The sequence below is a fragment of the Gordonia paraffinivorans NBRC 108238 genome (assembly GCF_000344155.1).
GTDB lineage: Bacteria > Actinomycetota > Actinomycetes > Mycobacteriales > Mycobacteriaceae > Gordonia > Gordonia paraffinivorans.
Window position 1 is genome coordinate 57,672 of sequence record NZ_BAOQ01000025.1, and the last position, 49,135, is coordinate 106,806.

A 49,135-nucleotide genomic window follows, 5' to 3' on the forward strand; every position below is an offset into this window, starting at 1 on the left:
ACGGCGGCGACGGGGATCGTCGCCGCCAACATCTACGGGCAGACCGAGCAGATGGGCCTCTCCATCACCGAGCCGCTGGACGAGGATCGGCGCGAAGGCAGCCTCGGAAAACCGTTGGAGCAGATCGTTGAGGTTCGGATCGTCTCCACCGATGCCGAGGATCTCGGCCGCGACGTGCGGATCGGGGAGACAGGAGAGTTGTGGGTTCGCGGCGACACCGTGACCCCTGGTTACTGGCGGCTCGACGAGCTCAACGACGCCAAGTTCGTCGACGGCTGGTTTCGGACCAGCGACCTCGTTCGAGCGGACCGGGACGGCTATCTCTACTACGTCGACCGTGCTGACGACATGATCATCAGCGGGGGCGAGAACGTGTACCCGCAAATGGTGGAAGGCCACCTCGCCGCATGCCCGCTGATCGCCGAGGTTGCGGTGATCGGAACTCCGCACGAACGCCTGTCGCAGCAGGTAACAGCCATCGTGGTGCCCACCAAACCCGGTGTCACAGCTGACGATATCGCAGCGTATTGCGAGTCGAACCCGAACTTGCGCGGTCTTCAGCGGCCTCGGCGCATCGAGATCGTCGACACGATTCCGAGGACGGCCACGAACAAGGTCGATCGACCACTGCTCAAGCGTTCGTTCCAGTAGGGACGACCGACAACACTTCAAGACGGCGTCTGAGTGGGCGGCATAGGTGTCCCTGCCCTGCCGTCGTGTCCTGCACACAGAGTTAGGGAGGACGTCAGAATGGACCTCGACCTGTCCGGGAAGGTCGCACTCGTCACCGGCGGTAGCTCGGGAATCGGCGCCGCCAGCGCGCGCATGCTCAAACATCTCGGCGCTCGAGTCGCATTGGCCGACATTCGCGAACCCGACGCCGCCGCATTGGGCGTTGGCGATTCTCTGACAGTGACCGTGGATGTCACACAACCAGCGCAGGTCGACAATATGGTCGACCAGGTCATCGATCGCTACGGAGCCCTAGACATAGCCGTCAACTGCGCTGGTGTCGGAATGCCGGTGAAGGCCCCCGTCGGGGAGACGGAGATCGCGGAATGGCGCCGACTGCTGTCGGTCAACCTCGACGGTAGCTTTCTGTGCATGAAGTCGGAGCTGGCGGTCATGCAGGCTGGTGCCAGCATCGTCAACGTTGCTTCGGTGACCGCCCTGGTGGGCGTCGAGGGGGCCAGTCCGTATTCGTCGGCCAAGCACGGGCTCATCGGTCTGACCAAGACTGCCGCGCTTGACTACGCGTCTGCCGGCATCCGGGTGAACGCCGTAGCCCCAGGGTTCATCGACACCCCTCTTCTACGCGATCCCGACGAGCAGACTCGACGCCGCCTCTCCGAGGCCCACCCTCTCGGACGGCTCGGGACGGCGGACGAGGTTGCGTCTGCTATCTGCTTCCTCGCAGCGCCGGCCGCCTCGTTCATCACCGGCTCGGTGCTCGTCGTCGACGGCGGTTACGTCGCGCGTTAGGCACAGGCAAGTCCATCTGACAGAAGGGAAGACAGCCGCCATGAGCACTATTGTCGAGTCGCCGGCGCACCTTGTCGATCTAGTGGGCAGGTCGCTGGGTGAGACACGATGGCGTGAGGTCACTCAGGTCCAGGTCAATACTTTCGGCGCGGTTACCGGTGACGAGCAATGGATACACGTTGACGTCGAACGAGCGAACGCAGGTCCGTTCGGGCGTCCCATCGCGCACGGCTATCTGACCCTGTCCTTTGTCGGGCCGTTGTTCGCCGAGCTCCTCGAGGTCCACGGTGCCCAGATGGTGGTCAACTACGGCCTCGACCGTGTCCGATTTCCAGCCGCGGTAGGGGTAGGAGCGCGGATCCGGCTGTCTGCGAGCGTGGCCGAGGTTACCGAGGTCGAGGGTGGCGTTCAGTTGGTCGGCGACGCCGTCGTCGAGATCGAGGGTTCGGCCAAACCCGCGTGTGTGGCGCGTCCGGTCTACCGCTATTACTACTGATCGGGCCTCTGGGCCTGAGACTTCGTTGGTGGCTGACACCTTGACCTGCCTCACCTGTTGGGTTCGAGTCATGGTGGCCAACTGTCGCTGGTGAGGGCGGCGTTGCCGAAGAATGATTCGTACTCGATCGGGGCGGTGACTCGGCGTTGAAGTGGCGGCGTAGGCGGTTGTGGAAGACCTCGAGGTAGTCGCCGGTCGACCAAGACGCCCCAATCACTTCTGTGGATCGCATACTTCTCCGAAACCCCATGAGGTGAGCAGGGTTTGGTGATCGGCACGAACGATGCCGCCGGGCGCAGCCCGGCGGCATCATATGGTTATGTCCAACGCATCGACCACCGGTGTGACATCGGCCTTCGAGTCGGTCGACCAGCCTGCGATTCGCACGACTGAAACGCATCGAGCACTGTGCAGCAGTACGGACAGGGACTGCTGGACGGATGCGTGATAGTCGACTTGTCATGCCGCGGCATCGGCGGTGTGGATCGGGTAAGTCCCCTGTGGTGGTGGGGTTTCGGGGCTGAGGTGAGCCGCTGCTGAGCGTGTCGGTGACCTTGTTGAGGTGGGCCATCGCGTAGTGGTCGATGAGTTACCTCTCACAGTGACTCACAGAAGGACACACCACACGATGACCCAGGACCATTCTGCCTTGCTCGCACAGCTTGATGCACTGACCGCCGCTGATTCCGGGGCGGTGTTCGCCGAGTTGATCCGAGCGGGCCTGCAAGCACTGATCGAGGCCGAGGCCGAGGCCGCTCAGAAGATCGGCGCCGGTCGATATGAGCGTTCCGCGGAACGCGCCACCCACCGCAACGGCCACCGATCCAAGACCGTGTCGACGACCTCGGGTGATGGGGAAGTCAAGATCCCTAAGTTGCGGTCCGGGTCATTCTTCCCCTCGCTGTTGGAACGACGCCGTCGCATCGACAAAGCCCTGCACGCGGTGGTGATGGAGGCCTACGTGCACGGTGTATCGACCCGCAGCGTCGATGACCTCGTGGGCGCCCTCGGCGTCTCGGCCGGGATCTCCACATCCGAGGTGTCACGTATCTGCGTGGGCCTGGACAAGGAGATCTCGGTGTTCCAGGAGCGGCCGTTGACCCACACCGAGTTCCCGTACGTGTTCGCCGATGCCACGTTCTGCAAGGTGCGGGTCGGCGCCCACGTCGTCTCCCAGACCCTTGTCGTGGCCACTGGGGTGTCGATGGACGGAACTCGCGAGGTGCTAGGTACCGCGGTCGGCGAAAGCGAGTCGTTCGAGTTCTGGCGGAAGTTCCTCGCCTCACTCAAAGCACGCGGCCTCGCGGGGGTGCATCTGGTGATCTCCGATACCCATGCAGGGTTGAAAGAAGCAGTGGCCCAACAGTTTACCTGCTCATCGTGGCAGCGTTGCCGGTTGCATTTCATGCGGAACCTACATGGCGCGGTCTCGACCAAACAAGCGCCGGTGGTGACCGCTGCGGTCAAGACCATTTTTGCCCACACCGAGCCGGCCGAGGTTGCCGCGCAGTGGGGGCCTTTTCTCCGGCTGGCCACCGCCGTGGTGATCGAAGCCCACGACGATGGCCACCATCCCACGGGGCACTGCCATGCGATCTGCGATCGGGATGAACGACGCAGCCGGAAACGGCCACTGTGACGGGACACTCTGTGCAGATCCGCCGCGCGGTACGCGGGCAGTCAGCTCGCGATTGGTGACAGGGTTGGACGACGATCGGTGGTGAGCCCGGCGGGAGAACTCGAGGACCCGACATGACACCTCCGCGGGCATCCCACGACGACTGGACCACACTGGAGGGCTCACGTCCGAACCACGAATTCGGCGCCGGTCTCGCGGCGAGCGAGACCGGCGCCGAATTCGTGGTCAGTGGCCCTGTGATCGATCAGACCTGGGTACTGGTTCCCAGGTGCTGCCGGAGAAAGGCCCCGATCCGTTCGGTCGATTCCTGCGCCTCCGGTAGGAAGTTGAACACCGGCCAGATGTGCACCATCTTCTCCCCGATCTCGAGGTCGACCTCACCGCCCGATTCACGCACTTTGTCGGCGAGGCGAATGGCGTCATCGTGCAGTCCCTCGTCGGTGCCAACCAGCACCCTGAGCGGTGGTAGGCCGCTGAGGTCGGCATGCAGGGGCGATGCCAACGGCGTGGCCTTCGGTTCTCGACCCGCCAGGTAGGCGCTGCCCATCGCCTCGACCAGGGCAGACGCCGGCAACGGATCCAGATGTGCGCGCGTGGTGAGTGAGTCTCCCTCGCCAGCGAGATCGACCAGGGGCGAGCATACGACCGCGGCTTCGGGGCGACGATCGCCCTCGTCCCGAAGCTTGACCAGGGCGCCCATCACCAATCCGCCGCCGGCCGAATCGCCCACGAACGTCACGCCCCGCACACCGTCCTGACGCCGGGCCCACCGGTAGGCTGTCACGACATCATCGAGCGGAGCAGGGAACGGATTCTCGGGCGCGAGCCGGTAGTCGACGACGAGAGCACGGGCGCCCGACGCCTTCGAGAGGCGGTAACCGAACTCGCGGTACCCGTGCGCGTTGCCCATGCAGAAGCCTCCGCCATGAACGACGACGACGACCTCGTCTTTGGCCGCGTCTGGGGCGCTCACCCAGATCGCCGAGACCCCGTCGGCGTCTACTTCCTCCACTTCGGCGTCTGCCGGCAGTTCGAAGTTCGCCAGCACCTCGTCGTACAAGCGGCGATAATCATCCATCGTCGCCTCCGGTTCGGAGACAAGATGGCTGAGCAGCCCTCGGGCCCTGTCTAGTTCAGGACTGGTCATGGTGATCTTCCCTTCTAGGAGAGTGAGTCAGAGCTTCTCGAGCTTCGGCTTGACCTCACGGGTGAAGAGCTCATAGCTCTTCGCTGCAGTCTCGCCCTTGATGCCGCCGTACTGGAACACCGAGATCACCTCGTAGTCACCCACGATTGCGCGACGCTCCTCGTGCTTGGCGATCTGCTCCTCGGGCGTGCCCCAGATCTGGGCGTTGGCGTAAACGTCGCACACTGTCTCGATGCCCATGGCATCGATGGCTTCCTTCGCCGCCGCGTAGGAGGCGTACCCCTTGGTGTGCTCGAAATGCCGCCCGCCGAACTCATAGTGTTCGACGCAGGTGAGGTAGTAGTTGGTGCAGGCCTCGTACGCGACGCGCCGTGCTTCCTCCGAATCGTTGTGGCAGTAGGTGAGATCGATCATCATCGGCGGCGGCGCGTCTTCGCCGTGGGTGTCCTTGAACGCCTTCCGGTAATCCTCGATCATCGGCATGTGCATGGTTTCCATCGGTCCCTGGATGAACGCCATCATCGGTAGACCAAGCCGGCCGGCCACAATCGCAGAGTCGGGGCTCATGGCCACCATCGTGGTGCGGCCCTTGAAGGTTCCCAACGGCTTGGGGTGAACCGGGACTCGCTTCTGCTTGTAGAACTTGCCGTCGTTCTCAACGAAGCCCTCCTCGAGGCCGCGCATGACCATCTCCGCGGCTTCGTCGAACCGCTCACGAGACTCGTTCATGTCAAGGCCGAAACCTTCGTACTCACGGCGGGCCAGGCCGCGACCCATGCCGAACATTGCGCGCCCATCGGACAGGTTGTCGAGCAGAGCGATCTTCTCCACGACACGCAGCGGATCGTTCCACGGCAGGATGACGGCAGTCGTGTGCAGCTTCGCATTCTTCGTTCGGCCCGCTAGGTACGACAGAAACTGCGTGTTGTCAGGGCACATCGAGTAACCCGGGTCGAAGTGGTGCTCGACGCAACCGATGCTCTCGTAGCCATCGGCATCGGCGCGGACCGACAGCTCGATCTGATCTTTGTAGATCTCGTAGTCTGTGGACGCATTGTTGTAATTCTGGATCAGATTGGTCATGTGGACTTTCACGTTCACTCCTTGTCCTGACGCGGGTTTCGCCACCGCATCGCCGATATAGATCGTGTCGTTTCGGGGTGGCACGGTGTGCGGCAGCGCTTTACGACCGGCGCATGTGACTGCTGTCACCTGCCGCACTATGTAGAGGGTCGCAGCCTGCAAGGCGACGAGTTTGTCTCATCGCGCTACAGTCGATTTGCCGGATCAGGCTGTCTCGAATTGCGACAAAGGGAGTGATCGGGGTCACCATAGCCTCACAGGGCGACATGGCTCATATGGCCTGTCACCACCACGAAGCGAGGAGACTCATATGGGACGTCTGGACAACAAGGTCGCGCTGGTCACCGGCGCGGCGCGTGGGCAGGGCCGCGCGCACGCAATTCGGCTCGCGGAAGAAGGTGCCGACATCATCGCTGTGGACATTTGTGCGCAGGTGCCCACAGCGCCATATGCCTTGGGAGACCCTGGAGATCTCGAGGAAACCGCAAGACTGGTCGAGCAGTTGGATCGTCGAATTCTGTTTCGGCAAGGCGACACTCGTGACCTGGAAGGCCTCCAGAGCCTGGTCGCCGATGGCGTCGCCGAGTTCGGTGGCATCGATATCGTGGTAGCCAACGCAGGCATCGCCAGCTATGGCCCCGCGTGGGAGATCACCGAAGAGCAGTGGCAGGAGATGCTCGACATCAACCTGACGGGAGTGTGGAAGACCGCGAAGGCCGCAATCCCCTCGATGATCGAAAGAGGAAAGGGCGGCTCGATCATTCTGACCAGCTCTGTGGCCGGGCTGATCGCCTATGCGAATCTCGCACACTACACGGCAGCGAAGCATGGCGTGACGGGTCTCATGCGCGTCCTGGCGGTGGAGCTCGCACCGCACAACATTCGGGTGAACTCGGTTCATCCGACGACCGTGAACACGAAGATGATCAACAACGAAGCGATCTACAACCTCTTCTTCCCGGGGGCGACGAGCATGACCGAGGAACAGGCTGCCGAGGGCTTTGTTCACATGAACGGTCTCAAGATCCCGTGGATCGAGCCTGTGGACGTCAGCAATGCCGTGCTCTACCTGGCATCGGATGAATCGCGGTATGTCACCGGTACGACACAGGTCATCGACGCCGGCGGAACTGCGCCGTACAAGATCCCGCACGGGTGATCACGCAACCATGCCGCAGCGTGGTTTCTCCCGATACTTTGCTGACGCCGTTGCTCCGCGGCTCGAGTCGAAGGCGACGTCCAGCACATTGAGCGACAACGTCTGCATGTTGCCCATTCGCAGGTCGCGCTCAAGGTCGGATTCCTGCCGGCCGACGAAAGGAGCCGGCCGACTCGAGGTCTGAGATCTCGCGGTGGATCGGGACGGGGCCAGCGTCCCGATCCACCAGCGTATGGGTCACGTGAGGCCGCAGCGGAGGCCGATTCACCCGACGGGGAGCGAGGTCAACCTGGCGGGGCGGCGTCAGGGAACGATGACCGCCCTACCGAAGACCTTCCCTTCGGCCAGGCGTTTGTAAGCGGTCGGGGCGTCGAGGAGAGGATGCGTCTCGACGGCCACGCGGATGAGGCCGGCGCGTGCGAGGTCGACTACTTCCCACAAGTCAGATCTGCTGCCCCAGAATGTACTTCGTACTGAGGTCTCGAAGGGCTGGCGGCGATACCCGACTGGCAGCGCACCGTTGCCGACGCCGACGATGACGATGTCCCCATGAGTGGCAGCAACCGAGCCCGCCAGTCCAACCGTGCGCTCGGTGCCCACGAAGTCGAAGATCGCGTCCACTCCTGCGCCCGCAGTCAGTCGACCGATCTCATCTGCGGCCGCTTCGTTGGCGATCACGCAATGGTGGGCGCCAACCTCTCGCGCCAGCCGTAGCTTCTCCTCGGACACATCGGCTGCAATGACCGTTGACGCCCCGAGGGCGCGGAGGATCTGGATGGCGATGTGGCCGAGCCCACCGGCGCCGATCACGAGCGCATACGTTCCAGCACCGAGGCGGTGTCGCGAACCGTTGATGGCGTGATACGAGGTGAGTCCGGCGTCGGTGAGCGCTACGGCTTGCACCGGGTCGAGGTCGCGTAGCGGCACCAGGTGACGCTCGGCGTCGACCAGCATGTACTCGGCCATGGCGCCGGCGACCGATATCCCCGGAGGGTGCACACCGGCGGGGTCGGTGCAGTAGTTCTCCTCGCCCCGTGCACAACTCCGGCAGATGCCACATCCCCAGGGACCGTAGACGAGCACCGGGGTATCCGCCGGGAAGCGGTCTGCGCCCGGCCCAGACGAGACCACCACCCCGGCCGCCTCGTGACCCAGGGTCAGAGGTAGTGGCCCGTAGCGGTACTCCTCGGGGGGTGACGCCATGATGTGCAGATCGGAGTGACACACCCCAGCGGCGGTCACCCGGAGCAGAACCTGCCCGGGTCCGGGTGATGGGCGGGGGATGTCGACCACAGTGGGTTCTTCCCCGAAAGCGGTGTACTGCAGCGCCTTCAACCTGACCTCCGATCAGTGATGACCAATGGCCGAGATCGGCCGTGGACAGCAAAGATACGGGATCGATTGTCCCTCTGATGTCCTAAGTTGCGACACGGTCAGCCGGACCGTGCAGTATCGCACAGCTCCGCGATGGAGGGATGTCGCAGTTTGCAACGGTGCCGATCGCGTCGGGCTTTGCGGCAGGTGTGCGATCCGTCTCGTATTGCAACAACGCGGGTGATACGCGTCACGATAATCTCGCGCAATCCCCGCCACCGCACCGGGTCTGGAGCAGGTGGATAGATGGAGCCGAAGGAGCCTAGGTCGAATGACAATTGAGATCTCCAGGGAACCTGCTGGGACGCTGGGGGACGTGTGGTCCAGGATCGCCAAACGCGTCGTTGGCCGTGAGCGGGAGCTGAAACTCCTGCTCGCTGCGGTGGCGGCGGGGCGCGATCTCATGCTGGAGGGCCCTCCTGGAACATCCAAATCAACTCTTCTGCGTGCGATTACGGCCGAGTGGGGTATTCCGCTCGTGTTCGTCGAGGGGAATGCAGATCTCACCCCGACCCGGCTCGTTGGGCACCACAACCCGGCACGCGTCCTCGCTGAGGACTACAACGCGAGCAACTTCGTCGAGGGCCCACTGCTCGAAGCGATGCGGACCGGCGGCTTTCTTTACATCGAGGAGTTCAACCGAGCTCCGGACGACACACTCAACACACTGTTGACCGCGATGGCCGAGCGGGTGATCACTGTGCCTCGGGTGGGCAGTGTGCAGGCACTGCCCACCTTCAGAGTCGTCGCCTCGATGAACCCGTACGACAACGTCGGCACGACGCGCCTGTCGACGTCGGTGCACGATCGGATGTGCCGACTGGTGACGACATATCAGGATGCGGAAGCCGAAAGGGAAATCGTCTGACGCCGAAGCGAAGTCACTTCTCCGCGACTGATCGCGGACGCGGTTTCGCTGACGCGTATGACCCGCGAGCGCGACGACATCCGGCAAGGGAGCAGTGTCCGCGGAGCGATCGATCTCGCCGTTGTCGCACACCAACTGTGCGTGCTCGAAGGCGTTGAGGCGCCGGTGGACGAGGGCATCAACCCTCCGCGTGGTCTGCCCAAGGACTACACCGAGGTCATGCTGAACGCAACGCTGGTGGCGCTGTCCGGCCGAATTCACCTGGACGATACCGCCGTTGATACGCCCGAATCAGTGTTGCTCGAGATCTGGCAGGAGTATTTCCACTTGCGTCCTGCGATTGCCGAACCTGGTTGAAGAGCAGCGTCGGTCAGAGATGACCCCACGCGATCGGAGCGAGCGCGCAAACCTGATGGCGTAGCGCGACGGCGAGCGCCGCTGCGTCGGAAACCGAAACAACTCGTCGACAAGCCGACGCTGATCACGCTCGGAGGCGGGGGAAAGGTAGGTACTCCAGCTCGGTCGAATCGGGCTGGTCTTGACTCGCATCCCGGGTCCACGCGAGCAGGCTCGACGCGGGACGTGACCGACGAGAAAGGTGAAGTGGTCACGGCCGGGTCCCGGCAGTCGGTAGATGAGCTCACTCGGAAACGAGCGCTGGATATCGCGCGCAAGCTGGCGCTGGCCGAGCCGACTCGGCAGCGTCGCGGTCGTAGGTCTCCTGGAGGGACGATGAGATCGATGCGCTATCGCGGCGCTTCGGACGAGATAGATCTCGACGCGACCCTGCTGGCAATTGCCGGCAATCCAGTCCCCAGTGACGATGACATCATCGTACGTGAACCGGTACGCACACGACGGTCGATTGTTCTGGTAGTGGACATCTCGGGGTCGGCGAAGGGCGAGCAGATCAAGACAGCAGCAGCCACAGTCGGCGCAATGGTCGGGGAGTTGCATCGAGACGACGTGGCGGTGGTCGCGTTCTGGTCCGACGCCGCACTGGTCACGGCGCTTGGCGAGCGGAAGTCCCCGAACGAGGTCTTGAACGCGATCTTGGCGTTGCCGACGCAAGGATTGACCAACGTCGCGTTCGCGCTCGAGGTTGCTGCGCAACAACTCTCGGGAGTCTCGCCTGCGGACGGCCGCGTTGTCTTGCTGAGTGACTGCGTCCACAACGCCGGTCCGGACCCACGCGATGTGGCGTCGAAGCTGCCACGTCTCGACGTTCTGTTGGACGTGTCCGGTGAAAGCGACCAAGCCCTCGGCTCGGAGATGGCTCTCCTTGGCCGCGGCCGGTGCTGCCTCATCAGGGACCACCATGATGTGGCCCCCGCGCTCGCCTCCATGTTCGCCTGAGTCGTCGACTCATGTTGCGGGCATCGCGAAGTGACTTCCTCTCCTGGCCGAGCCGTGCGCGGCGGGCAGAGCGCACGCCGGGTGTCTCGAGATGGGACGTGAGAGCCGTCTTCTCGCACGGTTGAATCACTGTATGGATCCCACAGGTTTTCGGCAATCTGGCGAGGCCGGCATGAGCCTGGACATCGACGGCGCCACGGCGGATCATGTCGGGGGCATCGAGGACTGGCAATGGTCGCCGGTCGAGGAAGCCGCGATCGAGGACTTGGTTGCGCGACTCGATCGGTATAGATCCCCCGTACTCTCCGCGGCCTCGGGATGGGAGCGTGGTACCCCCACCGATTATCTCGAGAGCCTCGTGAAGTACTGGGCGCGGTCATTCGACTGGAGGGTCGCCGAGCGCCGCATCTGCTCGTATCCGTGGGTTCGCGCAAACATCAACGGGGAACCGGTAACCGCAATACATCGGCGGTCTCGGGATCCGGAGGCGCCGGTAGTGGTGCTACTCCACGGATGGCCGGATTCCTTTCTACGGTTCGAACGTGTGTTACCGCTCCTCGAAGATGTTCACGTGGTGATCCCTTGTCTGAAGGGATATCCCGGCGCCGTGATCGCGGGATCGGAGGTGGCGACTCCCGCGGTGATGGCCGAGCAGGTCGCGGGTCTCCTTCGAGCCCTCGGGTACACGCGGTACGTGGTGTCTGGTGGCGACGTGGGTAGTGTCGTGGCGACTCACCTGGCCGGCAACCATGGGAAGTCGGTCTCGGCGCTGCATATGACCGACCTTCCCGCGATCAAGGTACCTGTGGCCGTTCGGCGCGAGCTGACCGAACGTGAACTGATTTATTATCGCGAGGCCCGAAGATGGCGCGCGACCGAAGATGCGTATCGAGCTGAGCAGGCCACCAAACCGCATACCCTCGCTCGCTCGTTGTCCGACTCGCCGGTGGGCCTGGCAGCATGGATAATCGAGAAGCTGCATGGATGGTCGGACTGCCGGGGTGACATCGAATCCGTGTTCTCCCGGGACGATCTGCTGACCTGGGTGAGTTTGTACTGGCACACGGGCGCGATCGGTACTTCCTTCGATCCCTATAGCGCCCCGCCGTTGAATGTTGATCACGTGGAGACGCCAACCGCAGTGAGTGTGTTTCGGCATGGGCTTCTACCTCCAGGACGAGAGCTCTTCAGGCGCTTCTACAATGTGCAGTCGTGGAACGAGCATGCCGATGGCGGACACTTTGCCGCCTGGGAGAGGCCTGTCGAGTTCGTTGAGGGCCTTCGTAGTGCTCTGACCCTGGCGTGAGTCCGTACCTTCGTTCGCTTCCGAGAGGACCGAGTTCATTCGGCGGCCGGATGAGACCCTCCCGGCCGATACGGTGGTCTCCGAACGCCAGACGGTCGAGGAACCGTCCACGTCCTGGGGTTCGGGGAGTAGGTCGAAGAGAGTGCACGGCGCGCGGCGTCGGCGACCCCGTCGCGATAAAGCGGGCCGTGACCGGCCAGCAGGAGGTCGGCGTCGAGTTCGGTGAAGCGCTCGACGCTGCGGCGGGCCGTGGGTTCGTCGTGCTGGAACGGCGACGGGGTGCATTGCGGGCCGGCGATGGCGGAGATCTCGTGTCCGCTGATCAGTGCGTCGCCGGAGACGAGGGCCCGCCCGTCGGCGACGAGGTAGGCGCTGTGGCCGTCGGTGTGTCCGTGGCTGGCCACCGGGACCGGCGACCCCGGCAGGTCGAGTGCGGCGCCCTCGCCGGCGACGCGGTCGTGCGGGTGGGCCGCGGACAGGCCCTTGCGGCTCAGCACCCCGAGCGGGGTGGTCTTGGCCAGCCAGGACCAGAGCCGCAGCTGGCCCGCCAGCGGTGCCAGGTCGAACGCATCCGCCTGCTGGAGGTGGTGGCGCAGCGCGTGGTCCACCTCCACCGGGTCCATGTACACCGCGAAGCCGAAGCGCGACTGCAACTTTGCCAGGCCGCCGAGGTGGTCGACGTGCGCGTGGGTCAGCAGCGCGCCGGCGATGTCCGAGGGGTGCCGCCCTATCCGGCGGATCGACTCCACGACCTGCGCGGCCTGCCCCGGGTAACCGCCGTCGATCAGGGTCAGCTGACCGTCTTGTTCCAGCAGCACCCAGTTCACCACGTCGGTGTGGACGAAATGCGTTGTCGACGAATCACCTTCGACGGAGGTGATCTCCATGGGCCGGTCGAAGGCGAAGGGGGGACGCATGGCTCACTTCCGGACGACGAGGACGAACGGGCCGATCTCGGTGACCTCGAAGCGCGGGTCGTCGAAGACGCTGGGGTCGAAGGTGACGTTGTACCGCTTCACGTTCGGGTCGTTCGGGTAGACGTCCTCGGCCAGCCGCAGCGAGTAGCCGTCCGAGCTGTACCGGAACAGGAAGACGTTCGGCGGGCGCCACGGTGAGGAGTCGAGTTCGGCGATCAGCCGCTCGGTGTCCTCGGACTCCGCCCACTTCTCGATCGTCGCCGCCCGCTTGTCGAACTCGGCGAGAGGGTTGGCGTAGTGCGAGGTCAAACCCTGGAATCCCCAGTACGGGTAGATCGAGAGGAAACCGTAGTCGGCGGTGAGCACGACGTTGTCGGTCGGGGGCCTGCCGGTCTGCTCGCGGATCAGCCGGTCGATCTCCCCGAAGTACGACTCGGCGCCGGCGGGCCGCTCGTCGGCCCGCTTCCCGTAGCCGTCGGTGTCGGTGTAGGCGGTGGTGATCTCCGTGCCGAGGTGGCCGGGGATGCTCTGTGCCACCGCGATCGACGCCAGCACGGCCACCGCGCAGACGACGGTGCGGACATCGCCGAAGCGGTCGACGGCCCACCGGCCCAGGTCGACGACGCCGAGTGCGCCCGCGGCGGCGAGCACCGACACCAGGATCGGCTCGAGGCGGAACGAGAGCAGCGTGGTGCCGAGCGCGGTCATGAGCATCGACAGCAGGCAGAACAGGTACACCGCGACCACCGTGGTGCCCAGGGCCAGCGCGGCGGTGCGGGTGCGGAAGCGCAGGAGAATCCAGACGAGGCCGATGAGCGTGATGGCCCCGATCAGGTTCACGTGGAACATCGGCAGCGGCAGGTAGGCGCCGCGTTCGGGCAGATAGTGCTCGGCGGTGCCGCCGCTCGCCGGTGCGCTCGACAGCCGCTTCAGCAGGAACGGCGCCCACACGAGCAGGGCGATGAGGCCGGAGATGACGCCCACCGCGACCAGGCGCCCGACCACCGCGACCACGATCTGCCGGCGCCGGGCCCGCACCTGGGCATCCGGCAGGGCCTTGTTGGCGGCGGCGAGCCACCCCTGGACCAGCAGCCACAGGGTCAGGAGGACGGCGGTGAGCGCGAAGAGTCCGGTGTAGAGCGTGTACGTCGCCGCCGAGATGCCGAAGAACACCCCGGAGGCCACGACCGCGGGCCAGCTCGTCGCCCGGCCGAGCGGACCGGTCGGTCCCTGGCCGGCGCGGCTCTTGCCGCGCAGCGCGTAGGTCAGGGTGATGAGCATCGGGACGCCGACCATGACGAGGATCGCGGCGTAGGGCTCCGGCGACGCGTACAGCAGCGACATCGTGGTGACCGCGAGGGCCAGGGCCACACCGCGATCCGCGCCGAACATGCGGTTGAACAGGATGACGCACACCGCGGCCGCGATCGACATCGACACGATCGCCCACGGCTTGTACGCCTCCCAGCCCGGCTGGCCCAGCAGGTTCGCGAAACGTCCTCCCCACCAGAACCATCCGGCCGGGTAGTACGGCGGGAGATCGACGTAGGTCATGTCCGCGAGCCGCGGGCTCGAGGTCATCCGCGTCAGGTATTCGGTGCGGAACTCCTGGTCGACCGAGAGGCCGAAAAGGTAGAGACGCGTTGCGCCCAACGGCATCCCGATGGTCACCGTGACGAAGGCGCTCATCGCGGCCGCAGACAGGAACGGAACGAGCAGGCGCCCTTTGCCGTACCGGTACAGCAGCGCGACGACCACCAGCAACGCGATCGCGAGGACCTGGCCGGCGGTCGTCAGCGACCGGGTGACGTTGGACGAGTTGAACGCCGGCCAGTTGACGGAGTCGATCGCCGTCAGCCCCACCAAGGAGACGAGTCCGCCGACCACCAGCGCGGTCGACAGGGCCAGTGCGGCCCCGCCGTATCGCCTTGCGGCGGAATCGGTTCCCTCGGTCGGCGGAACGGGCGGAGTGGGTTCGGCCTTCACAGGTGTCGTCATTGCGTCGCAATCAGTCGGCGCGGGCAGTGCTGAAGGGCAACCGCGATCAGATCGGCAGCTTGCGGAAGACCGGTCGCGGGATGTGGCGCAGGATCATCATGATGTAGCGGAAGGTGCCCGGCACCCAGACGATCTCCTTGCCCTTGATCGCCGCGGCCACCACCAGGCGGGCGACGTCTTCCTTCTCGACGGTCAGCGGGGCCTCGGCGACATGGGCCGACAGCCGGGTGCGGACCTGGCCCGGGCGGACGACCAGCACGCGGACGCCGAAGGGGCGCAGCGCCTCTCCGAGTCCGAGGTAGAAGCCGTCGAGGCCGGCCTTGGTGGAGCCGTAGACGAAGTTGCTGCGGCGCACGCGCTCGCCGGCCACCGAGCTCATCGCGATGATCTGGCCGTGGCCCTGGGCGCGCAGCTTCTCGCCGAGCAGGACGCCGACCGACACCGCGGCGGTGTAGTTGATCTCGGCCTCGGCCACGGCCAGCTTGTGGTCCTGCCAGGCCTGCTCGTCGTCGCCCTGGATGCCGAACGCCACGATCGCCACGTCGACGTCGCCGTCGGCGAACGCCTTGTCGATGACCTCGCGGTGGGTGTCGGTGGCGCGGGCGTCGAAGTCGATGACCTTGACGTCGGTCGCGCCGGCCTTCTTCGCCTTCTCCACGGCGGCCTCGACGGTCGGGTCGCCGGGCAGGGCGGCCAGGATGACCCGTGCCGGGCCCTTGCTCAGGTACTCGGCGGTGATGGCGAGCCCGATCTCCGAGCTCCCGCCCAGGACCAGGATGGACTGGGGGACGCCGACGGCGTTGATCATCGTGTGCTCTCGCTTTCTGTCTCCCCGGCGAGGGGGCAGTGGGTCTGGTGGAGGTCTCGAAGCGGTTGTGGGTCAGGCGAGTTCGAGGCGACGGCCCATGTCGGACATGAACACGCGGTGCGGGTCGATGCGGCGGCGCACCGCGATCCACTCGTCGATCCGCGGGTACATCGCGTGGAAGTTCTCCGCCGACGTCCGCGAGTCCTTCGCGGTGTAGAGGCGTCCGCCCATCGCCATCACGCGACGGTCCAGATCGTTGAGGAACTCGGCGAGCCCCTTCTTGACCGGGAAGTCCAGGCAGACGTTCCAGCCCTTGAACGGGAAGCTCAGGGGCGCCCGGTTGCCGTCGCCGAACAGCTTGATCACGTTGAGGAAGCTGACGTGGCCCGACGCCTGGATGTGCTCGATGAGGTTGGTGAACTCGGCCTCGTTGCCGGTGGGCACGATGAACTGGTACTGGCAGAAACCGCCGCCGCGGCCGTAGGCGTTGTTCCAGTCACCGAACACGTCGAGCATGTGGTAGAACTGCGCGAGATTCTTGACCTTGCCCTGGCTGGGCGGGCCCATCCGGTAGTACGCCTCGCCGACCGCGGCGAAGCTGAGCTTGTTGGCCAGCCCGCGCGGGAAGATGTCCGGGAACCGCAGCAGCGGCTTGTTGTTGAACGACAACGGATCCTTGCGGTACTTCTCCGGCAGCTCGTCGAGGCGGGCCAGGTTTCCGCGCGAGAAGGTGCCGCGGCCGAGCTTCGGCGGCGCGCTGATGGTGTCGAACCAGCCCGACGCGTACTCGTAGCCGTCCTCGAACCCGTCCTGCAGGTGCAGGTCCAGGGTCTCCTGCAGCGACGCGGTCTGCGCGGTGTCGGCGATGAAGTAGGCGCTCTCGGTGCGCTTCATCTGGATCTTCGCGCGCAGGATGATGCCGGTGAGGCCGATGCCGCCGACCGTCGCCCAGAACAGCTCACCGTTCGGGTCGTCGCCGGAGCCGTCCGGGGTCAGGGTGAGGATGCGGCCGTCGGCCACCAGCAGCTGCATCTCGACGACGTGGTTGCCGAAGCTGCCCTGGCTGTGGTGGTTCTTGCCGTGGATGTCGTGCGCGATCGCGCCGCCCACGGTGACCTGGCGGGTGCCCGGGAGGACGGGGACCCACAGGCCGTGGGGGAGCGCCGCCTGCATCAGGGTGTCCAGGGAGACGCCGGCGTCGAGATCGACCGTGGCCGTCTCCTCGTCGACCGCATAGATCCTGGTCAGCGGCGTCATGTCGATGGTCAGGCCGCCGCTGTTCTGGGCCGACTCGTTGTACGAGCGGCCCAGGCCGCGGGCGATGACGCCGCGCTTGAGGTAGTCCGGCTTGTCCGCGTTGTGGTCGGCGACCCGCGCGACCGCCTCGGCGATGACCTCGGGGTACGGCGTGGACAGGACGTGGCCCTCGATCGGGGTGGTGCGAGACCAGCCCACCAGCTTGCGGGTGGTGATCGGCAGCAACTCTTCAGTAGACATCGGTGAAGAGACTACTCGGCCGCTGGTGACCACAGGTGAGAGACGAGGTGCGAGGGTTGTCGCACACCGGGCTCGCCTGTGGTGTCGGGCTAGTCGCGGGGCCGCAGTGCATCGGGCCCCAGGACCTTCGCGGCCGCGTTGCGGCCCGGGATCCCGCTCACCCCGCCGCCGCGCCGGGCGCCGGCGCCGCAGAGCAACAGCCGGGGATGCGGGGTCTCCACTCCCCAGGTACCGACCTCTGACGCGGACTCCGCCCACGGCCACCGCAGCGGCTGGTGGAAGATGTTGCCGCCCGGCAGGCCCACGCTCTCCTCGAGGTCCTGCGGGGTCTTCACCTCGATGCACGGCCGGCCGTCGAGGTCGTGGGCGATCACGTTCTGGATGGGCTCGGCCAGCACCGAGTTCAGCGAGGCGAAGGTGGCGCCCACGGCGTGTTCGACGGCGCCCGGCTCGTCGAACACCTCCGGCGGCATGTGCAGCCCGAACAGCGTGAGGGTGTGCCTGCCGGCGAGTTCGGGGCCGAGGATCGACGGGTCGGACAGCGTGTGGCAGTAGATCTCGCACGGCGGCACGTCGGGGACCTCGCCGCGTGCGGCCTGCTTCCACGCCTCGTGCAGCTGCGCGGCGGACTCGTTGACGTGAAAGGTCCCGGAGAACGCGGCGACCGGCGACACCGTGGTGTCGCGCAGTCCGGGCAGCCGGTCGAGGAGCAGGTTGATCTTGAGCTGGGCGCCCTTCGGGTCCGGGTCGCACGGGATCGGGTCGTCGAGCAGCCGGTTGAGCGCCTGCGGGGCGCAGGCCGCGTGGATGACCGATCCGCGCAGGGTCCGCGCGCCGTGGACGGGGTCGGTGACCTCGACCGTGCCGTCGGCCGGGTCGATGCCCGTCACCGCCGCGGCGGTGCAGACCTCGGCGCCGGCCATCGCGGCCGCCTGGTACAGCGACCCGGACACCGCGCCCATGCCGCCGACCGGGACGTCCCAGTCCCCGGTTCCGCCGCCGATCACGTGGTAGAGGAAGCAGATGTTCTGTCGCAGCGACGTGTCGTCGAGGTCGGCGAAGGTTCCGATCAGCCCGTCGGTGGCGACGATGCCCCGCACGACGTCGTCGTCGAAGTACTGGCCGAGCAGGGTGCCGAGGGGGAGGGTCGTCAGCGACTCCCACAGTTCGGCGTCCGAGGTGTCGGTGCCGATCGCGAGTTCGTGCATGTCGGCCGCCGCGCGCAGCGGCTCGATCATCGTCGGGAAGACGCGCCGGGAGATGCTGCCGATGTGGCGGTAGAACGACTGCCACGCCACGAAGGCGGCCGGGGTGAACCCCACGGCGTCCGAGCCCACGCGGTCGCCGTGCAGCGCCCGCCGGAACGACGCGGCGGTCGCGCCGGCGTCGGCGTTGTCGATGAGGATTCCGCGGGCGGGATCGGACGGCAGCGGCGTGTACGAGGCGTAGCGGCGGCGCACGAGCGAGATGTCGAGGTCGAGGTCGGCGATGATCTGCCGCGGCATCAGCGAGACGAGGTAGGAGTAGCGCGACAGCTTGGCGTCGAGCCCGGCGAAGGGCATCGCGGAGATGGTGGCGCCGCCGATGTGGTCGGCCTTCTCCAGGACGACGACGCGGCGTCCGGCACGCGCGAGATAGGCGGCGGCGGTCAGACCGTTGTGTCCCGCGCCGATCACGATGTCGTCGTAGAAAGCAACTGCGGTGCCCATCGATCCAAGGTTCTCAGATCGACGGGCACCGCAGAGGCGTGGAGGGAAAACTCGCGTCAGCGCAGGATGCGCGCCACGAACGGCGTCGAGTCCTTCATCGACGCCAGCACCGCGCTGGAGTGATCGTCCTCGGGGTAGACGAACAGCGTGACCGGCTGGTTGTTCGCCTTCATCTGCGCGTACAGCGAGAGCGCGGACGGCGCCGGGACGTCGACGTCACGCAGGCCCTGGCCGAGGAAGATCGGGCGGTCGTAGCCCTTGTACGGCGTGGCCATGTACTCGTGCAGCGCCGGGCTCAGACCCGGGATCGACATCAGCGGGGCCTTGAACCAGGTGCGGACGTCGTCACCGGCGAGGGCCTTCTTCAGGATCGGGTAGCAGGTGGTGCGACCCTGCTGCAGACGCTGCAGGCCCTTCTGGTTCATCACCTTGGTGATGTTCAGGTCGGGACGGGTGTCGTTGAACCCGGCCAGGATGTAGGCGGTGTAGGCGTTCAGGCTGCCGGGCAGGGTGAACGGCGGGATCGCCGGGCCCAGGTTCTGGTACAGGTACTCCAGGTTCGCGGGGATGCCGGTGGCCACGACGCCGCGGTAGTCCAGGCCCGATCCGCGGCTGAACTCGGTGGCGTAGCGGGCGCCGTTGAGCGCGGCGGCCGCACCCTGCGACTGTCCGATGATCGCCCAGCGCTTGGCCAGCGGCAGATTCATCTGATGCGACGCGACGACGATGTCGACGATGGCGTGCGCGGCGGTCTTGCCGTTGAGGTAGGCCATCAGGCCGGGGGTGCCGAGACCGACGTAGTCGGCGGCGACGACGGCATAACCCTGGTCGAGCCAGTGGCCGAGGTACACCTGGTCGCGCTCGCTGCGCGGGAAGGCCGACGGCGTGCAGTCGTCGTTCATGCCGACGGTGCCGTGCGCCCAGGAGATGACCGGCCAGCCGCCGGCCGGGGCCTTGCCCTTCGGTAGGAACACCGCGCCGGTGCTCGTCGCCATCTTGCCGTGCTGGTTCAGCGACGAGTACTGGATGCGGTAGGCCTCGCCTGCGGCCGGGAGCCACAGCGGCTTGGCGAGCGGGACCTGCGCGATGAGCGTGCCGGCCTTCGCGGGGATGGGTCCGGAGTAGTTGGTGACGTTCAGCCCCGACCAGTTCGGGACACCCACCGACACCGCGTCGTCTGCGCGGGCGGGACCTGCGGTGCCGAGCGCGAGCAGGACCATGCCGAGCCCGGTGAGGACGGAGATGAGCGTGCGTGTCGATCGCGACACGGGGGAACGGGACATGAGGACTGACATGTCTTCGAACCCTAAAGGGCGAAACCGCTCCCGACTGCCACAGCGGGTGCCGATTCGTGCCAATCCTCCGGCAGTTTCCGTGCCGTCGTGCAGAAATGTCGTCCGACGCCGCGAGAGCGCCGTAATGTCCGGTGGTTTCCGGTTGGTCTCGTCGGGGCGCCGACGAGGGCCTTGCGGACATATCCTTGCGGTGTGGACATCCCAACGGTCGCACTCGGCAACGGTCGATCGATCCCTCTCGTCGGCCTCGGCACCCACAACATGATGGGACGTCCCTGCATCGGCGCCGTGAGCTCTGCGATCGAGGCGGGATACCGGCTCATCGACACCGCCCCGCGCTACTGCAACGAGCTCAGCGTCGGGATGGGCGTGGTGAAGTCGACTACCCGCCGCGACGAGTTGATCATCCAGACCAAGCTCAGCGGCGGCGACCAGGGCTTCGACGAGGCCATCAACGCCGCCAAGGAGAGCGCCCGGCGCCTCGGCGTCGGGTACATCGACGTCTACCTCATCCACTGGCCGTGTCCGAGTCTGGGACGCACCGTCGACTCGTGGAAGGCGCTGCTCACGCTCGCCGACGAGGGGTACGTCCGCACGCCGGGCGTCTCGAACTTCAAGCAGCACCACCTGCAGATGCTCTACGACGAAACCGGTTGCTGGCCCGCGATCAACCAGATCCAGTGCTCGCCGGCGCTGCCGCGCACCGAGCTGCGCGAATTCATGGCCGCGCGCGGCATCCACGCGCAGGCCTGGCATCCGACCGGGCGCAAGCAGGGGCTCCTCGCCGATCCGGTGATCCTGCGGATCGCCCGAAAGTACGGCAAGTCGCCGACCCAGATCGCGCTGCGGTGGGCGGTCCAACACGGTATCGGCGTCGTGCCCAAGTCCTCGCATGCCGGGCGGCAGCAGGAGAACGCCGACCTGTTCGACTTCGAGCTCGACGCCACCGACCTGGCCGATCTGGCGACCCTCGACCAGGGTGAAGGCGCGGCGAAGGACTCCGACGTCCACGAGGAGTTCTGACCTCCGCGGGGCGCCCCTGCGCTCGCGGATGGCCGTCACCGATACTCCGCTAGGGTGTCAGCGTGTCTCGACCCGACTCCGGCAGCCAGGATCCCGCAGGTGAACTGCCTCATCACCACGAGGACTTCAAGACCCGGCATGCCCCCATGCCGATCGAGCTGCCCTTCGACGACGAAGAGGCGTCGACCGACGTCGACCTCAAGACGCAGCTGATCCGGTTCGTCGTCACCGGTGCGGGATCGGCCGTCCTCGACTTCGGGCTGACGCTGTTCCTGCAGTACGTGGTCGGGACCCCGGACTGGGTCGCCAAGGCGTTCGGCTTCATCCTCGGCACGACGGTCGCCTACCTGATCAATCGGCGCTGGACGTTCCGCGCCGAACCGAGCGCGGCCCGGTTCATCGCGGTGGTGATCCTCTACCTCGTCACGTTCGCGGTGAACGTCGGCCTCTACAGCTGGCTGTCGTCGCTGTGGCCGCAGACCGCGCTCTACTCGGCGATCGCGTTCGTCATCGCCCAGGGGACCGCGACCGTCATCAACTTCGTGGTTCAGCGGGTGGTCATCTTCCGGATCCGCTAGGCCCGCGCCGGCACCTCGGGCGGGATCGCCGCCAACAGGGTTCTCGTGTACTCGGTCTCGGGCTCGTGCAGGATCCTCGACGCCGGGCCGGTCTCGACCACCCTTCCGTGCTGCATCACCGCGACCGTGTCGCTGATCTGCTCGACCACCGCGAGGTCGTGCGCGATGAACAGGTAGGTCAGTCCCTTCTCGCGCTGTAGTCCGGCGAGGAGGTCGAGCACCCCCGCCTGGACCGAGACGTCGAGGGACGCGGTCGACTCGTCGAGGATGAGGATCTCTGGTTCGGAGGCGAGCGCCCGTGCGATGCAGATGCGCTGACGCTGCCCGCCGGACATCTCGTGCGGGTAGCGGTCGAGGAACGACGCGTCGAGGCTGACGTCGGACAGCAGCTTCTCGGCGCGATCCCGGATCTCGCCGCCTCGGCGGGCCAGTCGGTGGGTGCGCAGCGGCTCGCCGATCGAGGCGGCGACGGTCATCCGCGGGTCGAGCGACGCGGCCGGGTCCTGGAAGACCATCGCGACGCGTCGGCGCAACAGGGCCTCGTCGGCGCCCCGGGCGCCGATGGCCTCGATCTCGCGGCCGTCGACCGACACGCGGATGCTGCCGGTGACGGTGGTGCCCTGTCCGGAGCCGATGAGCCCGGTGATGACGCCGGCGACCGTGGACTTGCCCGAGCCCGATTCGCCGACGATGCCGAGGGTGCGTCCGCGGGCGACCTGTAGGTCGACGCCGTCGGCGGCATGGACGTGGACACGGCCGGCCGGGCCGCGCACCATGTGGTCCACGCCGAGGCCGTCCACGCGGAGTGCGATGTCGCGGGCCTTGTCCGTCGATGCCCCGTGTCCCCGCTGCTCGACCTTGCTGAGCAGCGGCCGGGCGTCGAGGAGCTTCTTCGTGTAGTCGTCGTGCGGGTCGTCGAAGAGCTCTGCGACGCCGCGGCTCTCGACGACGCGCCCGTCGCGCATCACCATGACGCGGTCGGCGATGCGGCCGATCACGCCGAGATCGTGGCTGATCCACAGCACCGCCATACCTCGTTCGCGTTGCAGTTCGGCCACCAGGTCCACGATCTGGGCCTGGGTGGTGACGTCGAGTGCGGTGGTGGCCTCGTCGGCCACGAGGAGGTCGGGGTCGCAGGCCAGTGCGATCGCGATCATCACCCGCTGGCGCTGGCCGCCGGAGAGCTGATGCGGGTAGGCGCGCAAGCGGCTCTCGGGATCGGGCAGGTGCACGTCGCGCAACAGTTGCAGTGCGCGTTCGCGTGCCTGCTGACGGGAGAGCCCGAGGTGGCGCCGCGGTCCCTCGGTGAGCTGCTGCTCGACGGTCAGCAGCGGATTCAGGCTCGACGACGGGTCCTGGAAGACGAAACCCACGCGGGTGCCGTGCAGTGCGCGCAGCCGTGACGCCGGCGCGCCGACGATCTCGGTGCCGGTGAGGACCGACGACCCGGTCACGTAGGCGCTCGGGGCGTCGAACAACCCGGTGGCCGAGAGAACGCTCAGCGACTTGCCCGATCCGCTCTCGCCGACGATCCCGAGGGTTTCGCCGCGGGCGACATGGAAGTCGATGCCGTGGACGATCTTTCGCGGTCCCACACCGACGACGAGGTTCTCGACGCTCAGGACGGCATCGTCGGGAACCGGATCGGTGCGGGCGGCAGCGGTGGTGGCGACCGTCGGTCTCCGCTCGTGGCCGCGATTGCGCAGGAGCGTGCGCTGTCGGGGATCGAGGACATCGCGCACACCGTCGCCGACGAGGTTGAACGCGAACACGGTCAGCAGGATCGCCAGCCCGGGGAACACCCCCATCCACCACGCGTCGGTGATGAACCCCTGTGCGTCGAAGAGCATCCGGCCCCAGGACGGATCGGGCGGTTGCACGCCGAGGCCGAGGAACGACAGGGCCGCCTCGGAGAGGATGGCGAAGGCCAGCGAGATCGAGGTCTGCACGATCACCGGCCCCGAGATGTTCGGCAGCACATGGCGGGCCAGGATCCGCGAGGTCCCGACCCCGGTTCCGCGAGCCGCCTGCACATACTGCGTCTGGCGCACGCGCAGGGTGTCCGCACGGGCCACGCGGGCGAAGATCGGGATGTAGACGACGCCGATGGCGATCATCGCCGACGTGACGCCGGGTCCGAGGATCGCCACGATGGCCAGCGCCAGGAGGAGCACCGGAAACGAGAAGACCACGTCGACGATGCGCATGAGCGCGGTGTCGAGGACGCCGCCGGCGTAACCCGCGACCATGCCGAGGATCACGCCGACGGTCAGCGAGATCGCCACCGCGATGACCGCCACCCGCAGGCTCACCGAGGCCGCGAGCACCACCCGGGAGAAGACGTCGCGTCCCAGGTCGTCGGTGCCGAACAGGTGCGACCAGCTCGGCGCCGCGAGTGCATTCGGCACGTCGATCTCGTTGGCGCCGTAGGGCGCGATGAGCGGTCCGAAGACCGCGCACACCACGACCACCCCGATGACGACGAGCCCGACGACCGAGGCGCGGTTGCGCAGGAACAACCTCCATGCGGAGTCCGTCGACGTGGGTTCGGCACCGGCGGGAGCGCCGGCGGCCGACTCGTCGCCGCTGATGGCTTCGGGCTTGGTCATGACAGGCGGATCCTCGGATCGATGGCGGCGTAGAGGATGTCGACCACCAGGTTGACGAGCAGGAAGATCACCGCGATCAGCAGGATCGCGCCCTGCAGCACCGGATAGTCGCGTGCGGCGACCGAGTCGTACACCAGCAGTCCGAGGCCGGGCCAGGCGAACACGACCTCGACGACGATCACGCCGCCGAGCAGGGCGGCGAACTGGATGCCGGAGATGGTCAGGACCGGCACCAGGGCGTTGCGGCCGACGTGGTCGAGCATGATCCGTTTCCGGTTGAGCCCCTTGGACTCCGCGGTCGTGATGTAGGGCGCGTTGACCACCTCGAGGACCGAGGAGCGCACGTAGCGGGTCATGATGGCGCCGGTGACCAGACCCACGGTGATCGCGGGCAGGACGAGATGCTGCAACCATCCGACCGGACTCTCGGCGAACGACTCGAAGCCCGCCGACGGCAGCCAGCCGAGTGCGGTGGAGAACAACCCGATCAACAGGATGCCCATCCAGAAGTCGGGAACCGAGATGCCGAACTGGCTGATGACGCGGATGACGTTATCGGCCCAACGGCCTTCGCGCAGTGCCGCCGTGAAGCCGAGGGGAACGGCGATCACGAGTGCCACCACGATCGCCGCGAGAGCCAGCGTGATGGTCGCGGGCAGGCGGTCGAACAACATGGTCGTGACGGGTTCGCTGTTGCGGAAACTGACCCCGAGGTCCCCGGTGAACGCGTTGCCCACATACGACGCCAGTTGCGACATGAGCGGCTGGTCCATACCGGACGCGCTGCGCAGCGCGTCGTACGACTCGGGCGTGTAGCGGGTGCCGAGGGCGATGCGCACCGGGTCTCCGGGAACGATCTGGATCAGGAAGAACACCGCGACCATCACTCCGAGGAGCACCGCGACGGTGTAGGCGAGGCGGATCACGATGAACCGCACCAGCGGTGAGCGCAGGACCGTCATCAGGTGTTCCTCTCCAGGCGGACCGAGCGGAAGCGGGCCGCCTTGTCGGAGCGGACGGTGTAGTCGCGGACCGCACGTGAGTACGCCTGCGTCGCCGACGGGTTGTACAGGTACAGGTAGCTCACGTCGTCGGCGATCTGACCGGCCGCCTCCGCATAGATCCGCTTGCGCTCCTCGACGTCGAGTTCGGTGCGCCCGCGGTCGAGCAGCTCGTCGACCCGGCGGTTGGAGTACTTCTGCGCGTTCGACGTCCCCGCCGAATGATGCTGCGCGTAGTAGAAGTCGTCGGGATCGATGTTGCCGAGCCAGCCGAGCATCAGCGCGTCGAAGTCGCCGGCCGCCTGACGGTCGAGCCAGGCGCCGAAGTCGAGTTGCTCGATCTTCACCGCGATGCCGATCTTCTCCAGGTTGGACGCCACCACCTGCGCCGCGGTCACCGTCTCGGGGTATTCGGTGGTGACCATCAGGCGCATGTCCGTGCTCCGGATGCCTGCCTGCCGCAACAGGTCCCGCGCCTTGTCCAGCGCGGCGTCGTGGTCGGGGCCGACCGAATACCGGTCGTAGGGGGCGTACCAGGGGCTGGTCGACGGGATGGCCAGCTGATTGGGGTTCGCGGTACCGTACCCGATCACCTGGGCGATCGAATCTCGGTCCACCGCATACGAGACGGCCTGGCGGACGCGGGGATCGTCGAAGGGCTTCGCCTCGAAGTTCATCGTGATGTACCAGTAGTCGTTGGACACCACGGTGCCGACGACCAGGGCGTCGTCGCGGGAGAGGACCGACAGTTGTTGGGCGGGAACGGCATCGGTCCAGTCGATCTCGCCCGAGCGGAGCGCGGAGGCGGCGGTCGTGCCCTGGGAGATGAAGCTGTACCGGATTCCCTCGATCGCCGGCGGGCCGGCCCAGTGATCGGGATTGGCGGCGAGGTCGATCCAGGCGCCGGGGGAGCGGGAAGTGAACGAGAAGGGCCCCGTTCCCACCGGCTTCGTCGCGATCTCCCCGGATTCCACGTTGCGGCGGTTGACGATCGCGAGTCCCTTGAACCCGCCGATGTTGGTCAGCAGGTTGGGGGTCGGATCGGTGACGGTGAACTCGACCCGCCGCTCGTCGAGGGCGGTGACCGACTCGATCGCCGCGAGCTTCCAGGCGTTCGACAGTTCTTCGTCGATGATGCGGCGGAACGAGAACTCGACGTCCGCGGCGGTGAGCGGGTCGCCGTTGTGGAAGGTGATCCCGGGTCGGAGGAGGAAGATCCAGCGCCGGCCGTCTGGGCTGACCTCCCAACTCTCGGCCAGGGCCGGGCGCATCCGGAGTTGGTCGTCGGGTTCGACGATGGTGTCGAAGACGTTCTCGAGAACCTCGAAGGTGAAGTAGGAGCTGGATTTCTGGGGATCGAGCTGGTCGGGCTCGCCGGCGATGGCCACCCGTAGCGTGTTGGGGGAGACCGACGCCCCGCCGCAGGCGGCGAGCGCCGACGCGCCGAGGACCGAGGCTCCGGTGAGACCCGCGAGGGTGAAGAACCTGCGCCTGCTCAATGGCATGACGCGCGCGTACCCGGGGACGGCGCGCCCCAAACCGCCCCGGGGCCCGGTCAGACGGTCAGCCGTTCACCTTGGCGATCACGTTCTCGGCATACCAGTTCAGGTGGTCGATCTTCTTCTGCAGCGGCTCGGTGTCCTCGCCCATGATGTAGGGCAACCGGAATCCGACGATCACGTCGGTGATGCCCTTGTCCTCCAGGCGCTTACATCCGTCGACGGTGTAGGCGTCCATCGAGATCACGTGGATCTCGAAGGGATCGTTCGCCTTGCCCTCGGCCTTGCGGATCTCGTCGATGCGCTTGAGCAGGGCGTCGAGCTCCTCCGGCGGGCCGCCGCCGTGCATCCAGCCGTCGCCCCGGATGACCGCCCGCTTGAGCGCGGCGTCGGCGTGGCCGCCGACCAGCAGCGGGATCGGCTCGGTGGGCGCCGGCGTCATCTTGATCTTCGGGATGTCGTAGAACTCGCCGTGGAACTCGAAGTATTCGCCGGTGGTGAGCCCGCGGATGATGTCCATGCACTCGTCCATCCGCTTGCCGCGACGCCGGAAGTCCACGCCCATGAAGTCGTAGTCCTCCGGCCACGGGCTCGTGCCCACGCCGAGGGCGAGGCGGTTGTCGGTCAGGTAGGCGACCGAGCTCGCCTGCTTGGCCACCAGCACCGGCGGCCGGACCGGCAGCTTCAGGACGAACGGGGTGAACCGGATCGTCGAGGTGACCGCGCCGAGCGCCGCGGCCTGGATGAACGTCTCGATGAACGCCTTGCCGTCGAGGAACTCGCGGTTCCCGTCGGGGGTGTAGGGGTACTTCGCGTCCGATTCCTCGGGGTAGGCGATCGAATCCGGGATCGTGAACCCCGCGAACCCGGCCTTCTCCGCGGCCTGCGCGAGCGGCGCGTAGTACGACGGGTCGGTCATGGCCTCGGCGAAGGTGAACCGCATTGTGCTCCTCGTGACGGCGCGGACGGACTCCACCCAGAGTAGAACACGTTCTAGTTTGGCGGGAGGGGATTTGCCGTCCGCCCAGGTCGGAGGGGGAGCGAAGATGCGGCCGCCGGTGCTGGAACCCGCGACCAGATGCCGCGACTCGGCGTGTTCGGGGAACAGGGAAGCGTTCGCCCTACGGCCGCTCGAACCTCTCCCGGCGCCCCAGGCCGCGCAGCCGGACCCACTCGGCGAAGCCCTTCGGATCACGTTGCTGCACAAGGAAGAACCAGCCGAAGCGGGCGTACTCCTGGGGCAGCAGCTTGCGCATCCCGGGCTGGCTCATCAGGTACCCGCGGTTGCGGTAGGTGAAGTAGCGCTTGACCTCGTTGTCCGGGTATTGGGTGTGCATCCGCCCGCCGAGGATGGGCCGGAACTCCGCCGACCCGTCGGGGTGCAGGTAACCGGCCCGCAGGCAGGTCCCGAACCGCGCGCCGGACCGCGCCAGGCGGCGGTGGATCTCGACCTCGTCGCCGCGGAAGAACAGGCGAAGGTCGGGGACCCCCACCCGCTCGAGGCACTCGGCCGAGAACAGCGCGCCGTTGAACAACGACGCGATGCCGGGCAGGAGGTCGTCCTCCTGCGCCTCACCGTCGGCGAAGAGTTCCGAGCGCTTGCGGCGCCACACGAGCCCGCGGCGCAGCGGGAACGCGAGGGTGTCCGGATCGTCGAGGTTGGCGACGACCGGCGACACCTCGTCGAGGCCGTGGCGCTTCGCGCAGTCGAGGAGGGTGGACAGGACGGTCGCGCCGTCGGGGCGGCCGTCGTCGTCGGCGCACCAGACCCAGTCGGCGCCGAGCGCCAGCGCCTGCAGCATGCCGAGGGCGAAGCCGCCGGCACCGCCGAGGTTGCGCTTGGACCCGATGTAGGTGGTGGGAACCGGCTGCGCGGCAACCAGTTCGGCGACCTCCGACTCGTCGGCGTTGTCCACGACGACGAGATGGTCGACGGGGCGGTCCTGGCCGGACACGATCGTCAGCGACTCGGCGAGCAGCTCGACGCGACGATGGGTGACCACCACCGCGATCACCTTCTCGGCCGGGGCCGGTGTCGCGCCGTGGTCGGGGTGATCCGGGCTCACTCGGACGCCTTCGTGGAGTCGTCGGCCTTGACCTCGGCCATGATCTTGCGGACGTGCGCGGCCGCGGCGGGGCCCTCGTAGGCCTCGACGACCTCGTCGATCCCGCCCTCCATCCGGACCTCGCCCTTGTCGATCCACAGGGCGCGGTCGCAGAGCTGGGCGAGGAACTCGTTGGAGTGGCTGGCGAAGACGAGGATGCCCGAACGCTCGACGAGCGCCTGCAACCGTCCACGCGCCTTCTTCATGAACTCCGCGTCGACCGCGCCGATGCCCTCGTCGAGGATCAGGATCTCCGGGTCGATCGACGTCACCACGCCGAGCGCGATGCGCACCCGCATGCCGGTGGAGTAGGTCCGCAGCGGCATCTGCAGGTAGTCGCCGAGCTCGGTGAACTCCGCGATGTCATCGATCTTCTTGAGCATCTCCTTGCGGGTCATGCCCAGGAACATGCCGCGGATGATGATGTTCTCGTAGCCGGAGATCTCCGGGTCCATGCCGACGCCGAGATCGAAGACGGGCGCCACCCGGCCCTGCACCCGGCAGGCGCCGCGGGTCGGCTCGTAGATGCCCGACAGCAGGCGCAGCAGCGTCGACTTGCCGGCGCCGTTGTGGCCGACGAGGCCGACGCGGTCGCCGTGCTTGAGATGGATGTTGATGTTCTTGAGCGCCTCGACGACCACGACGTTGGACGCGTTGGCGCCGATGACGCCACCGGCCGCGCCGATGACCGACTTCTTCAGCGACCGGGTCTTGGCGTCGAAGATCGGGAAGTCGACGCACGCGTCCCAGGTGTCGACGCGGACCCGCGTATCGGGGGCGATGTTCTTCTTGGCCATCAGTACAGTCCCTACACCCAGTACGCCACGCGGGCCCGGTAGTTGCGCATCACCAGCATGCCCAGGATCCAGCCGAACGCGGTGCATCCGAGGACGACCGCCCAGTGGTAGAACTCCACCGGCTGGCCCAGCAGCGGGCCGCGGGCGATCTCCAGGTAGTGGAACATCGGGTTGAGCTCGACGAGCTTCAGCCGCGACGAGGTCTCACCGGTGGCGTTGGACAGGCTGGTGGTGGTCCAGATGATCGGCGTCATGAAGAACACCAGGCGCACCGCGGTGGTCAGCAGCTGGCCGATGTCGCGGAACCGGGTCGACAGGATGCCGAACACGATCGTCACCCAGATCGAGTTGAGCATGTAGAGCACCAGGGCCGGGACCACCAGGAACGCGCTCCAGCCGATCGGCGGCGGGAAGATCAGGAAGACGATCACGATGATCGCCACGTTGTGGGCGAAGATGATCAGCGCTCGCCACACCACCCGGTAGACGTGCACGCTCACCGGTGCCGGCAGCTGCTTGATCAGGCCCTCGTTCTTGGAGAACACCTCGGAACCGTCGAGGATCGAGCTCTCGATGAAGTTCCAGAAGATGAAGCCGAGGGTGACGTAGGGCAGGAACACCTTGATGTCCATGCCGAACAGCTCGCCGTAGAGCAGCCCCATCGCGGTCGCGGTGACGGCGGTGGCGATGGTGATCCAGAACGGTCCCAGCGCCGACCGCCGATACCGTTGCTTGATGTCCTGCCAGCCGAGGTGGAACCAGAGTTCGCGGCTGGCGAGACCGTCGCGGAGATCCTTGACCGCACGCGCGAAGGTGCGTGACTCAGAGCTCTCGGGACGCGCGGGAATCGCGTCGTCGTCTACTACCGCTGACACGAGGAGTCAGCGTACCCGCGTTGCGGGGAGTCCCACCTCAGAGGTACTGGCCGGTGCTGTGACCGGGGTTGTGCTGGGCGGCCTGCATGCCGGCCGGCAGCGCGCCCTGGCGCATCTGCTCGAGCTGTGCCCGCGCGGCCATCTGCTGGGCGAACAGCGCGGTCTGGATGCCGTGGAACAGGCCTTCCAACCAGCCCACGAGCTGGGCCTGGGCGATGCGCAGCTCGGCGTCGGACGGCGTCTCCTCGTCGGTGAAGGGGAGGGCGAGCCGCTCGAGTTCCTCGCGCAGCTCGGGGGCCAGGCCGTCCTCGAGCTCGCGGATCGAGGACTGGTGGATCTCCCGCAGCCGGTTGCGCGACGCCTCGTCGAGAGGAGCGGCGCGCACCTCCTCGAGGAGCTGCTTGATCATGGTGCCGATCCGCATGACCTTCGCGGGCTGCTCGACCATGTCGGCCACGCTCGTCGACTCGTCGGACGAGTTCTGGTCCTCGGCCTTGCCGGGCTGCTCTCCGCGCGACCCGACGATGATCACGTTGTTGTCGGGCCTGATCACGCCGGGATCGGGCCCCTGTCCTGGAGTGCCATCGATAGCCATGACTCTCATTGTGCCCGGTCGGCGGTCGGCGATGGGCCGGGGCGCGGGTTTCGTCCGCTCTCGGGCCTCGACGACGGCGTCGTGCGTGGCTCGCGGGACGGCCGGGGTGGGCCCGGATGCGGCGTCTATCCTCGTGCCATGACTTTCGACGTCGCCTATGTGCGTGGATTGATTCCATCGCTGGGCGACGGCTGGATTCACCTCGATCCGCAGGCGGGGATGCAGGTTCCCGACTCCGTCGCCACCGCGGTGACCACCAGCTTCCGGCACCTCGCGACCGCGCCGGGCGGGGTGTACCCGTCGGCGCGGGCCGCGGCCGAGGTGACCGACAGCGCGCGTCGCGCGATCGCCGACCTGGTCGGGGGCGACGCCGCCGGTGTCGTGCTCGGCGCGTCGCGGTACGCGTTGCTCTCCGTCCTCGCCGAGGCGCTCGCCCCGCACGCCTTCGTCCGCGGCGACCTCGTGGTGACCCGGCAGGACGACGAGCCCAACATCGTGCCCTGGCTCCGAGCCGCCGAGCGCTACGCCGGTCGTATCCGCTGGGCCGAGGTCGACGTGGAGACCGGCGCCCTGCCGACATGGCAGTTCGGCGAGCTGATCACCCCTGACACCGAGATCGTCGCGGTCACGCTGGCGTCGTCGACGATCGGCGCCATCACCGACATCGGCGAGATCGCCCCACTCGCCCGGCAGTCGGGGGCGCTGCTCGTCGTCGACGCCACCAGCGCCGCGCCGTACCTGACCCTCGACATCGACGAGCTCGGCGCCGACGTGCTGGTCGTCTCGGCCGAGCGATGGGGCGGTCCGCGCGTGTCGGCGATGGTGTTCCGCGAACCGCGCGTGATCGACCGGCTGAAGATGATGTCGATGGACCCGACCGCGACCGGCCCGGCGCGGTTGGAGCCGGAGCCGCTGCAGCCGTCGCTGCTGGCGGGGCTGGTGGCCTCGGTGGAGCATCTCGCCGGGCTGGACGAGGACGTCATCGGCAAGCGCCGTCGCCGCCTGGTCGCCTCCATGGACGGCGTCTACGAGTACCTGCAGCGGCTCGGCTACTACCTCATGTCGACGCTGTCGCAGCTCAACCATGTGAACGTGGTGGGCGCGGAGGAGAACCGGGTGCCGTTGGTGAGTTTCACGGTGGACTCGGTCGGCGCGAAGGATGTCGTCCGGCGTCTCGCCGACAACGGGGTGTGCGCCCTCGCCGACGTCCCGAACCGGGCGCTGGTGCGGATGGGCGCGCCCGACTTCGGCGGCGCGGTGACGGTCGGGCTGGCGCCGTACTCGACCCCCTACGAGGTGGACCACCTGGTGCGCACTCTCGGGTCGCTCGCCTGAGCGCAGGGTGCACCCGGTCACAGAAACTCACTGTCTCGTGCACAAAATTTACAACAATGTATGTTGGCACGTTGTGTCGGGAAAGAACCACACCACGGCCGTTCGGCGCGCGTTGACATCCGACGAGGCGCAGAGCTGGCTCGAACTGGTCGACGGCGGGTGGGCGCTCTTCGAGCGCATCAACGACGAGTTCGTCCGGCGCGGGCTCTCGCTCTCCGACCTGCGCATCCTGGAGGTGATCGGCCAGTCGCCGCGGCAACTGGTGAGCGAGGTCGCCGACGCGGTCCACATGCGGGTGAGCACCGTGTCCCGGATGATCGGGCGGCTCTGCGACGTCGGCGACGTCGAGCGGCTGGAGTCCAAGGCCGACGGCCGGTATCGCCTCGTGCGGCTGACCGAGCAGGGGCAGGCCACGCTGGAGACCCACGTCCTGCTTCGCGACCGCGTCATCCGGCGGTACGTGGTCGACGCGTTGACCGCCGACGAGTTCGCCGCCCTCGGGTCCGCGTTCGGCAAGATCCGTGCGGCCCTGGCCGCGGCGGACGCCGGGGAGTAGCCCGCGGGCCCGGTGTCCGACGGTCGGCACCGCCGGCCAGGCGACCTCGCCGCCCGTCGGGTCGGCGCGATCGGCTCCCTTTTCGGCTCCGAGGGGCGGACAATGGCCTCATGCCCACAGTGGTCTGGATCGTCATCGCAGTGGTCGCCGTCGCACTGGTCGTCGGCGGACTGGTGCGGATGCGGGACTGGCTGAAGAAGCCCGTTCCACCCGAGGTGATCGAAGCGGCGCAACGCCGACGCGAACTCGAGCGCGAGGAAGGCGACTGAGCGAGAGGGCGCCCGGCCCTCTCAGACCGTCAGCAACACCTTTCCGACGGCGTCGCCGCTGTCGAGGTGGGCATGGGCTGCGGCGGCCTCGGCGAGCGGGAAGGTTCGGTCGACGACCGGCTGCACCTTTCCGGACTCGATCAGCGGCCACGTCCGGCCGACCGTGGCGGCGACGATCTCGGCCTTCCCTCCCGGCCCGTGGACCGGCCGCGCCCGCAGGGTCGTCCCCATCACCGAGAGCCGCTTGGCGAGCAGCAGCCCGATGGGCAGTTCGGCCTTGGTGCCGCCCTGCATGCCGATGATCACCAGCCGGCCTCCGGTGGCCAGCGCCTTGATGTTCGAGGCCAGGTACTTCGCGCCGATGATGTCGAGGATGACGTCGGCGCCGCCGTGCTCCTTCATGACCGCGGCGAAGTCCTCGCTCGTGTACTCGATGAGGATCTCCGCGCCGAACTCTCGGCACCGCTCGAGCTTCTCGCGGTTGCGGGCCGTGACCGCCACCCGCGCACCCATCGCGTGCGCGACCTGCGTCGCGTGGGTGCCGATGCCGCTCGAACCCCCGTGGATCAGCAGCAGCTCCCCGGTGGACAGGCCCGCGGTGTCGAAGACGTTGGACGACACCGTGCAGGCGACCTCGGGGAGCGCGGCGGCCGAGACGAGGTCGACCCCGCGCGGCACCTGCATCACCTGCTCGGCCGGCACCGCGACCTTCTCCGCATATCCGCCGCCGGCGAGGAGGGCGCACACCTCGTCGCCCACCTGCCAGCCCGAGACCCCTTCCCCGACCGCCGAGATCCTGCCGGACACCTCGAGGCCCATGATCTCCGACGCCCCGGGCGGTGGCGGATAGTTGCCCGCGCGCTGGAGGAGGTCGGCGCGATTCACTCCCGCCGCGACCACGTCGATGACCACCTCGCCGGCGGCCGGCGACGGGTCGGGGACATCCTGCAGGGACAGATTCTCGGCTTCGACGACGATGGCTTTCACGGTGTCGATGGTTCCACAGCGGCGTGTGGGCCCGAGGGCCTTCGATCCTCCCGGTCAGGAACCGGCCAGCACGGTGACGTGGTTGGCGACGGCCAGGCCGCCCATGTTGTGGACCAGCGCGTGGTGCGCGTCGGGCAGCTGCATGTCCCCGGCGCGCCCTGCCAGCTGGAGTGCGCCGATCACGTGCTGGGACACGCCGGTGGCGCCGACCGGATGTCCCTTCGCCTCGAGCCCGCCGGAGACGTTGACCGGCAACCGGCCGTCGCGGGCGGTCCACCCCTCCTCGATCGCGCGGCGTCCCTGACCCGGTTCGGTCAGGCCGAGCATCTCGTAGACGATGAGCTCGGCGATGGTGAAACAGTCGTGCACCTCGGCGAGGGACATGTCGGCGAGGGACAGCTTCGCCATCTCCAGGGCGCGCTGGGTGGCCAGCCGGCCGGCGACGAAGTCGGTGATGTCGCGGCGGTCGGGGTCGAGGTGGTCGTTGGCGTGGGCGAACCCCTCGACCCAGGCCAGTGCCGACGACGGGTTCCGTTGCAGGACGAGCGCGGCGGCGCCGTCGCTGACGAGCGAGCAGTCGGTGCGGCGCAGCTGCCCGGCCACCACCGGATTGCGCTCGGAGACGGTCGAACAGAACTCGACGCCGAGATCCTTGCGGACCTGTGCCCAGGGGTTGGCGCACCCGTTCGCATGATTCTTCGCCGCGATCCGGCCGAGCACGTCGCCGAGGTCGTCGATCTCATGGCGTCGCGCGTACTGATCTGCCACCTCGGCGAAGACGCCCACGAAGCCGCCGGGGAAATCGGTCCCGGCGCGCTGCGGGTCGGCGCCGAGCAGTGCACGCCCGACGGTGGCGTTGTCGACGTGCGTCATCTTCTCCACGCCGACCACGAGCACGGTGTCGGCCGTCCCGGACAGGATGGCCTTGACGCCCTGGTGAACGGCGGCCGTGCCCGAGGCGCAGGCGTTCTCGACCCGGGTCATGGGCTTGCCCCAGAGTCCGGGTGCGGCTCGCATCGGCAAGGAGGACGGGAAGGCGAAATCGGTGAGGCCGCTGTTGAACTGGGCGACGAAGACCTCGTCGACCTCGCGGGCGTCGGCCTGCGCGTCGGACAGGGCCTCGGTGGTGACCGCGGACACCAGTGAGGACAGGTCGTCGTCGACGAGTTTGCCGAAGCGGGTGTGGCCCACCCCGGTGATGCCGATGCGTGTGCTGGTCATGCTCTCTCCTGTGCTGCGAGTTGGAAACGGCGGATCTTGCCCACCGAGGTGCGCGGCAACTCGTCGATGACGGTCCACCGGCGCGGCCGCGCCGCGGGTTGCAGGTTCTGTTCGGCCCACTGCCGCAACTGTTCCGGCGACGGCGGCACGTCCTTGTCGGCCGGCACGATCCAGGCGGCGGGAACGTGGTCCCGGATCGGGTCGTCGATCGCGAGGACCGCGGCCTCGAGGACGCCGGGCGCCTCGGCGAGTGCGGCCTCGATCTCGGTCAGCGAGACGTTCTCGCCAGACACCTTGACCACGTCGTCGACGCGTCCGACGAACGCCAATTGGCCGTCGTCGCAACGCCGTACGAGGTCACCCGTGCTGAACCACACATGGTCGGCGTCGGGCGTCGGCACGTCGAGGTCGACGAAGGCGCGGGCGTCGGCGGCGGGATTGTCGAGGTAACCGGCGAACAGGTCGCGACCCCGCACCCCGGCCACGGTGAGGATGCCGGGCTCCCCGTCGGCGGCCGGTCGGCCGGTGTTCGGATCGATCAGAGTGATTGCGCGACCGTCGATCTCCGGTCCTATCCGGTCATGGGTGGGACGATCGGGGTCGTTGGCGGTGACCACGGCGACGGTCTCGGTCATGCCGTAGATCTGCCGCGGGGCGGCACCGCACAGCCTAGCCATCTCCGACCAGTGGCCCAGGGCCAGGTTCTGGGCGAACCAGAGATGGTGCAGGCTCAGCCGTGGCGCGTCGTCGCGGCGTCGGGCGAGGATCATCCTGATCGGCGCGGCGAACAGGCTGGCATGGGTGGCCTGCAGTTCGTCGACCTCGTGCGGCCAGCGACTCGCGGTGAACCGTGCGGTGAGTGCCACCGACGCGCCGGTCGCGATCGCCGACGCGAAGCAGTAGTACTGCGCGTTGGCGTGGAACAGCGGCAGGCACACGTACCAGCGATGATGCGGGCGGAGTTGTGCCAGGTCGGCCATGGTCCGTCCGACGTGGGCGTAGTTCGCCTGGGTGAGCACCACGCCCTTGGGCTCGGAGGTGGTGCCGGAGGTGAACATGACCGCGAGCCGGTCGTCCGGTGCCGCGCTCGCAGGTTCCTGCCACAGGTCGGAACCGACCAGCGGCGAACCGTCCCGGAGGTCGGCGGCGGTCTCGGCGAGGGCGATCGCCTGCTCGGCGCCGCCGGCGGCGACCGTCTCCTCGAACTCCTCGGCGCAGATCGTCACCGCGGGACGGATGCGGCGCAGCTGACGGGCGACGTCGCGCGGGGTCGAACCGGGATCGACCGGGACGAACCAGGCGCCGAGCCGAGCGGCGGCCAGCCAGATCGCGATGAACGCCGGACAGTTGCGCAGCATCACGTGGACCGGAGTGTCGGCATCGACGCCACGCTCGGCCAGGGTGGCCGCGACCCGGCCCACGACGTCGTCGAAGCGGTCGTAGGTCCAGGAGGAGACGGTGCCGTCGAGATCCCGGAACACCAGGAACTCGCGCGCACCGTGGTCGCGGACCGCTCGGTTCCACAGGGCAGCAAAGGTCTCGGCCATGGCTGTGACGGTAGTCACCTGTCCCGGGGGCCGCCGTGTCCCAAGTTGGGACAGCCTCGGGCCGTGGACAGCGCGGACCACTCCCGAGACGCCTGGACGACGGGTCCCGGAAGGGCCGTCGCCCAGGGTATTTCGGGATGACGTGGCTGTTTGGCGCGTCGCAGAGGGGAGGAGGGTCAGGCGGTGATCCCGTACGTGCGGAGCTTGCGGTAGAGGCTGGAACGGGCCATCCCGAGGTGGGCCGCCGCCGCCACCCGGTTGCCGTCGAACTCGCGCAGGGCGGCCACGATCGCGTCGCGTTCGGCCTGCTCGAGCGGGGTCAGGTTGTGCGAGACCGTGGTCTGGCAGTACCCGGGGAGGTCCTGCTCCTGGATCTCGCCCACCGGGCGCTGGCGCAGTGCATGCTGCAGGGCCTCGGTCAGCTGGGTGACGTTGCGCGGCCACGAGTATCGCGACACTACACGCATCGCCGCCGGGCTCAGGCGAACACGACGCTCGGGGGCGATCTGCCGGAGGACCGAGGCCACGATCTGGGGCAGGTCGTCGGTGCGCAACCGCAGGGGTGGGACGGTGATCGCGACCTCGAAGTGCGACAGCAGCATCTGGAACGGCAGGTCCGAGTCGAGCGACGAGTCCGACAGCGTCGCCACGCACCACGTCGGCTCCTCGTGCTCGGCCAGCGCCCTGAGGATGTTCGAGATCTGTTCGGCGCCTTCGGTACTCGCCTGGTCGATGTTGCGGATGATGAACAGGGTCGGCCCGGCCTGGCCGGCGAGCATGGTGTCCAGATCCACGTCGGTGTCACCCTCGTCGACGATCTGGCAGGCGTCGATGCTGACGCTGCGGGCGTCGGGGAAGGCGTCGTGGAAGATCTCGGCGACCAGGGTGAACTTGCCCGAGCCGCTCTCGCCGATGACCACGGCGGGTTGGTTCTCGGTCAGCACCTGACGCACCTGTTCGCAGGCTCTGACCCAGGCCGGGGTCGAGCCCACCGCGACGCTCTGGTGCTGCTGACGCGTCAGGTCCCCGACCACGCGCGACGACGAATGTCCTGCGATGGCGATCTGCGGCAGCACGTGCTCGTCGAAGTCGCCGGGGAGGCCGAAGCGCGGGGCGGAGGCGATCTCGGCGATCACCACCAGTCCGGCCACCTCCGAGCCCACCACGATGCGGGTTCCCCGCAGGGTCACCAGCCGGTCGTCGGGCAGGGCGATGGTGTCGCTGGCCTTGTCCCGCCGGCCCATCATGAAGATCGCGTGGTCGCGCAACAGTTGCTGCTCGGCACTGGAGAACAGTGCCTGAGCTGCGGCGTTGGCCATGAACACCGAGTCTCCGAAGGCGAGCACCGCCTGGCGTCCGGCCTTGGCGTCGATCTGGATGTAGGTGTCGAAGATCGCCTGTTGGGACTGGCTGCGGTCCAGGAGCAGGTTGCGCGCGATGTCCTTGGCGGCCGCCTTGACCAGGGTGTGCATCAGCGGGCTCCAGCCCGTGCTCAGCGTGGAGATGTCCAGGACGCCCTCGATGCGGCGGGTCACCGGGTCGATGATCGGGGCGCCGGTGCAGGCGAAGGTCTGCAGGTTCTCGGCGAAGTGTTCGGGTCCGACGACGCTGATGGGCTGGCCCGCCTCGAAGACGGTGCCGACCCCGTTGGTGCCCATCGAGTCCTCCGAGTAGCGGAAGCCGGGGGCGAAGTTCACCCTGTCCAGGAGGCGTCCGACCGCGCCCGAGGTGTCGATCCGCTGGATCACGCGGGCGCGGCTGTCGGTCAGCGCGATCACCATCGGGGTGTCGCCGACATCGGTGCCCAGCTGGCGCAGGACCGGGCGGGCGCAGCGCATCAGCAGGGAGCCGCTGTCGATCTCGTCGCTGAAGTCGGTGCACGGCTGGGAGTGGTCGACGCCGGCAGCCTGGCTGCGCTCCCACGAGGCGGCCACGATGTCGGGTACGCCCGCTGCGCCTGATCTGCCCGATTCGAGGAAATCCGCCCTGGCCGCGGCGGTTCGCAGCATTCGATTCGTGGCGTTGGGCACGCTCGTCTCCTCACTTCCTCGGAAGATGACTAAACCATCATCCCTGTGATGCGGGACACAACCAACCCCCGAAAGTGTCCGAACTTGGGACAGGTCGAGGGTGTGAGACACGCGTCACAGTGGTCTGCGTCACTTCCCGAACCCGACGACGACGCCGGGTCCACACCAACCGAGTTCCATCGAGAACTCCCGGACCAAGGAGTGCGCCCCAGTGACCACACTCATCAACATCGACAACGGGGGAACCCTGACCGACATCTGTGTCTGGGACGGCCAGGGCTTCACCTTCACCAAGACCCTGACCACGCCACACGACCTGTCCGAGTGCCTGTTCAGCGGCATCGAGAAGGTGTCGGAGTCCCTCTACGGGCAGGCCGACCTCGAGAAGATCCTGCACGCCACCGACCACATCCGGTACTCGACGACCCAGGGCACCAACGCCCTGGTCGAACGCCGCGGACCGATGATCGGCATCCTGACCACGCTGTCGAACCTCGACACGGTGATGCGCAAGTCCGACGCGGAGAACGACCTGTGGGACGGCCTGATCGCCGACCGCTACCTGACCGTCGACGTCGAGGACGAGAACCTCGAATTCGAGCTGGTCCAGTCGGTCAACCGGCTCACCACCCTGGGCGCGGCGCGCGTCGTCGTCACCGCGGCCAACCCCGAGGACGAGCGCCGCCTGCGCAACGTCCTGCTCCGCAAGTTCCCCCGCCAGCTGCTGGGGTCGATCCCGGTGATCTACAGCTGGGACCTCGCCGGCGACCGCGACGACGCCCGCCGCACCTGGTCGTGCGTCATCAACTCGTTCCTGCACCCGACCATGGAGCGTTTCCTCTACGGCGCCGAACGCCGGCTCAAGGACTTCAAGGTCGCCAACCCGCTGCTGGTCTACCGCAACGACGGCGCCTCCTCCCGCGTCGCCAAGTCCGTGGCACTCAAGACCTACTCGTCCGGTCCGCGCGGCGGCCTCGAGGGCACCGCTGCCCTGGCCCGGGTCTACGGACTCAACCGCGTCGTGATGATGGACATCGGCGGCACCACCACCGACGTCGGCGTGGTCGAGGGCGAGCAGGTCGCCACCCGCGAGCGCGGCTCGATCAAGGGCGTGCCGATCTCCTACCCGATGAGCGAGGTCCACTCCAAGGGCGTCGGCGGCTCGTCGGTGATCCAGGTGGTCGACGGCGAGATCCAGGTCGGCCCGCAGTCGGTCGGCGCGGCACCCGGTCCCGCCTGTTTCGGTTTCGGCGGCAAGCGGGCGACCATCACCGACGTCAACCTCCTGCTGGGCGTGCTCGACGCGGACACCTACCTGGACGGCACCTTCAAGCTCGACGCCGAGCGTTCCAAGGCGGTCATCACCGAGACCATCGCCGAGCCGCTCGGGGTCGGCCTCGAAGAAGCCCTCGTCCGGATGGAGCAGGCGTACTTCGAAGCCGTCGCCGGTTCCTTCTCCCACCTGGTCGACGCCGACACCACCCTCGCCGCCTTCGGCGGGGCCGGCCCGATGAGCGCCGCGGGCGCGGCGCGCGTCGCGGGCGTCAAGCGGGTGCTGATCCCGCGCACCGCCGCGGTGTTCTCCGCACTGGGCATCTCGTTCTCGAACGTGGGCAAGACCTACGAGGTCACGGTCCCCGTCGCCACCACCGAGGCAGCTGCGGCCACCCACGCCGAGCTGGTCGAGCGGGCCGAGCGCGACATGTTCCAGGAGGGGTACGCCCTCGCCGATTGCACGGTCTCCAGCGAACTGATCATCGAGGGGATCGACGGCAACATCGCCGAGCGGCGGCCCTACATCCCCGGCGACGCGGTCGACTACCCCGAGCAGCTCGCGACCCTGCGGTTCACCGTCACCGCCGAACTGTCCCAGCCGGAACTGACCGCCGACACCGAGGTCACCCCGACCCCGGCGCCGAGCATCGGGACCCGCCGGGTGCGCAGCGGCGCCGACCAGGTCGACGAGGTGCCGGTGCACGTGCTCGACGAGCTCTCGCCCGGCAACTCCGGCGAAGGGCCGGCCATCGTCGAGGGCCCGTTCTTCACCGCCCGCGTGCTGCCCGGCTGGCAGTTCCGCGTCACCTCCGCCGGAGACCTGCTCCTCACCGACGACACCCTCTGACATCCCCGCCCTGAAAGACACCGACATCTGAGAGGAGGACTCGAGATGCGAGTCCCCATGACCGAGTACCTCGTGATCGATCTGGACACCGAACGCTGGGTGTGCCGGGTCTGTGAACACGACATGGGCTCCGCCCACGACAACTACAAGCCGGGAACGCTTGTGTACGACCGCGATCCGCGTGAGATCCATCAGCCGATCATCGACCCGGAGCGCTACGAGTACACCTTCAGCCCCGACCCCACCTACTGCCGGATCCTGGAGTACTACTGCCCCGGATGCGGCACCCAGATCGAGGTCGAGTACCTGCCGCCGGGCCATCCGCCGACCGTCGACATGGTCATCGACGTCGCCGCGCTGCGCAAGCAGTGGGAGGAACGCGGCGTCGATCCCGAAGAGGTCTTCAACTACGGACCCGGCGAGGACGCCCAGAAGTACACCGCCGCACTGAAGGCCATCGGCCACATCCGCTGACCCACCACATAGGAGCTGCACCATGAAGCGCATATCCGTCGACATTGGCGGTACCTTCACCGATTGTTTCTTCGTCTGGGACGACATCTACGTCGACGCCAAGGCCCTGACGACCCACCACAACCTGGCACTCGGCTTCAACGAGGCCCTCGACCTGGCCTGCAAGCGGGCCGGCCTCGACCGCGACACCGTGCTCAGCGAGGTCGACTCCGTCCGCTACGCAACGACTCTCGGAACCAACGCACTGATCGAGCGCAAGGGACCGAAGGTGGCGGCCATCGTCACCCACGGCTTCGAGGACACCATCCCGCTGTCTCGAGGCCGCGGCTACGGCGAGGGCCTCGACTACACCATGCAGCAGAACCTGCCGGCCGCCGAGCGTCCCGACCCGATCGTGCCCCGTCAGCTGATCCGCTCGGTCAAGGAGCGCATCAACTCCGCCGGCAAGATCGTCGCGCCGCTCGACCCGGAGGACGTGCGCAAGACGGTGCGCGAGCTGGTCAACGAGGGTGCCGAGGCCATCGTCGTCTCGCTGGTCAACGCCACCGAGAATCCCGTGCACGAGTTGGCGATCCAGGAGATCATCCTCGACGAGTTCCCGCCCCACGAGCTCGGCGCCATCCCGGTTCTGCTGGGCCATCAGGTGTCCGGCCGCAAGGGCGAGTACGTGCGGTCCACGTCGACCATCATCGACGGCTTCCTGCACGAGATCATGTTCCACGCGCTGTCGCAGCTGTCGAACAACCTGCGCGACTCCGGGTACGACAAGCCGATGCTGGTCATCCACAACTCGGGCGGCATGGCGCAGATGAACTCCACCGACGCGCTGCAGACCATCCACTCCGGTCCGATCGCGGGTGTCGGTGCGGCCGAGCACCTTTCCGCCGAGACCGGGCTCGGCCACGTCATCTCCACCGACATGGGCGGCACCTCCTTCGACATCGGCCTGGTGCCGGAGGGCGGCGTCAAGCACTACGACTTCCTGCCGACCATCGATCGGTGGCTGGTCAGCGTGCCGATGGTCCACCTCGACACCCTCGGTGCCGGCGGCGGGTCGATCGCCAGCTACGACCGCATCCACAACTCGATCAGGATCGGGCCGGAGTCGGCGGGCTCGAACCCGGGGCCGGCGTGCTACGACCGGGGCGGCCTGCGGCCGACCGTCACCGACGCCGATCTGCTGCTCGGCTACCTCGACCCCGAGAACTACGCCAACGGGTACATCAAGCTCAACCCCAAGCGCTCGGTCCAGGCGATCGAGGACACCCTGTGCGATCCGCTGGACATGGACGTCATCGACATCGCCCGGGTGATCAAGGACAGCGTCGACGAGCAGATGGCGATCGGGATCGGGAAGGAGCTGCGCGTGCGCGGCTACCTCCCCGAGGACTTCACCATGCTCGCCTACGGCGGCAACGGCCCGCTGCACGCCTGCGGCATCGCCCGCCACGCCGGCATCCGCCGGGTCCTGGCCCCGCCCTTCTCGTCGGTGTTCTCCGCCTGCGGCGCCGGCAACATGAAGCAGCTGCACTTCCACGAGCGTGGCGTCCACGTCACCTTCTACAACGCCACCACCCGCACGCTGTACGACAAGTACGACGAGTTCAACGCCGTGGTCGAGGAGCTGGAGGCCCGCGGCCGAGAAGACCTGGTGCGCCAGGGATTCGACGGCGATGAGGTGAAGTACCGCCTCGAGGTGGACATGCGTTACGGCAATCAGCTGCTCACCCAGGCGGTGGCGCTCGACGGCATCAGCCGCATCAACGGCGTCGGTGACGTGCTGGAGATCATCAAGACCTTCGGCGACGTCTACAGCCACCGCTTCGGCGCGTCCTCGGCGGCGCCGGAGGCCGGAATCCGGTGCAACACCATCCGGGTGGCGTCCTACGTCGACGGCGACGTGGTCAACTTCGACTCCCTCGACGCCGGCGGCGACCGCACCGAGCCGACCCCGGTGGCCCGGCGCAACGTCCACTTCATCGGACACGACAAGGCGCTCGACACCCCGGTCTACGACCAAGGCGCACTCACCCACGAGCACGTCATCCACGGCCCGGCGATCGTCACCACCGAGAACACCACGTTCCTCGTCGAACCGGAGTGGCGCCTCGAGCCCACCCGCCAGGGTGCCGTCTGGTTCCTGCAGGACTGAGCCACAAACCATTCCAAGCGAGAGAAGAGTTCATCATGACCGCAGTTCACGACCATGACAGCCGCGTCCTGACCCCGCAGGAGCAGGAGTGGGTCGACAAGTTCATGGATGAGACCACGCTGTTCCTCGGGCCCGACCCGGAGATCATGCGCAGCCATGCGATCGCGCCCCGTACCGACCACGAAGAGGTGGCCATCGCCGTCGGCGTCGACCGCCTCGAGGTCGAGCGCATCCGCAAGCGCATCGCCGGCGCCCTCGACGAGGGTTACGAGATGTGCGAGGCCCAGGGCGCCGCACCCGGCGCGAAGTGGGGCGACCTCACCACCGCGATCTACACCGCGAGCGGCGACGTCTCCTACCTGTCGTGCCACGGCGTGATCGCGTTCAGCGCGATCCTGCACCACCCGATTCGGTACATCATGAAGTACTGGAAGGACGAGCCCACGGTGGGCGTCCACGAGGGTGACGGCTTCATCCACAACGACGCGCGTTTCGGGAACGTGCACAACACCGATCAGTCGATGATCATGCCGATCATCCGCGACGGCGAGATCATCGCCTGGGTGGCCGCCACCATCCACGAGGGTGAGAACGGCGCCTGCGAGCCCGGCGGCATGCCGTCCGGTTCGGAGACCCCATTCGACGACGGCCTGCGGATGAGCCCGTTCAAGATCGTCGAGCGCGGCGAGCTGCGCCGGGACCTGCTGACCTTCTTGCAGCACTCGGTGCGCGACCCCAAGCTGCAGCTGGCCGATCTGAAGGTCAAGATCACCGCGGTCCGCAAGATCATGGAGCGCATCGACAAGGTGATCGACGAGGTCGGTGTCGACACCTTCGTCGCGGCCCTGCGCGTCACGGTCGAGGACGTCGACGCCGAGGTGCGCCGGCGGATCAGCGAATTGCCCGACGGCACCTACCGCTTCGACCAGTTCATGGACTCGACGCTGAAGGAGAACATCCTCATCAAGTTCGCCTGCAAGATCACGATCAAGGGCGACAAGATGATCGTGGACCTGCGCGGGACCGGGCCGGAGATCCTCAACCGGGCCATCAACTCGCCGCTGTGTTCGGTGAAATCGATGTTCATGCAGGCGATCCTGGCGTTCTGGTGGCCGGACCTGCCGCGCTGCACCTCGGCGATGAGCTGCATCGAGATCATCTCCGACGAGGGGACCTGGGCCGACGCGTCGTACGACGCCCCGATGGGCCAGTCGCTGCAGGCGTCGTTCCGCGGGTTCTCGGCCTTCCAGGCGCTCTACAGCCGGATGAGCTTCTCGACGCCGAACAAGTACTCCAACGTGGTGGCCAACTGGTTCAACCAGATCAACACCTTCCTGTGGGGCGGCATCACCCAGCACGGCGACATGGTGGGCAACCTGTGTGCCGACCTGAACGGCATGCCCGGTGGCGCAAAGCCTTTCCGCGACGGTGAGGACGCGGTCTCGCCACTGTTCTGCGCGATGGCCGACACCGCCGAGCAGGAGGTCATGGAGGAAGAGGTCCCGTTCATGCAGCTGGTCTCCAAGCGACTGGTGCGTGACAACATGGGCTTCGGCAAGTTCACCGGCGGCATGGGCTACGAGATGATCGTCGCCGCCGAGGGCACCCCGCAGTGGGGCTTCATGACGGTCACCTCCGGCGCCAAGTTCTCCTCGATCTACGGCATGTACGGCGGATACGGTTGCGGCACATACCCGCTGTGCATGGTCAAGGGCACGAACGTCTACGAGCACATCCGCAAGGACCCGAAGAAGTTCGACCTGTCGATCGAGAAGGTCATGAACGAGCAGCCCTTCGAGGACGGTCGCTACTCGACCTACCACATGGGCCTGCAGTTCGACCTGGCCAAGGACGGCGAGCTGTACATGATCAGCCAGGGCGCCGGCGGCGGCTACGGCGATCCGCTGGAGCGTCTGCCCGAATCGGTGGTCCACGACGCCGAACTGGGCCGCATCACCCAGAAGGTGGCCGAGGACATCTTCGGCGTGGTCTACGACCCGGTGAACTTCCGCCTGGACGTCGAGGCGACGAACGCCAAGCGCGATGCCGCCCGCAAGGCGCGCCTGGAGCGCGGCAAGCCCTTCGACGAGTTCTGCAAGGAGTTCGTCCAGGACGAGCCGCCGGCCGACGTCCACTACTACGGCTCGTGGGGAGACGTCGAGGAGCTGACCGCCACGGTCTTCACCATCGACGGCCCCGAGCGCGTGGTCGCCCCGCTGGCCGAGCTGCCGCCGATCATGATCCCGGACCGCCGTGAGGTCAAGATCGGACAGTTGGAGGCCCGGATCGCCGAGCTCGAGTCGAAGTACGGCGAGAACGTCCAACGACTGGCCTGATCCGGTCGGCCGGGTGCACCCGTGACCCCGCGCGGGTGCACCCGGCCTTCCGGTCGACACCGATTCTGGAGAAACCAATGTCATCGCTGAAGTCTCTGATCGCCTCGCCGGCCAGTGGGCGCACTCGTCCGGTCCTGATCGATCACACCGATTACGCCACCGCGGTCATCCGCCAGGGGCAGCCGATCCCGTGGGCCGACCTGGCCGCACTCACCGGGCACCAGGGCCAGGTCCATGCCCTACTCGATCCCGACGCCACCTGGCTCGACGTCGGCGCGGTCCAGGGCGCGCACCTGGTGGCCGATCCGGAACTGGTCGCCGCGATGGGCGCGCGCTCCCGCACGGGGTATGCGCTCCGTACCCTGCTGGCCGACGAGGACGGCGTCGCGGGTGTGCAACGCACCGCCAAGACGCTGGCCGACGCGGCCCGTCGTCCGCTGGTCCTCTCGCTCCCGTCGCCGGCGCGCTGGCTCGGTCGTGCGCACGGTGTCGCCGGTACCGGGCTGGACGAGATCGACCCGGATCGCGCCGACACGGCGTCGACCTACATCGCCGAATGGCTCGGCAAACTCTCGGAACTCCCGGTGGCGCTGGTGATTCTCGACGCCCGGGCTCGCGTCGGCGATCCCATCGCCCAGCCCGAGTCGGTGTCGGACTACAGCGCGATCACCAACATCGCCTCGCACCTGGACTGGGTGGTCGCCCTGCGCACCGACGACCAGGTCGAGACGAGCGACGGCACCACGATCTCGCTTCTGCCGGAGGGGTTCTGGTCCGACGACGACGAGATCCCCGCCGGTGACGCGCTGCTCACCGGCATCCCGGCCTCCGCACAGCCCGAGCGGGTGCTCGAGAAGCTGGCCCGACTCGCCTGAAGGGGGACACATGGACAAGACCGCACCCTCCGCCGACGCCGCGGTGTCGGCGGTATCGGACTCGATGATGGTGGCCTCCGGTGGCTTCGGTATCTGCGGCATCCCCGCGGTGTTGCTGGAGGCGTTGTCACGCACCGGCGTTCGCGACCTCACCGTGGTCTCGAACAACTGCGGGATCCCGGGCATCGGCAACTCGCTGCTGCTGGAGAACCGGCAGATCCGCAGGCTGATCGCCTCGTACGTGGGGGAGAACAAGGAGCTCGAACGCCAGTACCTCACCGGCGAGGTCGAGATCGAGCTGACGCCGCAGGGAACCCTTGCCGAACGGCTGCGTGCCGGCGGGGCGGGCATCGCCGCCTTCTACACCCAGACCGGCGTCGGGACCCAGGTGGCCGACGGCGGCCTGCCGCTGCGGCACGACGCCGACGGCGCGGTGGCGGTGGCATCGGCCCCGAAACCACAGGCGGAGTTCGTCTGGGACGGAGCGCCGCGGACGTTCGTGCTCGAGGAGGCGCTGCGCCCGGACGTCGCGTTCGTGCGGGCCTGGAAGGGCGATCGCCACGGAAACCTGGTGTTCCGCAAGGCATCGCGCAACTTCAACCCACTCTGTGCGATGGCGGCGAAGTACACCGTCGCCGAGGTCGAGAACATCCTCGATCCCGGTGACCTCGACCCGGACGAGATCCACCTGCCGGGCATCTACGTCGACGCCGTGCTGCCGTTGACCGTGGCCCAGGCGGCAGACAAGGGCATCGAGCGTCGCACGGTCCGCGAGCTGGAGGAGGTGTCCGCATGAGTTGGACCCGCGATCAGATGGCCGCGCGCGCGGCGGCCGAACTCTCCGACGGCGACTACGTGAACCTCGGCATCGGCCTGCCGACCCTGGTCCCGGGGCATGTGGCGCCCGGGGTGGAGATCGTCATGCAGTCCGAGAACGGCATCCTCGGCCTCGGCCCGTACCCGTTCGCCGGCGACGAGGACCCGGACCTGATCAACGCCGGCAAGGAGACGGTGACGGTGATCCCGGGCGCCAGCTTCTTCGACTCGGCGACGAGCTTCGGGATGATCCGCTCCGGCAAGGTCGACGTCGCGATCCTGGGCGGCATGCAGGTCAGCGAGCGCGGCGACCTGAGCAACTGGGTGGTGCCGGGCAAGCTGGTCAAGGGCATGGGCGGGGCCATGGACCTGGTCCACGGCGCGCGCCGGGTGATCGTCGTCATGGAGCATTGCGCCAAGGACGGCTCGCCCAAGATCCTCGTCGAGAACACCCTGCCGCTCACCGGCGCCGGCGTCGTGGATCGCATCATCACCGACCTGGCGGTGATCGACGTGACCGACGACGGCCTGGAACTGGTGGAACTGGCCCCCGGGGTCACTGCCGACGAAGCGGTGGCCGCCACCGGCGCACCCGTGCGCGTCGCGGTCCCGGAGGCGGTGTAGGCCAGACGGTCCGGCCGGTCGGGCGGACACCCTGCCGGCCGGACCGCAGTCGTTCCCGCGTTCGATCCCTTCGCCCGGCGGACCTGTGGGAAGGGAGCGGGGTGGTGCTCGACAGGGCCGGACTCTGACGTACCCTTGCTGGTCAGGGAAGCGTGGCAGAGCGGCCGAATGCACTCGCCTTGAAAGCGAGCGTGGGTAAAACCACCGGGGGTTCAAATCCCTCCGCTTCCGCAGAGGCCCGTCACCAGAACATGCTGGTGACGGGCTTTTTCATGCCTCCTGGAGGTGCCTATCGTCCTCTGCTGGGCACGATTTGGGCACACTCGCCGCCGAGGCGTGTCCGAGCATGCGTTGGAGGGCCTTCACGTTCACCCCGGCCGACACTGCCAATGAGGCTGCAGTGTGACGTAGGTCGTGGATGGTCACTCGAGGCACGCCTGCGCCATCGACCGCTCCAGCGAACCAGTCGGACCATGACACCGGACGCTTGAGGTGCCCGCCGCGGCCATTGTCGAACACAAGGGCAGAGCGGTCCTTGCCTTCGCAGAGCTGGGCGAGTTCGGGAACTAGCCTCG

Annotated in this window: 40 protein-coding genes, 1 tRNA gene and 2 pseudogenes (1 of these 43 running past the window's edge); 21 read left to right on the forward strand and 22 right to left on the reverse strand. The window is 67.5% G+C overall.

Features of this window, described 5'->3' with window-relative positions:
- The 4 genes and pseudogenes from GP2_RS12875 to GP2_RS12890 form a co-directional block, all read left to right on the forward strand.
- Positions 1-651 carry the 3' end of a class I adenylate-forming enzyme family protein gene (locus GP2_RS12875; protein WP_040526974.1) on the forward strand. The gene continues 870 nt to the left of window position 1, outside the view, so the window shows 651 of its 1,521 coding nt (coding positions 871-1,521); its start codon lies beyond the left edge, outside the window; it ends in the stop codon at positions 649-651.
- Between the two features lie 99 nt (positions 652-750).
- Complete coding sequence (locus GP2_RS12880; RefSeq protein ID WP_006900950.1) at positions 751-1,482, forward strand: SDR family NAD(P)-dependent oxidoreductase; 732 nt, start codon at positions 751-753, stop codon at positions 1,480-1,482.
- A 40-nt stretch (positions 1,483-1,522) separates the two neighbouring features.
- On the forward strand, positions 1,523-1,978 hold the full coding sequence (locus tag GP2_RS12885) for a MaoC family dehydratase (RefSeq protein ID WP_006900951.1): 456 nt from the start codon (positions 1,523-1,525) through the stop codon (positions 1,976-1,978).
- A gap of 628 nt (positions 1,979-2,606) precedes the next feature.
- A pseudogene (locus tag GP2_RS12890) lies at positions 2,607-3,491 on the forward strand (IS256 family transposase); the annotation flags it as partial.
- A gap of 370 nt (positions 3,492-3,861) precedes the next feature.
- Here the strand turns inward: GP2_RS12890 and GP2_RS12895 are convergent.
- On the reverse strand, positions 3,862-4,764 hold the full coding sequence (locus GP2_RS12895; protein WP_006900953.1) for an alpha/beta hydrolase: 903 nt from the start codon (positions 4,762-4,764) through the stop codon (positions 3,862-3,864).
- A 27-nt stretch (positions 4,765-4,791) separates the two neighbouring features.
- Positions 4,792-5,976 (reverse strand): LLM class flavin-dependent oxidoreductase, encoded by a 1,185-nt coding sequence (locus GP2_RS12900; protein ID WP_157211685.1) that lies wholly within the window; start codon positions 5,974-5,976, stop codon positions 4,792-4,794.
- A gap of 181 nt (positions 5,977-6,157) precedes the next feature.
- Here GP2_RS12900 and GP2_RS12905 point away from each other — a divergent pair, with 181 nt between their 5' ends.
- A complete protein-coding gene (locus GP2_RS12905; RefSeq protein ID WP_006900955.1) occupies positions 6,158-7,006 on the forward strand; it encodes a mycofactocin-coupled SDR family oxidoreductase in 849 nt (282 codons plus the stop codon).
- Between the two features lie 303 nt (positions 7,007-7,309).
- Here the strand turns inward: GP2_RS12905 and GP2_RS12910 are convergent, their stop codons facing one another.
- The gene (locus GP2_RS12910; protein ID WP_306302387.1) at positions 7,310-8,299 is read right to left on the reverse strand and encodes an NAD(P)-dependent alcohol dehydrogenase; all 990 of its coding nucleotides are present in this window, start codon (positions 8,297-8,299) and stop codon (positions 7,310-7,312) included.
- Between the two features lie 352 nt (positions 8,300-8,651).
- On the opposite strand from GP2_RS12910, the pseudogene GP2_RS12915 reads away from it, so the two are divergent.
- The 3 genes and pseudogenes from GP2_RS12915 to GP2_RS12925 all read left to right on the forward strand — a co-directional run bounded on the left by GP2_RS12915 (position 8,652) and on the right by GP2_RS12925 (position 11,910).
- Positions 8,652-9,605, forward strand: a pseudogene (locus GP2_RS12915) (AAA family ATPase).
- Positions 9,606-9,830: 225 nt separating this feature from the next.
- Entirely contained in the window at positions 9,831-10,604 is a 774-nt protein-coding gene (locus GP2_RS12920; RefSeq protein WP_006900959.1) for a vWA domain-containing protein, read from the forward strand.
- Positions 10,605-10,776: 172 nt separating this feature from the next.
- On the forward strand, positions 10,777-11,910 hold the full coding sequence (locus GP2_RS12925; protein WP_085950515.1) for an epoxide hydrolase family protein: 1,134 nt from the start codon (positions 10,777-10,779) through the stop codon (positions 11,908-11,910).
- Between the two features lie 35 nt (positions 11,911-11,945).
- Here the strand turns inward: GP2_RS12925 and GP2_RS12930 are convergent, their stop codons facing one another.
- From GP2_RS12930 to GP2_RS12955, 6 genes are all read right to left on the reverse strand, one after another.
- On the reverse strand, positions 11,946-12,827 hold the full coding sequence (locus GP2_RS12930; RefSeq protein ID WP_006900961.1) for an MBL fold metallo-hydrolase: 882 nt from the start codon (positions 12,825-12,827) through the stop codon (positions 11,946-11,948).
- 3 nt (positions 12,828-12,830) lie between these two features.
- Positions 12,831-14,825: a galactan 5-O-arabinofuranosyltransferase gene (locus tag GP2_RS12935; protein WP_040526975.1), complete on the reverse strand. Its 1,995-nt coding sequence runs from the start codon at positions 14,823-14,825 to the stop codon at positions 12,831-12,833.
- A 46-nt stretch (positions 14,826-14,871) separates the two neighbouring features.
- Positions 14,872-15,633, reverse strand: coding sequence for a decaprenylphospho-beta-D-erythro-pentofuranosid-2-ulose 2-reductase (gene dprE2, locus GP2_RS12940; protein WP_006900963.1), 762 nt, complete (start codon positions 15,631-15,633; stop codon positions 14,872-14,874).
- Positions 15,634-15,705: 72 nt separating this feature from the next.
- On the reverse strand, positions 15,706-17,130 hold the full coding sequence (gene dprE1 / locus GP2_RS12945) for a decaprenylphosphoryl-beta-D-ribose oxidase (RefSeq protein WP_006900964.1): 1,425 nt from the start codon (positions 17,128-17,130) through the stop codon (positions 15,706-15,708).
- Between the two features lie 89 nt (positions 17,131-17,219).
- Positions 17,220-18,839, reverse strand: a complete 1,620-nt coding sequence (locus GP2_RS12950) for a phytoene desaturase family protein (RefSeq protein WP_006900965.1) — start codon at positions 18,837-18,839, stop codon at positions 17,220-17,222.
- A gap of 56 nt (positions 18,840-18,895) precedes the next feature.
- Entirely contained in the window at positions 18,896-20,122 is a 1,227-nt protein-coding gene (locus GP2_RS12955; protein ID WP_210753916.1) for an alpha/beta hydrolase family protein, read from the reverse strand.
- 204 nt (positions 20,123-20,326) lie between these two features.
- Between GP2_RS12955 and GP2_RS12960 the strand changes: the two genes are divergently transcribed.
- Positions 20,327-21,157: an aldo/keto reductase gene (locus GP2_RS12960; protein WP_006900967.1), complete on the forward strand. Its 831-nt coding sequence runs from the start codon at positions 20,327-20,329 to the stop codon at positions 21,155-21,157.
- Positions 21,158-21,219: 62 nt separating this feature from the next.
- Complete coding sequence (locus GP2_RS12965) at positions 21,220-21,735, forward strand: GtrA family protein (RefSeq protein ID WP_006900968.1); 516 nt, start codon at positions 21,220-21,222, stop codon at positions 21,733-21,735.
- On the opposite strand, the gene GP2_RS12970 is transcribed toward GP2_RS12965, so the two are convergent.
- The 8 genes from GP2_RS12970 to GP2_RS13005 all read right to left on the reverse strand — a co-directional run bounded on the left by GP2_RS12970 (position 21,732) and on the right by GP2_RS13005 (position 31,216).
- Entirely contained in the window at positions 21,732-24,344 is a 2,613-nt protein-coding gene (locus GP2_RS12970; RefSeq protein WP_006900969.1) for a dipeptide ABC transporter ATP-binding protein, read from the reverse strand. The genes GP2_RS12965 and GP2_RS12970 overlap by 4 nt on opposite strands.
- Positions 24,341-25,306 (reverse strand): ABC transporter permease, encoded by a 966-nt coding sequence (locus tag GP2_RS12975; RefSeq protein WP_006900970.1) that lies wholly within the window; start codon positions 25,304-25,306, stop codon positions 24,341-24,343. The genes GP2_RS12970 and GP2_RS12975 overlap by 4 nt, the downstream gene beginning before the upstream one ends.
- On the reverse strand, positions 25,306-26,850 hold the full coding sequence (locus tag GP2_RS12980; protein ID WP_006900971.1) for an ABC transporter substrate-binding protein: 1,545 nt from the start codon (positions 26,848-26,850) through the stop codon (positions 25,306-25,308). Before GP2_RS12980 ends, GP2_RS12975 begins: the two co-directional genes overlap by 1 nt.
- Positions 26,851-26,908: 58 nt before the next feature.
- Complete coding sequence (locus tag GP2_RS12985) at positions 26,909-27,787, reverse strand: TIGR03619 family F420-dependent LLM class oxidoreductase (protein ID WP_006900972.1); 879 nt, start codon at positions 27,785-27,787, stop codon at positions 26,909-26,911.
- 178 nt (positions 27,788-27,965) lie between these two features.
- Positions 27,966-28,910, reverse strand: coding sequence for a galactofuranosyltransferase GlfT1 (gene glfT1 / locus GP2_RS12990; RefSeq protein ID WP_006900973.1), 945 nt, complete (start codon positions 28,908-28,910; stop codon positions 27,966-27,968).
- Entirely contained in the window at positions 28,907-29,746 is an 840-nt protein-coding gene (gene wzt, locus GP2_RS12995; protein WP_006900974.1) for a galactan export ABC transporter ATP-binding subunit Wzt/RfbE, read from the reverse strand. The genes glfT1 and wzt overlap by 4 nt, the downstream gene beginning before the upstream one ends.
- 11 nt (positions 29,747-29,757) lie before the next feature.
- Positions 29,758-30,621, reverse strand: a complete 864-nt coding sequence (wzm, locus tag GP2_RS13000) for a galactan export ABC transporter permease subunit Wzm/RfbD (RefSeq protein WP_006900975.1) — start codon at positions 30,619-30,621, stop codon at positions 29,758-29,760.
- Between the two features lie 37 nt (positions 30,622-30,658).
- A complete protein-coding gene (locus GP2_RS13005) occupies positions 30,659-31,216 on the reverse strand; it encodes a bacterial proteasome activator family protein (RefSeq protein ID WP_006900976.1) in 558 nt (185 codons plus the stop codon).
- Between the two features lie 138 nt (positions 31,217-31,354).
- Between GP2_RS13005 and GP2_RS13010 the strand changes: the two genes are divergently transcribed.
- From GP2_RS13010 to GP2_RS21840, 3 genes are all read left to right on the forward strand, one after another.
- The gene (locus tag GP2_RS13010) at positions 31,355-32,551 is read left to right on the forward strand and encodes a cysteine desulfurase-like protein (RefSeq protein WP_006900977.1); all 1,197 of its coding nucleotides are present in this window, start codon (positions 31,355-31,357) and stop codon (positions 32,549-32,551) included.
- A gap of 73 nt (positions 32,552-32,624) precedes the next feature.
- Positions 32,625-33,107 carry a MarR family winged helix-turn-helix transcriptional regulator gene (locus tag GP2_RS13015; protein ID WP_006900978.1) on the forward strand — a complete coding sequence of 161 codons (483 nt, stop codon included), beginning with the start codon at positions 32,625-32,627 and terminating at the stop codon, positions 33,105-33,107.
- A 110-nt stretch (positions 33,108-33,217) separates the two neighbouring features.
- A complete protein-coding gene (locus tag GP2_RS21840) occupies positions 33,218-33,376 on the forward strand; it encodes a hypothetical protein (RefSeq protein ID WP_006900979.1) in 159 nt (52 codons plus the stop codon).
- 21 nt (positions 33,377-33,397) lie between these two features.
- Here GP2_RS21840 and GP2_RS13020 read toward each other — a convergent pair whose 3' ends face one another.
- The 4 genes from GP2_RS13020 to GP2_RS13035 form a co-directional block, all read right to left on the reverse strand.
- Positions 33,398-34,363 (reverse strand): NAD(P)H-quinone oxidoreductase, encoded by a 966-nt coding sequence (locus tag GP2_RS13020; RefSeq protein ID WP_006900980.1) that lies wholly within the window; start codon positions 34,361-34,363, stop codon positions 33,398-33,400.
- Between the two features lie 54 nt (positions 34,364-34,417).
- A complete protein-coding gene (locus GP2_RS13025) occupies positions 34,418-35,584 on the reverse strand; it encodes a thiolase domain-containing protein (protein ID WP_040526981.1) in 1,167 nt (388 codons plus the stop codon).
- Positions 35,581-37,131 carry a class I adenylate-forming enzyme family protein gene (locus tag GP2_RS13030; protein ID WP_006900982.1) on the reverse strand — a complete coding sequence of 517 codons (1,551 nt, stop codon included), beginning with the start codon at positions 37,129-37,131 and terminating at the stop codon, positions 35,581-35,583. Before GP2_RS13030 ends, GP2_RS13025 begins: the two co-directional genes overlap by 4 nt.
- A 176-nt stretch (positions 37,132-37,307) precedes the next feature.
- Positions 37,308-39,161, reverse strand: coding sequence for a sigma-54-dependent Fis family transcriptional regulator (locus GP2_RS13035; RefSeq protein WP_006900983.1), 1,854 nt, complete (start codon positions 39,159-39,161; stop codon positions 37,308-37,310).
- A gap of 211 nt (positions 39,162-39,372) precedes the next feature.
- Here GP2_RS13035 and GP2_RS13040 point away from each other — a divergent pair, with 211 nt between their 5' ends.
- The 8 genes from GP2_RS13040 (at position 39,373) to GP2_RS13075 (ending at position 48,791) form a co-directional block, all read left to right on the forward strand.
- Complete coding sequence (locus GP2_RS13040; protein ID WP_006900984.1) at positions 39,373-41,283, forward strand: hydantoinase/oxoprolinase family protein; 1,911 nt, start codon at positions 39,373-39,375, stop codon at positions 41,281-41,283.
- A 45-nt stretch (positions 41,284-41,328) separates the two neighbouring features.
- Positions 41,329-41,757 carry an acetone carboxylase subunit gamma gene (locus tag GP2_RS13045; RefSeq protein ID WP_006900985.1) on the forward strand — a complete coding sequence of 143 codons (429 nt, stop codon included), beginning with the start codon at positions 41,329-41,331 and terminating at the stop codon, positions 41,755-41,757.
- A 22-nt stretch (positions 41,758-41,779) separates the two neighbouring features.
- Positions 41,780-43,909, forward strand: a complete 2,130-nt coding sequence (locus GP2_RS13050; protein WP_006900986.1) for a hydantoinase/oxoprolinase family protein — start codon at positions 41,780-41,782, stop codon at positions 43,907-43,909.
- Positions 43,910-43,944: 35 nt separating this feature from the next.
- On the forward strand, positions 43,945-46,245 hold the full coding sequence (locus GP2_RS13055; RefSeq protein WP_006900987.1) for a hydantoinase B/oxoprolinase family protein: 2,301 nt from the start codon (positions 43,945-43,947) through the stop codon (positions 46,243-46,245).
- Positions 46,246-46,322: 77 nt separating this feature from the next.
- Positions 46,323-47,120 (forward strand): hypothetical protein, encoded by a 798-nt coding sequence (locus GP2_RS13060; RefSeq protein ID WP_006900988.1) that lies wholly within the window; start codon positions 46,323-46,325, stop codon positions 47,118-47,120.
- A 10-nt stretch (positions 47,121-47,130) separates the two neighbouring features.
- Complete coding sequence (locus GP2_RS13065) at positions 47,131-47,916, forward strand: CoA transferase subunit A (RefSeq protein ID WP_003890003.1); 786 nt, start codon at positions 47,131-47,133, stop codon at positions 47,914-47,916.
- A complete protein-coding gene (locus GP2_RS13070; protein WP_006900989.1) occupies positions 47,913-48,560 on the forward strand; it encodes a 3-oxoacid CoA-transferase subunit B in 648 nt (215 codons plus the stop codon). Before GP2_RS13065 ends, GP2_RS13070 begins: the two co-directional genes overlap by 4 nt.
- A 146-nt stretch (positions 48,561-48,706) precedes the next feature.
- Positions 48,707-48,791, forward strand: a tRNA-Ser gene (locus GP2_RS13075).
- A gap of 39 nt (positions 48,792-48,830) precedes the next feature.
- Here the strand turns inward: GP2_RS13075 and GP2_RS21225 are convergent.
- On the reverse strand, positions 48,831-49,135 hold a 305-nt coding region (locus tag GP2_RS21225; RefSeq protein ID WP_006900990.1), incomplete at its 5' end, for a tyrosine-type recombinase/integrase.

Excerpts from the sequence above, each read along its gene's own strand:
- GP2_RS13055 (WP_006900987.1), top strand. The coding sequence starts at position 43,945 with ATGACCGCAGTTCACGACCATGACAGCCGCGTCCTGACCCCGCAGGAG.
- GP2_RS13010 (WP_006900977.1), top strand. The coding sequence starts at position 31,355 with ATGACTTTCGACGTCGCCTATGTGCGTGGATTGATTCCATCGCTGGGC.
- GP2_RS12935 (WP_040526975.1), bottom strand. The coding sequence starts at position 14,825 with ATGACGACACCTGTGAAGGCCGAACCCACTCCGCCCGTTCCGCCGACC.
- GP2_RS12955 (WP_210753916.1), bottom strand. The coding sequence starts at position 20,122 with ATGTCCCGTTCCCCCGTGTCGCGATCGACACGCACGCTCATCTCCGTC.
- GP2_RS12975 (WP_006900970.1), bottom strand. The coding sequence starts at position 25,306 with ATGACGGTCCTGCGCTCACCGCTGGTGCGGTTCATCGTGATCCGCCTC.
- GP2_RS12885 (WP_006900951.1), top strand. The coding sequence starts at position 1,523 with ATGAGCACTATTGTCGAGTCGCCGGCGCACCTTGTCGATCTAGTGGGC.
- GP2_RS13025 (WP_040526981.1), bottom strand. The coding sequence starts at position 35,584 with ATGACCAGCACACGCATCGGCATCACCGGGGTGGGCCACACCCGCTTC.
- GP2_RS12880 (WP_006900950.1), top strand. The coding sequence starts at position 751 with ATGGACCTCGACCTGTCCGGGAAGGTCGCACTCGTCACCGGCGGTAGC.
- GP2_RS12905 (WP_006900955.1), top strand. The coding sequence starts at position 6,158 with ATGGGACGTCTGGACAACAAGGTCGCGCTGGTCACCGGCGCGGCGCGT.
- GP2_RS13065 (WP_003890003.1), top strand. The coding sequence starts at position 47,131 with ATGGACAAGACCGCACCCTCCGCCGACGCCGCGGTGTCGGCGGTATCG.
- GP2_RS12950 (WP_006900965.1), bottom strand. The coding sequence starts at position 18,839 with ATGGGCACCGCAGTTGCTTTCTACGACGACATCGTGATCGGCGCGGGA.
- GP2_RS12930 (WP_006900961.1), bottom strand. The coding sequence starts at position 12,827 with ATGCGTCCCCCCTTCGCCTTCGACCGGCCCATGGAGATCACCTCCGTC.
- GP2_RS13030 (WP_006900982.1), bottom strand. The coding sequence starts at position 37,131 with ATGGCCGAGACCTTTGCTGCCCTGTGGAACCGAGCGGTCCGCGACCAC.
- wzt (WP_006900974.1), bottom strand. The coding sequence starts at position 29,746 with ATGGCCAAGAAGAACATCGCCCCCGATACGCGGGTCCGCGTCGACACC.
- GP2_RS12985 (WP_006900972.1), bottom strand. The coding sequence starts at position 27,787 with ATGCGGTTCACCTTCGCCGAGGCCATGACCGACCCGTCGTACTACGCG.
- GP2_RS13005 (WP_006900976.1), bottom strand. The coding sequence starts at position 31,216 with ATGGCTATCGATGGCACTCCAGGACAGGGGCCCGATCCCGGCGTGATC.
- GP2_RS12970 (WP_006900969.1), bottom strand. The coding sequence starts at position 24,344 with ATGACCAAGCCCGAAGCCATCAGCGGCGACGAGTCGGCCGCCGGCGCT.
- GP2_RS12925 (WP_085950515.1), top strand. The coding sequence starts at position 10,777 with ATGAGCCTGGACATCGACGGCGCCACGGCGGATCATGTCGGGGGCATC.
- GP2_RS13060 (WP_006900988.1), top strand. The coding sequence starts at position 46,323 with ATGTCATCGCTGAAGTCTCTGATCGCCTCGCCGGCCAGTGGGCGCACT.
- GP2_RS21840 (WP_006900979.1), top strand. The coding sequence starts at position 33,218 with ATGCCCACAGTGGTCTGGATCGTCATCGCAGTGGTCGCCGTCGCACTG.
- GP2_RS12895 (WP_006900953.1), bottom strand. The coding sequence starts at position 4,764 with ATGACCAGTCCTGAACTAGACAGGGCCCGAGGGCTGCTCAGCCATCTT.
- dprE1 (WP_006900964.1), bottom strand. The coding sequence starts at position 17,130 with ATGTCTACTGAAGAGTTGCTGCCGATCACCACCCGCAAGCTGGTGGGC.
- dprE2 (WP_006900963.1), bottom strand. The coding sequence starts at position 15,633 with ATGATCAACGCCGTCGGCGTCCCCCAGTCCATCCTGGTCCTGGGCGGG.
- GP2_RS12980 (WP_006900971.1), bottom strand. The coding sequence starts at position 26,850 with ATGCCATTGAGCAGGCGCAGGTTCTTCACCCTCGCGGGTCTCACCGGA.
- GP2_RS13070 (WP_006900989.1), top strand. The coding sequence starts at position 47,913 with ATGAGTTGGACCCGCGATCAGATGGCCGCGCGCGCGGCGGCCGAACTC.
- GP2_RS13050 (WP_006900986.1), top strand. The coding sequence starts at position 41,780 with ATGAAGCGCATATCCGTCGACATTGGCGGTACCTTCACCGATTGTTTC.
- GP2_RS13045 (WP_006900985.1), top strand. The coding sequence starts at position 41,329 with ATGCGAGTCCCCATGACCGAGTACCTCGTGATCGATCTGGACACCGAA.